The organism is Actinokineospora sp. NPDC004072 (assembly GCF_053604195.1).
The window spans coordinates 20,945-77,179 of record NZ_JBSGHB010000019.1 but is presented as its reverse complement, the minus strand read 5'-3'; the positions used below and the strand labels follow the sequence as shown (position 1 = coordinate 77,179).

Annotated in this window: 56 protein-coding genes and 1 CRISPR repeat array (1 of these 57 running past the window's edge); of the genes, 22 read left to right on the top strand and 34 right to left on the bottom strand. The window is 73.0% G+C overall.

The features are described 5' to 3' along the window. Positions 1–743 carry the beginning of an intein-containing Rv2578c family radical SAM protein gene (locus ACWEPX_RS26070; RefSeq protein ID WP_451899875.1) on the bottom strand. The gene continues 1,153 nt to the left of window position 1, outside the view, so the window shows 743 of its 1,896 coding nt (coding positions 1–743); its start codon is at positions 741–743; its stop codon lies off the left edge, out of view. 30 nt (positions 744–773) lie between these two features. Here ACWEPX_RS26070 and pnuC point away from each other — a divergent pair, with 30 nt between their 5' ends. The 3 genes from pnuC to ACWEPX_RS26055 are packed head-to-tail and all read left to right on the top strand — an operon-like array spanning position 774 to position 3,822. After that, the gene (pnuC, locus tag ACWEPX_RS26065) at positions 774–1,406 is read left to right on the top strand and encodes a nicotinamide riboside transporter PnuC (protein ID WP_451899874.1); all 633 of its coding nucleotides are present in this window, start codon (positions 774–776) and stop codon (positions 1,404–1,406) included. Then, positions 1,403–2,470, top strand: a complete 1,068-nt coding sequence (locus ACWEPX_RS26060) for an AAA family ATPase (protein WP_451899873.1) — start codon at positions 1,403–1,405, stop codon at positions 2,468–2,470. The genes pnuC and ACWEPX_RS26060 overlap by 4 nt, the downstream gene beginning before the upstream one ends. After that, positions 2,467–3,822: a YibE/F family protein gene (locus ACWEPX_RS26055; RefSeq protein WP_451899872.1), complete on the top strand. Its 1,356-nt coding sequence runs from the start codon at positions 2,467–2,469 to the stop codon at positions 3,820–3,822. The genes ACWEPX_RS26060 and ACWEPX_RS26055 overlap by 4 nt, the downstream gene beginning before the upstream one ends. Here the strand turns inward: ACWEPX_RS26055 and ACWEPX_RS26050 are convergent. Both ACWEPX_RS26050 and ACWEPX_RS26045 read right to left on the bottom strand, forming a co-directional pair. After that, the gene (locus ACWEPX_RS26050; RefSeq protein WP_451899871.1) at positions 3,819–4,454 is read right to left on the bottom strand and encodes a hypothetical protein; all 636 of its coding nucleotides are present in this window, start codon (positions 4,452–4,454) and stop codon (positions 3,819–3,821) included. The two genes, ACWEPX_RS26055 and ACWEPX_RS26050, sit on opposite strands and share 4 nt — an antisense overlap. Next, the gene (locus ACWEPX_RS26045) at positions 4,454–5,143 is read right to left on the bottom strand and encodes an MBL fold metallo-hydrolase (RefSeq protein ID WP_451899870.1); all 690 of its coding nucleotides are present in this window, start codon (positions 5,141–5,143) and stop codon (positions 4,454–4,456) included. The genes ACWEPX_RS26050 and ACWEPX_RS26045 overlap by 1 nt, the downstream gene beginning before the upstream one ends. Before the next feature lie 129 nt (positions 5,144–5,272). Here ACWEPX_RS26045 and ACWEPX_RS26040 point away from each other — a divergent pair, with 129 nt between their 5' ends. From ACWEPX_RS26040 to ACWEPX_RS26025, 4 genes are all read left to right on the top strand, one after another. Continuing rightward, the gene (locus ACWEPX_RS26040; protein ID WP_451899869.1) at positions 5,273–6,145 is read left to right on the top strand and encodes a peptidylprolyl isomerase; all 873 of its coding nucleotides are present in this window, start codon (positions 5,273–5,275) and stop codon (positions 6,143–6,145) included. Beyond that, positions 6,142–6,951: a peptidylprolyl isomerase gene (locus ACWEPX_RS26035; RefSeq protein WP_451899868.1), complete on the top strand. Its 810-nt coding sequence runs from the start codon at positions 6,142–6,144 to the stop codon at positions 6,949–6,951. The genes ACWEPX_RS26040 and ACWEPX_RS26035 overlap by 4 nt, the downstream gene beginning before the upstream one ends. Next, positions 6,948–7,646 carry a peptidylprolyl isomerase gene (locus ACWEPX_RS26030; RefSeq protein WP_451899867.1) on the top strand — a complete coding sequence of 233 codons (699 nt, stop codon included), beginning with the start codon at positions 6,948–6,950 and terminating at the stop codon, positions 7,644–7,646. The genes ACWEPX_RS26035 and ACWEPX_RS26030 overlap by 4 nt, the downstream gene beginning before the upstream one ends. Positions 7,647–7,911: 265 nt before the next feature. Further along, positions 7,912–8,589 (top strand): helix-turn-helix domain-containing protein, encoded by a 678-nt coding sequence (locus ACWEPX_RS26025; RefSeq protein ID WP_451899866.1) that lies wholly within the window; start codon positions 7,912–7,914, stop codon positions 8,587–8,589. A 9-nt stretch (positions 8,590–8,598) separates the two neighbouring features. Here the strand turns inward: ACWEPX_RS26025 and ACWEPX_RS26020 are convergent, their stop codons facing one another. From ACWEPX_RS26020 to ruvC, 9 genes are all read right to left on the bottom strand, one after another. After that, the gene (locus tag ACWEPX_RS26020; RefSeq protein WP_451899865.1) at positions 8,599–9,465 is read right to left on the bottom strand and encodes a hypothetical protein; all 867 of its coding nucleotides are present in this window, start codon (positions 9,463–9,465) and stop codon (positions 8,599–8,601) included. Positions 9,466–9,512: 47 nt separating this feature from the next. Next, complete coding sequence (locus tag ACWEPX_RS26015) at positions 9,513–11,810, bottom strand: RelA/SpoT family protein (protein ID WP_451899864.1); 2,298 nt, start codon at positions 11,808–11,810, stop codon at positions 9,513–9,515. A 129-nt stretch (positions 11,811–11,939) separates the two neighbouring features. Next, positions 11,940–12,464: an adenine phosphoribosyltransferase gene (locus tag ACWEPX_RS26010; protein WP_451899863.1), complete on the bottom strand. Its 525-nt coding sequence runs from the start codon at positions 12,462–12,464 to the stop codon at positions 11,940–11,942. Continuing rightward, entirely contained in the window at positions 12,461–13,648 is a 1,188-nt protein-coding gene (gene secF / locus ACWEPX_RS26005; RefSeq protein ID WP_451899862.1) for a protein translocase subunit SecF, read from the bottom strand. Before secF ends, ACWEPX_RS26010 begins: the two co-directional genes overlap by 4 nt. A gap of 1 nt (position 13,649) precedes the next feature. Continuing rightward, complete coding sequence (gene secD / locus ACWEPX_RS26000; protein WP_451899861.1) at positions 13,650–15,440, bottom strand: protein translocase subunit SecD; 1,791 nt, start codon at positions 15,438–15,440, stop codon at positions 13,650–13,652. A 161-nt stretch (positions 15,441–15,601) separates the two neighbouring features. Beyond that, the gene (gene yajC, locus ACWEPX_RS25995) at positions 15,602–15,949 is read right to left on the bottom strand and encodes a preprotein translocase subunit YajC (RefSeq protein ID WP_451899860.1); all 348 of its coding nucleotides are present in this window, start codon (positions 15,947–15,949) and stop codon (positions 15,602–15,604) included. 91 nt (positions 15,950–16,040) lie between these two features. Next, complete coding sequence (gene ruvB, locus ACWEPX_RS25990; protein WP_451899859.1) at positions 16,041–17,090, bottom strand: Holliday junction branch migration DNA helicase RuvB; 1,050 nt, start codon at positions 17,088–17,090, stop codon at positions 16,041–16,043. Further along, the gene (gene ruvA / locus ACWEPX_RS25985; RefSeq protein ID WP_451899858.1) at positions 17,087–17,677 is read right to left on the bottom strand and encodes a Holliday junction branch migration protein RuvA; all 591 of its coding nucleotides are present in this window, start codon (positions 17,675–17,677) and stop codon (positions 17,087–17,089) included. Before ruvA ends, ruvB begins: the two co-directional genes overlap by 4 nt. An 11-nt stretch (positions 17,678–17,688) precedes the next feature. Further along, positions 17,689–18,255 carry a crossover junction endodeoxyribonuclease RuvC gene (gene ruvC, locus ACWEPX_RS25980; protein WP_451899857.1) on the bottom strand — a complete coding sequence of 189 codons (567 nt, stop codon included), beginning with the start codon at positions 18,253–18,255 and terminating at the stop codon, positions 17,689–17,691. Positions 18,256–18,427: 172 nt separating this feature from the next. On the opposite strand from ruvC, the gene ACWEPX_RS25975 reads away from it, so the two are divergent. Continuing rightward, positions 18,428–18,709, top strand: a complete 282-nt coding sequence (locus tag ACWEPX_RS25975; RefSeq protein ID WP_451899856.1) for a DUF4342 domain-containing protein — start codon at positions 18,428–18,430, stop codon at positions 18,707–18,709. Here the strand turns inward: ACWEPX_RS25975 and ACWEPX_RS25970 are convergent, their stop codons facing one another. The 7 genes from ACWEPX_RS25970 to ACWEPX_RS25940 form a co-directional block, all read right to left on the bottom strand. Further along, positions 18,710–20,419, bottom strand: a complete 1,710-nt coding sequence (locus tag ACWEPX_RS25970; protein WP_451899855.1) for a metallophosphoesterase family protein — start codon at positions 20,417–20,419, stop codon at positions 18,710–18,712. 67 nt (positions 20,420–20,486) lie between these two features. Further along, entirely contained in the window at positions 20,487–20,999 is a 513-nt protein-coding gene (locus ACWEPX_RS25965) for a DUF4262 domain-containing protein (RefSeq protein ID WP_451899854.1), read from the bottom strand. A gap of 46 nt (positions 21,000–21,045) precedes the next feature. Continuing rightward, entirely contained in the window at positions 21,046–21,798 is a 753-nt protein-coding gene (locus ACWEPX_RS25960; protein ID WP_451899853.1) for a YebC/PmpR family DNA-binding transcriptional regulator, read from the bottom strand. A gap of 15 nt (positions 21,799–21,813) precedes the next feature. Next, a complete protein-coding gene (gene pdxT / locus ACWEPX_RS25955) occupies positions 21,814–22,437 on the bottom strand; it encodes a pyridoxal 5'-phosphate synthase glutaminase subunit PdxT (RefSeq protein WP_451899852.1) in 624 nt (207 codons plus the stop codon). Positions 22,438–22,465: 28 nt separating this feature from the next. Next, positions 22,466–22,774, bottom strand: coding sequence for an AzlD domain-containing protein (locus tag ACWEPX_RS25950; RefSeq protein WP_451899851.1), 309 nt, complete (start codon positions 22,772–22,774; stop codon positions 22,466–22,468). Further along, the gene (locus tag ACWEPX_RS25945) at positions 22,771–22,941 is read right to left on the bottom strand and encodes a hypothetical protein (protein ID WP_451899850.1); all 171 of its coding nucleotides are present in this window, start codon (positions 22,939–22,941) and stop codon (positions 22,771–22,773) included. Before ACWEPX_RS25945 ends, ACWEPX_RS25950 begins: the two co-directional genes overlap by 4 nt. 326 nt (positions 22,942–23,267) lie before the next feature. Then, the gene (locus ACWEPX_RS25940) at positions 23,268–23,999 is read right to left on the bottom strand and encodes an AzlC family ABC transporter permease (protein ID WP_451899849.1); all 732 of its coding nucleotides are present in this window, start codon (positions 23,997–23,999) and stop codon (positions 23,268–23,270) included. Between the two features lie 75 nt (positions 24,000–24,074). On the opposite strand from ACWEPX_RS25940, the gene ACWEPX_RS25935 reads away from it, so the two are divergent. Further along, complete coding sequence (locus tag ACWEPX_RS25935; RefSeq protein ID WP_451899848.1) at positions 24,075–24,632, top strand: helix-turn-helix domain-containing protein; 558 nt, start codon at positions 24,075–24,077, stop codon at positions 24,630–24,632. Positions 24,633–24,635: 3 nt separating this feature from the next. Here the strand turns inward: ACWEPX_RS25935 and pdxS are convergent, their stop codons facing one another. Further along, positions 24,636–25,553 carry a pyridoxal 5'-phosphate synthase lyase subunit PdxS gene (pdxS, locus tag ACWEPX_RS25930; protein ID WP_451899847.1) on the bottom strand — a complete coding sequence of 306 codons (918 nt, stop codon included), beginning with the start codon at positions 25,551–25,553 and terminating at the stop codon, positions 24,636–24,638. 205 nt (positions 25,554–25,758) lie between these two features. On the opposite strand from pdxS, the gene ACWEPX_RS25925 reads away from it, so the two are divergent. Further along, a complete protein-coding gene (locus tag ACWEPX_RS25925) occupies positions 25,759–27,873 on the top strand; it encodes an elongation factor G-like protein EF-G2 (protein ID WP_451899846.1) in 2,115 nt (704 codons plus the stop codon). A 43-nt stretch (positions 27,874–27,916) separates the two neighbouring features. On the opposite strand, the gene ACWEPX_RS25920 is transcribed toward ACWEPX_RS25925, so the two are convergent. From ACWEPX_RS25920 to pgsA, 5 genes are all read right to left on the bottom strand, one after another. Beyond that, positions 27,917–28,507 carry a hypothetical protein gene (locus ACWEPX_RS25920; RefSeq protein ID WP_451899845.1) on the bottom strand — a complete coding sequence of 197 codons (591 nt, stop codon included), beginning with the start codon at positions 28,505–28,507 and terminating at the stop codon, positions 27,917–27,919. Between the two features lie 102 nt (positions 28,508–28,609). Beyond that, on the bottom strand, positions 28,610–29,119 hold the full coding sequence (locus ACWEPX_RS25915) for an NUDIX hydrolase (protein WP_451899844.1): 510 nt from the start codon (positions 29,117–29,119) through the stop codon (positions 28,610–28,612). Next, a complete protein-coding gene (locus ACWEPX_RS25910) occupies positions 29,116–30,234 on the bottom strand; it encodes a glycosyltransferase family 4 protein (protein ID WP_451899929.1) in 1,119 nt (372 codons plus the stop codon). The genes ACWEPX_RS25915 and ACWEPX_RS25910 overlap by 4 nt, the downstream gene beginning before the upstream one ends. A gap of 2 nt (positions 30,235–30,236) precedes the next feature. Beyond that, a complete protein-coding gene (locus tag ACWEPX_RS25905; RefSeq protein ID WP_451899843.1) occupies positions 30,237–31,124 on the bottom strand; it encodes a phosphatidylinositol mannoside acyltransferase in 888 nt (295 codons plus the stop codon). Then, complete coding sequence (pgsA, locus tag ACWEPX_RS25900) at positions 31,121–31,729, bottom strand: phosphatidylinositol phosphate synthase (RefSeq protein WP_451899842.1); 609 nt, start codon at positions 31,727–31,729, stop codon at positions 31,121–31,123. The genes ACWEPX_RS25905 and pgsA overlap by 4 nt, the downstream gene beginning before the upstream one ends. Before the next feature lie 108 nt (positions 31,730–31,837). Next, a CRISPR array of direct repeats spans positions 31,838–32,110; the repeat unit is 28 nt; unit sequence GGACCAGCCCCGCGTGTGCGGGGACGAC. A 212-nt stretch (positions 32,111–32,322) separates the two neighbouring features. On the opposite strand from pgsA, the gene ACWEPX_RS25895 reads away from it, so the two are divergent. Beyond that, complete coding sequence (locus ACWEPX_RS25895) at positions 32,323–32,877, top strand: HIT family protein (protein WP_451899841.1); 555 nt, start codon at positions 32,323–32,325, stop codon at positions 32,875–32,877. On the opposite strand, the gene ACWEPX_RS25890 is transcribed toward ACWEPX_RS25895, so the two are convergent. Continuing rightward, positions 32,874–33,845, bottom strand: coding sequence for an ABC transporter substrate-binding protein (locus ACWEPX_RS25890; RefSeq protein WP_451899840.1), 972 nt, complete (start codon positions 33,843–33,845; stop codon positions 32,874–32,876). The two genes, ACWEPX_RS25895 and ACWEPX_RS25890, sit on opposite strands and share 4 nt — an antisense overlap. A 67-nt stretch (positions 33,846–33,912) precedes the next feature. On the opposite strand from ACWEPX_RS25890, the gene ACWEPX_RS25885 reads away from it, so the two are divergent. Genes ACWEPX_RS25885 through ACWEPX_RS25875 form a run of 3 tightly spaced genes read left to right on the top strand, consistent with a single transcriptional unit; the run spans position 33,913 to position 36,745 of the window. Next, positions 33,913–34,920, top strand: a complete 1,008-nt coding sequence (locus ACWEPX_RS25885) for a FecCD family ABC transporter permease (protein ID WP_451899839.1) — start codon at positions 33,913–33,915, stop codon at positions 34,918–34,920. Then, complete coding sequence (locus tag ACWEPX_RS25880; protein ID WP_451899838.1) at positions 34,917–35,963, top strand: FecCD family ABC transporter permease; 1,047 nt, start codon at positions 34,917–34,919, stop codon at positions 35,961–35,963. Before ACWEPX_RS25885 ends, ACWEPX_RS25880 begins: the two co-directional genes overlap by 4 nt. Continuing rightward, entirely contained in the window at positions 35,960–36,745 is a 786-nt protein-coding gene (locus tag ACWEPX_RS25875) for an ABC transporter ATP-binding protein (RefSeq protein WP_451899837.1), read from the top strand. Before ACWEPX_RS25880 ends, ACWEPX_RS25875 begins: the two co-directional genes overlap by 4 nt. Here the strand turns inward: ACWEPX_RS25875 and thrS are convergent. Then, on the bottom strand, positions 36,742–38,751 hold the full coding sequence (gene thrS, locus ACWEPX_RS25870; protein WP_451899928.1) for a threonine--tRNA ligase: 2,010 nt from the start codon (positions 38,749–38,751) through the stop codon (positions 36,742–36,744). The genes ACWEPX_RS25875 and thrS overlap by 4 nt on opposite strands. Positions 38,752–38,863: 112 nt before the next feature. Then, entirely contained in the window at positions 38,864–39,388 is a 525-nt protein-coding gene (locus tag ACWEPX_RS25865; RefSeq protein ID WP_451899836.1) for a DUF305 domain-containing protein, read from the bottom strand. A 249-nt stretch (positions 39,389–39,637) separates the two neighbouring features. On the opposite strand from ACWEPX_RS25865, the gene ACWEPX_RS25860 reads away from it, so the two are divergent. Then, the gene (locus ACWEPX_RS25860; protein ID WP_451899835.1) at positions 39,638–41,062 is read left to right on the top strand and encodes an LVIVD repeat-containing protein; all 1,425 of its coding nucleotides are present in this window, start codon (positions 39,638–39,640) and stop codon (positions 41,060–41,062) included. A 44-nt stretch (positions 41,063–41,106) separates the two neighbouring features. On the opposite strand, the gene ACWEPX_RS25855 is transcribed toward ACWEPX_RS25860, so the two are convergent. Continuing rightward, positions 41,107–41,697 carry a hypothetical protein gene (locus ACWEPX_RS25855; RefSeq protein WP_451899834.1) on the bottom strand — a complete coding sequence of 197 codons (591 nt, stop codon included), beginning with the start codon at positions 41,695–41,697 and terminating at the stop codon, positions 41,107–41,109. A gap of 40 nt (positions 41,698–41,737) precedes the next feature. Here ACWEPX_RS25855 and ACWEPX_RS25850 point away from each other — a divergent pair, with 40 nt between their 5' ends. After that, positions 41,738–42,220, top strand: a complete 483-nt coding sequence (locus ACWEPX_RS25850; protein ID WP_451899833.1) for an N-acetyltransferase family protein — start codon at positions 41,738–41,740, stop codon at positions 42,218–42,220. Positions 42,221–42,271: 51 nt separating this feature from the next. Beyond that, complete coding sequence (locus ACWEPX_RS25845) at positions 42,272–42,751, top strand: F0F1 ATP synthase subunit B family protein (RefSeq protein ID WP_451899832.1); 480 nt, start codon at positions 42,272–42,274, stop codon at positions 42,749–42,751. 3 nt (positions 42,752–42,754) lie between these two features. Here the strand turns inward: ACWEPX_RS25845 and ACWEPX_RS25840 are convergent, their stop codons facing one another. Further along, positions 42,755–43,147, bottom strand: coding sequence for a helix-turn-helix domain-containing protein (locus ACWEPX_RS25840; protein WP_451899831.1), 393 nt, complete (start codon positions 43,145–43,147; stop codon positions 42,755–42,757). A gap of 154 nt (positions 43,148–43,301) precedes the next feature. Here ACWEPX_RS25840 and ACWEPX_RS25835 point away from each other — a divergent pair, with 154 nt between their 5' ends. The 4 genes from ACWEPX_RS25835 (at position 43,302) to ACWEPX_RS25820 (ending at position 47,049) form a co-directional block, all read left to right on the top strand. Next, a complete protein-coding gene (locus tag ACWEPX_RS25835; protein WP_451899830.1) occupies positions 43,302–44,663 on the top strand; it encodes a hemolysin family protein in 1,362 nt (453 codons plus the stop codon). Continuing rightward, positions 44,660–45,697, top strand: coding sequence for a hemolysin family protein (locus ACWEPX_RS25830; RefSeq protein ID WP_451899829.1), 1,038 nt, complete (start codon positions 44,660–44,662; stop codon positions 45,695–45,697). The genes ACWEPX_RS25835 and ACWEPX_RS25830 overlap by 4 nt, the downstream gene beginning before the upstream one ends. Before the next feature lie 61 nt (positions 45,698–45,758). After that, entirely contained in the window at positions 45,759–46,781 is a 1,023-nt protein-coding gene (locus ACWEPX_RS25825) for a sporulation protein (RefSeq protein WP_451899828.1), read from the top strand. A gap of 43 nt (positions 46,782–46,824) precedes the next feature. Beyond that, entirely contained in the window at positions 46,825–47,049 is a 225-nt protein-coding gene (locus ACWEPX_RS25820; RefSeq protein ID WP_451899827.1) for a hypothetical protein, read from the top strand. A 49-nt stretch (positions 47,050–47,098) separates the two neighbouring features. On the opposite strand, the gene ACWEPX_RS25815 is transcribed toward ACWEPX_RS25820, so the two are convergent. From ACWEPX_RS25815 to ACWEPX_RS25805, 3 genes are all read right to left on the bottom strand, one after another. Further along, entirely contained in the window at positions 47,099–48,082 is a 984-nt protein-coding gene (locus ACWEPX_RS25815) for a calcium-binding protein (protein ID WP_451899826.1), read from the bottom strand. 618 nt (positions 48,083–48,700) lie between these two features. Beyond that, positions 48,701–50,848, bottom strand: a complete 2,148-nt coding sequence (locus ACWEPX_RS25810) for a putative Ig domain-containing protein (RefSeq protein WP_451899825.1) — start codon at positions 50,846–50,848, stop codon at positions 48,701–48,703. Between the two features lie 390 nt (positions 50,849–51,238). Then, entirely contained in the window at positions 51,239–53,731 is a 2,493-nt protein-coding gene (locus ACWEPX_RS25805) for an SdrD B-like domain-containing protein (RefSeq protein WP_451899824.1), read from the bottom strand. A gap of 122 nt (positions 53,732–53,853) precedes the next feature. Here ACWEPX_RS25805 and ACWEPX_RS25800 point away from each other — a divergent pair, with 122 nt between their 5' ends. Continuing rightward, positions 53,854–54,633 (top strand): hypothetical protein, encoded by a 780-nt coding sequence (locus ACWEPX_RS25800; RefSeq protein ID WP_451899823.1) that lies wholly within the window; start codon positions 53,854–53,856, stop codon positions 54,631–54,633. Here ACWEPX_RS25800 and ACWEPX_RS25795 read toward each other — a convergent pair. Beyond that, positions 54,617–55,927 (bottom strand): right-handed parallel beta-helix repeat-containing protein, encoded by a 1,311-nt coding sequence (locus tag ACWEPX_RS25795; protein ID WP_451899822.1) that lies wholly within the window; start codon positions 55,925–55,927, stop codon positions 54,617–54,619. The genes ACWEPX_RS25800 and ACWEPX_RS25795 overlap by 17 nt on opposite strands. Positions 55,928–56,235: the final 308 nt, after the last annotated feature.

Here is a 56,235-nt window from a genome sequence, read left to right as displayed (position 1 = left end):
AGGCCCTTGCGCCACTCGTCGGTCGGGGTGCGCGGCCAGGGCACCGGCAGGCTCATGCCCAGCTCGCTGTCGAGGTACTCCCCCACCCGCGCGCCGACCTGCGCCAGCGGGGCCGGGCCGCCGTCGCCGCGGGCGACCCCGGCCAGGTAGCCGCGGCGGTAGTCGGCGGTGTCCTTGGGCGGCAGCGCGAAGCGGCCGGTGCCCATCAGCTTGTTGCCGGTGGTCAGGTGCGGTCTGCGGTTGCTGCCGACCATCTCGCCGGTGACGTGCTTCCAGCCGCGCTCGGTGAGGAAGCGGTGGTCGCCGCTGGCGATGAGCGCGGTGCCGTCGGCCAGGGTGACGCGGTAGGCCGGTTTGACCGTCGACCAGTGCGCGAGCACCTCGGTCGGCACGTAGTGGCGGTAGCTGCCGCGGCGTTCGGTGCCGTAGATGCGGTCGCCGACGACCAGCTTGGAGATCGGCTTGACCGTGCCGTCGGCCATCAGCACCGGGGTGTCGCCGTGCAGGCAGTAGCTGCAGGCGTGGGTGCAGCCGCGGTAGGGGTTGACCGTCCACCGGAACGGCATCGGCGCGCCGTCGGGCAATCGGTTGAGCACCGACTTGGCCAGGACCTCGTGGAACACCGCGCCCGCGAACTCCGGGGCGCGCACGCTGCGCACCAGCCCGGGGATCCCCGGCAGGGCGGGCTCGCCGCCCCTGTCGACCCGCTGCCCGTCCCATCGCACGGCCACAGTCGAACACATGTTCGAGATCATGGCAAGTAGGCTCCCGCCGTGTCACTGGATCAGGTGCTCGACCCCCTCCGAGCCACGGCCTTCACCCTGTTCGGCGCGCCCACCTCCCGGATGGAGGTGGTCGGGTTCCTGACCGGGGCGCTGTGCGTGTGGCTGGTCGCCAGGCAGAACCCGTGGAACTGGCCGATCGGGATGGTCAACAACGTCGCCTTCTTCGCCCTGTTCGCCACCGCCGGGCTCTACGCCGACGCCTGGCTGCAGGTGGTGTACCTGGGCCTGGCGGCCTTCGGGTGGTGGAAGTGGCTGCGCGGCGCCGACACCGGGGGCGCGCTGCCGGTGACCAGGACCTCGGCGCGCGAGTGGCGCGGGCTGGCCGCCGCCGGGATCGCGGGGACGGTGCTGCTCACCTGGGTGCTCGTCGCCGCCACCGACTCGACCGTGCCGTTCTGGGACGCGCTGACGACCGTGCTGTCGCTGCTGGCGACCTGGGGCCAGGCGCGCAAGAAGGTCGAGTGCTGGTGGCTGTGGATCGCCGCCGACGTGGTCTACGTCCCGCTGTACGGCTACAAGGAGCTGTGGCTCACCGCGATCCTCTACATCGGGTTCATGGCGCTGTGCGTCCACGGCCTGCGCCGGTGGACCGCCGACGTGCGGGTCGCGGTGGCGGCGTGAGGTACCGGCACGCGCTGGTGGTCGGCAAGTTCTACCCGCCGCACCGGGGGCACCACCACCTGATCCGGTCGGCCGCCGCGATCGCCGGGCGTACGACGGTGACCATGCTGGGGGCCTCGGTGGAGACCATGCCCATCCCCGACCGGGTGGCCTGGCTGGCCGCCGAGCACGCCGCCGACCCGGGCGTGATGGTGCTGGGCGACCTCGACGACCACCCGATCGACTACCACGACGACGCGGTCTGGGACGCGCACATGGGCGTGATCCGCTCGGTGCTGGTCCGGCGGGCGCTGGCCGACGGCGGCTCGCCGGTGGTCGACGCGGTCGTCAGCGGCGAGGACTACGGGGCCGAGCTGGCCGCGCGGCTGGGGGCCGAGCACGTGGCCGTGCCGCGGCTGCCGGTCTCGGGCACGGCCGTGCGGCGCGACCCGATCGGGCGGTGGGACGAGCTGGCCGCCCCGACCCGGGCCGGGCTCGCCGTGCGGGTGGTCGTCGTCGGGGCGGAGTCCACCGGGACGACCACGCTGTCGCGGGCGCTGGCCGAGCACTTCGACGCCCCCTGGGTCGCCGAATACGGGCGCGAGCACACCGAGCGCAAGCTGGCGGCGGCGCGGGAGCTGGGCGAGGTCGCGCTGGCGGACCTGGTGTGGACCGACGGGGACTTCGTCGACGTGGCGGTGCGGCAGTCGGCGGCCGAGGACGCGGCCGTGCGCGGGCCGCTGCTGGTGTGCGACAACGACGCCTGGGCGGCGACGGTGTGGGCCGAGCGCTACCTGGGCAGGCCGTGCGCGCTGCCGATCCCGACCCGCGAGCCCGCCCTGTACCTGCTGACCGACCACGTGGGCGTCCCGTTCGAGCAGGACGGCTGGCGCGACGGGGAGCACCTGCGGGCGTGGATGACGGCGCGATTCGCCCGCGGTCTGCGCGATCGCGGCGTGCCGTGGGTACTGCTGTCGGGGAGCCCGCAGCACCGCCTGCGCCGGGCGGTCCGGGCGTGCGCCGAGGCCCTGCGCACCCGGCTGCGCTGGGCGGAGCCGCTGACCCCGCCGACCGAGGGAGGATGACCGGCGTGGACGACTGGCCCACCCAGCCCATCCCGCTCCCCGACCCCGCCCGCCGCGGCCCGGCCAAGCGCCCCCGCCAGCCCTCGGACTCGTGGTTCGCCGAGGCGCGGCCGCACGACGACCCCGAGCCGGACCGCCCTGAGCCTCGGCCGACGCCGGTGGACAGGGCCGCCGAGCAGGTGGGCCACGGACATGGGCACGGGCCTGCGGTGCCCGCGTCCACCCGGGTGCGCAAGCTGCTGGCGCTCCTGCTCGCCCCCTTCGCCCTGGCCTCGCTCGTCGGCCTGGTCCTGCTGTTCCCGAGCGGGGACGCGCCCACCACCAACACCGCGGGCCTCACGCCGGTCGACGGCACCATCACCGCGGCGCAGGCGGGCCCCTGCTCGGCCGGGGGCGAGGGCACCGAGTGCCTGACCCTGACCGTCGAGCTCACCGAGGGGCCCGCGGCGGGCAGCGACATCCGCACCACCGTCCCGCTGGAGCCCAGCACGCCGCGGTTCGCCGTCGGCGACGGCGTCGTGCTCGCCTACAACGGCGGTGAGCCGCTGAGCGGGCAGTCCTACCAGGTCGTGGACTTCCAGCGCGGGTTCCCGCTGGTCGTGCTGGCGGCCGGGTTCGCGCTGGCGGTCATCGCGCTGGCCCGGTGGAAGGGCGTCGCGGCGCTGGGCGCGCTCGGGGTCAGCATCGGGGTGCTGGTGGTGTTCGTGCTGCCTGCCATCGTGCGCGGGGAGAACCCGCTGCTGGTCGGCATCACCGCGGCCGGCGTGATCATGTTCGCGGTGCTGTACCTGACCCACGGGTTCTCGGCGCGCACCTCGACCGCCGTGCTCGGCACGATGGTCAGCCTCGCCCTGATCGGCGCGCTGAGCGCCCTGTTCTCCGCCTTCGCCGCCCTCACCGGCCTGGACGAGGAGACCGCGACCCTGGTCGGCGTGCTCGACCGCGAGATCGACACCCGCGGCCTGCTGCTGGCGGGCATCGTCATCGGCGCGCTGGGCGTCCTCGACGACGTGACCGTCACCCAGACGAGCGCGGTGTGGGAGCTGCGCGCCGCCAACCCGTCCCTGGGCTGGCGCGACCTGTACGCCGCGGGCCTGCGCATCGGCCGCGACCACGTGGCCTCCGCGGTCAACACCCTGGTCATGGCCTACGCAGGCGCCGCCCTGCCGCTGCTGCTCTACTCCTCGGTCTCCGGCGTCGGCGCAGGCGCGATCCTCGGCTCCCAGGACATAGCCCAGGAAATCGTCCGCACCCTGGTCGGCAGCATCGGCCTAATCGCCGCCGTCCCCGTGACCACCGCCCTCGCAGCCCTGGTCGCCGTCCGCGAACCCGCGGGACGGGAGCCGGTCTAGTCCAAGGCGGCGACGAAGCGGGTGATGGCTTCGGTGCTGAGGCGTTGGGCCAGTTTGCCTGCGGGGGCCGCGGAGGCGAGTTGGTAGAGGGGGCGGTCGGGGGCGGGGGCGCCTTGGGCTTCGGCGCGGAGTTGGGCGACGAGGAGTTGGGAGAAGACCAGGCCCGCTGAGTGCTCGCTGGCGGCCAGGGCGTCGGCGAGGCGGCGGAGGGGGAGGATGCCCAGTTCGCGGCCGCCGGTGCCCGCGTAGACGGCCAGGGAGATGTTGATGGTGCGCCTGCCCTGGCCGACCAGGGCGCTGATCGTGCGCATGCCGCGGACGTCGCTGACCAGGAGTTCGATGCGGTCGGCGTGGCGCAGGTCGACCGACTTGCTGCCGATGGTGCGCGCGACGACCGTCGTGCCCTCCAGGCTCAGCCTGCGGCGTCCTGCGGCCCAGGAGACGAGCAGGAAGATGGCCACCAGCACGCCCGCCGTGACCAGGCCGGTGGTCAGGCCCGCCGCCGAGCCGCCGAGCAAGCCGACGACCAGGCCGACGATCGCGCCGACGCCGACGCCGAGCAGCGCGACCACGGCGGTGGCGCAGCCGCGCCGGGTGTGGCGGGTGGGGACGCTGAGCGGGGTCGACTCCATCACAGGCCCCGGCCGCGGGCAGCGGGGTCGATGACGCCCGCGAGGAACGGGTTGCTCGCCCGCTCCCGGCCGATCGTGGTCGCCGGACCGTGGCCGGGCAGCACGACGGTCTCGTCGGGCAGCGGGAGGATCTTGGTGCGCAGCGACTCGGCCATCTGCGCCATCGACCCGCCGGGCAGGTCGGTGCGGCCGATGGACCCGGCGAAGAGGGTGTCGCCCGCGAACAGCAGCTCGCCGCCCTCCTCGGTGGCCGTGCGGAAGGTGACCGAGCCGCGGGTGTGGCCCGGGGTGTGGTCGACGGTGAGGGTGAGCCCGGCCAGGTCCAGCTCGGCCCCGTCGACCATCTCCCGGACCTCGGCGGGCTCGCGGGTCGGGAAGTCGCCGAAGAACGCGGCGGCCTGCCTGCTCATCCCCAGCAGCGGGTCCGACAGCAGGGCGCGGTCCTCGGGGTGGATCCAGGCGGGGATGTCGTTGCCATCGCACACCGGGACGACCGAGAAGGTGTGGTCGAGGTGGCCGTGGGTCAGCACGACGGCCACCGGCGAGAGCCGGTGCCGGGCGACCGCGTCGGCGACCCCGGCTTCGGCGTCCTGACCAGGGTCGATGATGACGCAGGGGGCGCCTTCGCCTGCGGCGACGAGGTAGCAGTTCGTCTGGAAGCCCCCGGCGGGGAAGCCGACGACGAGCACGGGCGGACCTCCCTGGGCCGGATTGCGCTGCCGCCGCAGCCTAGTCTGGGCGACCTCCCACGCTGTTCTTACCCCGGTGCCCCCTAGACTGCGCGCCTGCCAGGGATCACGGTCACGGGAGGGTGCCAGGTGCCGACCAACCAGCAGCGCCGGGAAGCGGCGAAGCGGAAGCTGGAACGCCAGATGGTCCGCCGGGCTGAGCGCGCCAAGAAGCGGCGCATCTTCGGCGTCGGCGCCACCGTCATCGGCGTCGTGCTCGTCGTGGGTCTGATCTATTGGCTGACCACCATCGGCGGTGACGAGACCACCGACCCGGCGGCGCAGACCGACACGACCGCCCCCGAGGCGACCCCGGACGTGCCCGCGGAGATCCCGACCGCGCTGGCCGCGGTGCCCAAGCGGCCCAAGGCGCTGGGCGACAAGGTGACCTGCGAGTACCGCAAGGAGGAGGGCGCGACCCCCGCCAAGGAGGTCAAGGCCCCCGGCACCGCCGACATCCCGGCCAAGGGCACCGTGCAGGCCACCCTCAAGTTCGCAGGCGGCGACGTGAAGGCGACGCTGGACCGCGGGCTGGCCCCCTGCACCGTGAACAGCTTCGTCAGCCTGGCCAAGCAGGACTACTTCGCCGACGTGCCGTGCCACCGCCTGACCACCCAGGGCATCCAGGTGCTGCAGTGCGGCGACCCGACCGGCACCGGCAGCGGCGGACCCGGCTACGTCTTCGACAACGAGACCTTCCCGGAGATCAAGTACGGCCGCGGCATCCTGGCGATGGCCAACGCGGGCGGCACCGAGAAGGGCCAGGGCACCAACGGCAGCCAGTTCTTCATCGTCTACGGCACCGCCGAGCTGCCCCCGAACTACACCGTCTTCGGCAGCATCGACGCCGAGAGCATGAAGGTCATCGACGAGATCGCCAAGGCGGGCACCATCTCCCAGGGCCAGCCCGGCGACGGCAAGCCCGCCAAGGACGTGGTCATCAGCGCGGTCGAGATCGCGTGACCGCGCGCCGCGCGACCCTGGCCGCCGCGCTGCTCTGCGCGGCGGCCCTTGCCGGGTGCGGGACGACCGTGCCCGGCAGCGCGATCGGGGTGACCACCCGGGCGACCGCCAACAGCGAGACCATCACCCCGCCGACGACGCCTGCCGAGGGCGTCGACGTGCCTGAGGACATCCCGACCGAGCTCGCGCCGCTGCCTGAGCGGCCCACCCCGCTGCCGTCGACGGCGACCTGCGAGTACCGCGAAGAAGCGGGCGCGACGCCTGCCAAGGAGGTCGCCGCCCCGAAGGCGACCGGGATCTCCGCCGAGGGCACGGCGACGGCCACCATCGCGTTCGGCAGCGGCGAGGTGACCGCGACCCTGCACCGGGCGCTGGCCCCCTGCACCGTCAACAGCTTCATCAGCCTCGCCGAGCAGGGCTACTACGACGACACCCCGTGCCACCGGCTGACCACCGCCGCGTCGCTGCAGGTGCTCCAGTGCGGCGACCCGACCGGCACCGGCAGCGGCGGCCCGGGCTACGCCTTCGACGACGAGGTCTTCCCCGAGATCAAGTACGGCCGGGGCCTGCTGGCGATGGCCAACGCGGGCACCGACGCCAGCGGCGACGGGACCAACGGCAGCCAGTTCTTCATCGTCTACGGCGCCTGCGAGATCCCGCCGAACTACACCGTCTTCGGCCAGATCGACGCCGAGGGCATGCAGGTCGTGGACGAGATCGCCAAGGCGGGCACCGTCTCCCAGGGCTCCCCGGGCGACGGCGCGCCCGCGGTCGATGTGGTCATCCGCGGGGTCGAGGTCGGGTGAACGCCCGGCTCGCCCTGGTCGCCGTGCTGCTGACCGGCACGGCGGCCTGCGAGTCGACCGAAGGCGCCGCGCCCGCGGTCCCCGCCCCGACGACCACGACGGCAACCCCGCAAACCTCGTCCTGCGACTACCGCCGCACGCCGGACGCCCCGAGCGCGGGCAAGGACGTGGGCCTGCCCACCGGCCTGGCCGACCCGGACGCGGTCACGCTGGAGACCAACCACGGCGACATCACCATGACCATGTCGGACGCGACGCCGTGCACGCGCGCCAGCATCGCGCACCTGGTCACCTCCGGCTTCTACGACGGCTCCCCCTGCCACCGGATGACCAAGGCGGAGTCGCTGTCGGTCCTGCAGTGCGGCGACCCGTCCGGCCTGGGCACCGGCGGTCCCGGCTACACCGTGCCCGACGAGAACCCGACCGACCTCAAGCCCACGGGCACGCGCGACTACGTCACCTACCCCCGCGGGACCGTGGCGATGGCCAACTCCGGGGAGCCGCACAGCGGCGGCAGCCAGTTCTTCCTGGTCTACGCCGACTCCACGCTGCCCCCGACGTACGCGGTCTTCGCGCGGCTGACCGAGGAGGGCCTGGCCGTGCTGGACGAGATCGCCCAGCAGGGCGTGGCGGGCGGGGCGCGGGACGGCGCGCCCGCGGTCGGCGTCACCGTCGAGCACGCCCTGGCTGCCTGACTGGGCCGTCCGGGGGACCACCTGTCCCGCTTTCGTTCGCTGTCTGCCTCGATATATAGCGAGTAGCGTATTGGTTACTGCCCGCGCACGAGAGGTGACCGAGATGAGCACTCGTCCCCGCGCCAAGTCGCGCAAACCCGCAGGTTGCGGCTGCGGTTGCAGCAACTGCTCCGGGCCGGGCTGCGGCTGCTGCAGCAACTGCTGACCCGCGCGGGCGGGCCCCGGGCGGCGGACCCGCCCGGGGCCCGCCTGCGAGACTGGCCGGGTGGCGTACCGCGAACGGCGCATCGACCTCCCCGGGGTGGCCTGCGTGTGGTCGGCGGACGTCGAGGGCGGGCTGGTCGTGCCGGACGGCTGCCTCGACCTGATGTGGCACGCGGCCGCCGACAAGCTGTTCGTCGCGGGCCCGGACACCACGGCGCACGCCACGCAGCTGCCGCCCGGCCTGCTGGTCGGCCTCCGCTACACCCCGGGCGCCGCCGGGCTGGGCGTGCCCGCCGACGCGCTGCGCGACGGGCGGCCCGACCTGGCCGAGATCTGGGGCGGGCAGGCGGCCGACGCGCTGGCCGACCGGCTGCGCGGGACGAGCGCCGAGCAGGCCCAGCGCATCCTGCTGGCCGCCGCGCCGCCCGCCCCCGACCCGCTGGCCGCCCGGGTGCTGGCGCTGGCCATCACGACCGGGCGGGTGCGCGAGATCGCCGACGCGGTCGGGTACGGCGAGCGCCAGCTGCACCGGCACTGCCTGGCCGCCTTCGGCTACGGCCCCAAGACCCTCCACCGCATCCTGCGCTTCCAACGCGCCCTGCGCCTGGCCCGCACCGGCCTCCGCTTCGCCGACGTCGCCGCCCGCACCGGCTACGCCGACCAGGCCCACCTGGCCCGCGACGTGAAGGACCTCGCGCAGACGCCCCTCACCACGCTCGTCCGACCCGCAGGGGCGTAGGAGACACCTCTACAGCTCTCGTCCGTACGCGCGCAGGGTCGTGAGGGCCTCGATGGTCACCGGGCCGGACCACTCGTGTTCGACGACCGGGGTCCAGATGAGCCAGCGCGGGCGCCAGCCGCCGTCCGGGCCGCGTTCGGCCAGCAGGGCGTCCAGGCTTTCCGCCAGCTCCGCCTCGGAGAACCACGACGCGGCCAGGGAGTCGGGGGTGGGGGCGTACTCGTGCGGGTAGGGCAGCTCGGCGGTGGTGTAGCCCTCTGGCGTCGCCCCCGCGTCCGACCCCAGCCGGACCAGGCGCGCGGAGCGGACGAGGTCGCCGAGGCGGTCGGCCTGGGCCTGGGCGCGCCGGCGGTCGGGCGACTCCTCCAGGAACGCCAGGCACCCCCGCACCTCGTACGGGTGCGATGCCGTCAGCGCCTCGATCCGGGGCCAGCAGTACTCGGCGGCGCGGGCGACCCACGGGTGGTCGACGCCTGCCAGCGCGCCCGCCAGGTTGGCCGTCGGCAGCAGCGAGCCCGTCGTCGACGCCTGCCACCACGGCGAGCGCGGGTACTCCCCCGCGGGCACCGCGAACGGCACCGCGCCGTCGGCGTCGCTGATCCCGGCCAGGTAGTCGGCGATGGCCTTGGCGTGCGCGTCGAGCGCGCCCACCTCGCGGAGGATGCCCAGCGCGGTCAGCGCCGCCAGCGGCTGGCTGTCCGCGCCCCGGCCGTCGGACTCCAGCGCGTGCCCGTAGCCGCCGTCGGGGTTGCGGTAGGCATCCAGCGCGCGCACGACCGACTCGGCGTCACCGGAGCCGAACAGGAACGCGAACCGGCGGCGGTCCACGAGCCGCGCGTGGGTGAACAGGAACGTCTCAGCTGCGGAAATCGACACCCGGCCAACCTAGGCCGACCACCGGGCGGACCGCTTGGACGAATCGGTCAGGACGCCGAGGTCACCCGGTACACGTCGTAGACGCCCTCGACGCTGCGCACGGCCTTGAGCACGTGCCCGAGGTGCTTCGGGTCGCCCATCTCGAAGGAGAAGCGGCTCACCGCCACCCGGTCGCGCGAGGTGGTCACCGAGGCCGAGAGGATGTTGACCCGCTCGTCGGCCAGCACCTTCGTCACGTCGGAGAGCAGCCGGTGCCGGTCGAGCGCCTCGACCTGGATGGCCACCAGGAACACCGACGACTCCGACGGCGCCCACTCGACCTCCAGCAGCCGCTCGGGGGTCTGGAGCAGGTCGTCGGCGTTGGTGCAGTCGGTGCGGTGCACGCTCACCCCGCCGCCGCGGGTCACGAAGCCCAGGATGTCGTCGCCGGGCACCGGCGTGCAGCAGCGGGCCAGCTTGACCCACACGTCCGAGGCGCCCTTGACGATGACCCCGGCGTCCCCGGAGCTGCGCCGCCGCGCGATGGTCGACGGCGTGGCCCGCTCGGCCAGCTCCTCCTCGGCGTGCTCGACCCCGCCGAGCAGCGCCACCAGCCGCTGCACGACGTGCCGGGCGGAGATGTGGCCCTCGCCCACCGCCGCGTACAGCGTTCCGACGTCCGGGTAGCGCAGCTCGCGCGACAGCGCGGCCACCGAGTCCACCGAGACGAGCCGCTGCATGGGCAGGCCGACCCGGCGGACCTCCTTGGTGATCGCCTCCTTGCCCGACTCGATCGCCTCGTCCTTGCGCTCCTTGGCGAACCACTGCTTGATCTTCGCCTTGGCCCGCGGCGACGCGGCGATGTCCAGCCAGTCCCGGCTGGGGCCCGCGCCCTCGGCCTTGGAGGTGAAGATCTCGACGACCTCGCCGTTCTCCAGCTTGCGCTCCAAGGCGACCAGCCGGGAGTTGACCCGCGCGCCGATGCAGCGGTGGCCGACCTCGGTGTGCACGGCGTAGGCGAAGTCGATCGGCGTCGACCCGGCGGGCAGGGTGACCACGTCGCCCTTGGGCGTGAAGACGAAGATCTCCCGGGCGGCCAGGTCGTAGCGCAGCGACTCCAGGAACTCGCCGGGGTCGGCGGCCTCGCGCTGCCAGTCCAGCAGCTGGCGCATCCAGGCCATCTCGTCGACGTCGACGCCGGAGTGCGTGCCCTTGGTCTCCTTGTACCGCCAGTGCGCGGCAATGCCGTACTCGGCGGTCCGGTGCATCTCGTGGGTGCGGATCTGCACCTCAAGCGGCTTGCCGTCGGGCCCGATCACCGTGGTGTGCAGCGACTGGTACACCCCGAACCGCGGCTGGGCGATGTAGTCCTTGAACCGGCCCGGCATCGGCTGCCACATGGCGTGCACGACGCCCATCGCGGCGTAGCAGTCGCGCACGTCGTCGACGAGGATGCGCACGCCCACCAGGTCGTGGATGTCGTCGAAGTCGCGGCCGCGGACGATCATCTTCTGGTGGATCGAGTAGTAGTGCTTGGGCCGCCCCTCCACCCGCGCGGTGATCCTGGACTGCTCCAGGTTGGCGCTCATCTCGGTCACGACCTTCTTCAGGTACGTGTCCCGCGACGGCGCCCGGTTGGCGACCAGCTGCATGATCTCGTTGTACTTCTTGGGCTGCAGGATGGCGAAGGCCAGGTCCTCCAGCTCCCACTTGACCGTGGCCATGCCCAGCCGGTGGGCCAGCGGGGCCAGCACCTCCAGCGTCTCGCGCGCCTTCTTGGCCTGCTTCTCCGGCGGCAGGAAGCGCATCGTGCGCATGTTGTGCAGCCGGTCGGCCAGCTTGATGACCAGCACGCGCGGGTCGCGGGCCATCGCGATGACCATCTTGCGGATGGTCTCGGCCTCGGCGGCGAAGCCCAGCTGGACCTTGTCCAGCTTGGTCACGCCGTCGACCAGGTGCCCCACCTCGTCGCCGAAGTCGGCGCGCAGCCGCTCGATGGAGTACTCGGTGTCCTCGACGGTGTCGTGCAGCAGCGCCGCGACCAGCGTCGTGGTGTCCATGCCCAGCTCGGCCAGGATCGTGGCGACGGCCAGCGGGTGGGTGATGTAGGGGTCGCCGGACTTGCGCCGCTGCGAGCGGTGCATCTCCTCGGCGACGTCGTAGGCGCGCTGCAGCAGCGCCAGGTCCGCCTTGGGGTGCAGCTCGCGGTGCACCGCGGCCAGCGGCTCCAGCACCTGCTTGACCGGGGCGGCCCGCTGGGCGGTGATGCGGCGGGCCAGCCGGGCCCGGACGCGCCGGGTCGCCGACGGCTCGCGGCCCGCGGGCGAGTGCTCGGTCTCGGCCGCGGTTCCCACGTCGTGTGTCACCCATGCTCCCGGCAAGCTCGGCCGCCCGGCAGGGGGCGCTCGACCCTCCGGGCCACGAGCGTGACCCGGGTACCGAGGATAACTCGGTTCAGCCGGGGCAACCGCAAGGCGGGCTGCAAAGGAGCCGGATCACACGGTCAGCAGCGCCGCGACGTTCCGTTCGGCTAGTCGCGAACGACCACTCAGCGCGGCGATCTCCACGACGACGCGCGTGGCGGCCACCCGCGCCCCCGCCCGCTCCACCAGGTCGCAGGCGGCGGCGAGGGTGCCGCCGGTGGCCAGCACGTCGTCGACGACGACCACCTTCTCCGCCTGCCGCAGGCCGCCGTCGGGCAGCTCCAGCGTCGCGGTGCCGTACTCCAGCTGGTAGGTCTGGCGGTCGGCCACGAGCGGGAGCTTGCCCGCCTTGCGCACCGGCACCACGCCCAGCCCGTGCGCGGCGGCCAGCGCCGCGCCGAAGAGGAACCCGCGGGCCTCCACGGCGACGACCGAGGTCACCTCGGGGTCCAGGCCGTCGCCGAGGGCCTCGGCGACGGCCCGCAGCGCAGGCCCGTCGGCCAGCATCGGGGTCAGGTCGCGGAACAGGACGCCCGGCTCCGGGAAGTCGGGGACCTCCCGGATCAGCGCGAGCGCCCTGTCCAGTGGCTCGCTCACCGGCGCTTCTTGCCCTGCGGCTTGCCGCCGGGCTTGGGCTTGCGCCGCTGGTCGACCGCCTTGGGGTTGCGGGCGGGCACGCCGCCCGCGACGACCATCGCCTTCTCCTTGCGGATCTCGGCGTCCAGCGACTCGTCGTCGCCGGGCTCGGCTGCCGTGGCCTGGGCCTGCTTGCGGCCGACGTTGGCCCGCCGCTGCGCGACCCGCTGGGCCTGCTGCTTGTACTTCGGGTCGGTCATCTTCAGGTCCACCAGCACCGGGGTGCACAGGAAGATCGAGGAGATGACACCGGCCAGCATGCCCGTCGCCTGCACCAGCGCGAGGTCGGCCAGCGTGCCGACGCCGAGCAGGCCGACGCCGATCACCAGCAGGCCGGTCACCGGCAGCAGCGCGATCAGCGAGGTGTTGATCGAGCGCATGAACGTCTGGTTCACCGCGAGGTTGGCCGCCTCGGCGTAGGTGCGCCTGGTCAGGCCGAGCAGGCCGCGGGTGTTCTCCTTGACCTTGTCGAAGACGACGACGGTGTCGTAGAGGGAGAAGCCGAGGATGGTCAGCAGACCGATGACCGTGCCCGGGGTGACCTCGAAGCCGATCATCGAGTAGATGCCCGCGGTGACGATGAGGTCGTGGAAGAGGCCGACCAGCGCCGCGACGGCCATCCACTTCTCGAAGTACAGCGCCAGGAACACCGTCACCAGGACGAGGAACACCAGCAGCGCCCACAGCGCCTTGGACGAGATCTCCCCGCCCCAGCTGCCGGACACCGCGCTGTCGCTGATCAGCGCCTGGCTGGAGGTGCCGTCGGCGTCGACGGGCTTGAGCCGCTCGAACAGCGCCTCCTTGAGCAGGGCGACCTGCTCGCCGGAGAGCGTCTCCGAGCGGATCTGGATGCTGGCGGTGTCGCCAGCGCCGACCGTCTGCACCGAGGCGGGCTCGCGGTTGAGCGTCTCGGAGTAGACGTCCTCGACCTGCTGCGTCTCGATCGGGCCCGCCACGCTCACCGCGGGGAACTGCACCCGGGTGCCGCCCTCGAAGTCGATGCCGAGGTTGAAGCCGCGGAAGACGATCGAGGCGATGCACGCCAGGAACAGCACGCCGAAGAAGATGTAGGCGCGCTTGCGCTTGCCGATGATGTCGAGGGCGCCGTTGCCGGTGTAGAGGCCCTCAAGGAGGTTCCGCTTCACCTCACACCTCCTTCACGGCCGGGGTCGCGCCGACCCGCGCCGAGCGCTGCAGGGTGGCGGAGCGCTGGGCGCCGCCGAGGCCGGAGAGCTTCGGGTGCGACAGCAGCTTCGACCGCGAGGCCAGCGCCACCAGCGGGTGCGTCACCAGGAACACCACGATCAGGTCGAGCACGGTGGACATGCCCAGGGTGAACGCGAAGCCGCGGACCTGGCCGACGGCCAGCAGGTAGAGCACCGCGGCGGCCAGGAAGCTGACCGCGTCGGCGGACAGGATCGTCCGGCGCGCCCGGACCCACGCCCGCGGCACCGACGAGCGGAACGACCGCCCGTCGCGCACTTCGTCCTTGAGTCTTTCGAAGAAGATGACGAACGAGTCCGCCGTGATGCCGATGGCGATGATGAAGCCCGCGATGCCCGCCAGGTCGAGGGTGAACCCGATCCAGCGGCCGAGCAGGATCAGCACCGCGTAGACGATCACCGCCGAGAGGACCAGCGACAGGATCGTCAGCAGGCCGAGCAGGCGGTAGTAGAGCAGGCAGTAGGCGAATACCAGCGCCAGGCCGATGCCGCCTGCGATCAGGCCCGCCTGCAGCGAGGCCAGGCCCAGCGTCGCCGAGACCGTCTCGGCCTCGGAGGACTCGAAGGACAGCGGCAGCGAGCCGTACTTGAGGACGTTGGCCAGCTTGCCCGCCTCGGACTGGCTGAACCCGCCCTCGCCGCCGGTGATCGTGGTGTCGCCGTTGATCGCGCCCTCGATGGTCGGCGCGGAGACGACCTCGGTGTCGAGCACGAACGCCGCGCGCTGGCCGACGTTGGCCGCGGTGTACTTCGACCAGATCTCCGAGCCGGTCGGCTCGAAGCTGAGCACCACGACGTAGCCGACGCCCTGCGGGTCGAGGTTGGCGTTGGCGTCGCTGATCTCGGTGCCCTCGATGAACGACGGGCCGAGGATGAACCGCTCCAGGCCGTCCTGGTCGCACGCGGCCAGCGGCAGCTTCGGGTCGTCGTTGCCGACCAGCGGGTCGTTGACGCCCGGGGCGCAGTTCAGGGTGGCCAGCGCGGCCTGCTGCAGCTGCGGGTCCGGGGACGCGCCGTCCGGGCCGGGGGCGAGGTTGGGGTGCTGGCGGCACGCCTTGGCCGCGGTGATCAGCTCGGCGTCCTCGGCGGCGTCGCCCTTGGCCAGCAGTCCGGCGTAGGTCTCGCACAGCTGCAGGCCGGAGGGGTTGCCGGAGGCGGGCGGCGTGGTCGTCGGCGGCGCGCTCGTGGTCGTGCCCTGCAGCGCCGCGGGCAGCGGGCGGCCCTGCGCGGCGGGCGACGTGGTCGGCGCGGTGGTCGGCGCCGTCGTGGGAGCGGTGGTCGTGCCGCTGGTCGGCGGGGCGGACGTGGTCGGCGGCGGCTCCTGCTGCGGGGTGGCCGCGGCGGCGGTCACCACCGGGCGGAAGCGCAGCTGCGCGGTCTGGCCCAGCTCCTTGGCGCGCTCGCCGTTCTCGCCGGGGACGGTGATGACGATGGTGTTGCCGTCGAGGACGACCTCCGCGCCGCTGACCCCGAGCCCGTTGACGCGGGTCTCGATGATCTGCCGGGAGATGTCCAGCGACTCCCGCGACGGCGGCTCACCGGTCTCGGTGCGGGCGGTCAGCGCGACGCGCGTCCCGCCCTGCAGATCGATGCCGAGCTTGGGGGTGAGCTTGCGGTCGCCGGTGAAGAACACCAGCGCGTACAGGATGGCAACGATCGCCACGAAGAACGCTAGGTAGCGTCCTGGGCGGATCTGCCCGGCCGGTGGTGCCACGGTCGGTCCGTCTCCTCGACTCGTCTGGCGGGTGCGTGGCGCGCTGGGACGCGCGTGGCCGTCACGCCACGCCGCTGCGCCCGCACCCGAATACACAGGGTGAGGGCGCAGCGTAGCGGGTCCGGGGTGAGCCTGGTGTTGCGTGGGTCACCCCGACGGGCTCAGTGGCGCTTGTCGCTCTCGATCGGCTCGGCGACCTCGGCGGTCGGCTCCGCCTCGTCGGTCGCCTCGTCGTCGTCGAGCACGTCCGGGCCGACCTTCTCCCGCACCGCCTGGCGCAGCCAGGTGGTCTCCACGCCGGGGGCGATCTCGATGCCGATCGTGGCCTCGTCGGAGATGTCGGAGACGGTGCCGTAGAGGCCCGAGGTGGTCATGACGCGGTCGCCCACGGTGAGCGAGTTCTGCAGCTCCTGCTGCTGCTGCATCATCTTCTTCTGCCTGCGCGAGCCGAGGATGAGCGGGATCGCGAGCACGGCGATCAGCAGCAGCGGAAGCAGGGCCTGTTCCATGTCTCTCCGTTCGCCGGAACCGTTCCCTCCGGGCGGTCGCCGGAGAAAAGTCCGATATTGACGATTCGGGTGCGGCGCGGGGTCGCGCGCGTCACTCGTCGAACAGCGTAGGCGCGCCGCGTCCGGGAGCGTCTACCGGGGCGGGAAGTCCCAGGTGGGCCCACGCGGCCGCGGTGGCGACCCGCCCGCGCGGGGTCCGGGCCAGCATGCCCGCGCGCACGAGGTAGGGCTCGCACACCTCTTCCACGGTAGTCGGCTCCTCCCCCACCGCAACGGCCAGCGTGGAGACGCCGACCGGTCCGCCGCCGAAGGAGCGCACCAGCGCGCCGAGCACGGCCCGGTCGAGCCGGTCGAGGCCGAGGTCGTCGACGTCGTAGACGGCCAGCGCCGCCTTGGCCACGGCGAGGGTGACCGCGCCGTCGGCGCGCACCTCGGCGTAGTCGCGGACCCGGCGCAGCAGCCGGTTGGCGATGCGCGGGGTGCCCCGCGAGCGCGCGGCGATCTCGGCGGCGCCGTCGGGGCGCAGGTCGACGCCGAGGATCTGCGCCGAGCGGCGCAGGACCTTCTCCAGGTCCTCGGGGGCGTAGAACTCCATGTGCGCGGTGAAGCCGAAGCGGTCGCGCAGCGGGCCGGTCAGCGAGCCGGAGCGGGTGGTCGCGCCGACGAGGGTGAACGGGGCGATCTCCAGCGGGATCGATGTGGCCCCCGGCCCCTTGCCGACGACCACGTCGACGCGGAAGTCCTCCATCGCCAGGTACAGCATCTCCTCGGCGGGGCGGGCGATGCGGTGGATCTCGTCGATGAACATGACCTCGCCCTCGACGAGGTTGGACAGCATCGCGGCGAGGTCGCCCGCGCGTTCCAGGGCCGGGCCGGAGGTGATCCGGATGGGCCTGCCCAGCTCCGCGGCGATGATCATGGCCAGGCTGGTCTTGCCCAGGCCGGGCGGGCCGGACAGCAGCACGTGGTCGGGCGGGGCCCCGCGCCGGGTCGCGCCCTTGAGCACGAGTTCGAGCTGCTCGCGCACCCGGGGCTGGCCGACGAACTCGGCCAGGGTCCGGGGCCGCAGCGTCGACTCGTCGTCGCGCTCGCCGGGGTCGGCGTGCGCGGAGACCGGCGACTCCCACTCCTCCTCGGTCACCGCTTGCGCCCGAGGACGGCCAGCGCCTTGCGCAGCGCGGTGGACATGTCGGCGGCGGCGTCCTCGGCCAGCACGGCGTCGACGGTCTGCTCGGCCTGCTTGGCGGCGAACCCGAGGCCGACCAGCGCCTCCACGACCGCCCCGCGCACCCGGCTCGGCGACGGCGCGGACGGGGCCTCGCCCGCCAGCGCGCCCACCTTGTCGCGCAGCTCGATGATCAGCCGCTCGGCGCCCTTGCGGCCGATGCCGGGGACCTGGGTGAGCGTGGTGATGTTGCCGTCGGCCAGGGCGTGCCGCAGCTGCTCGGGCTCCAGCACGGCCAGGGTGGCCAGGGCCAGCCGCGGCCCGATGCCGGAGACGGTCTGCAGCAGCCGGAACAGGTCGCGGGCCTCGGCGTCGGCGAAGCCGAAGAGGGTCAGCGAGTCCTCGCGCACGACCAGCGCGGTGGCCAGCGCGGCCTCCTCGCCCCGGCGCAGCCCGGCCAGGGTGTGCGGGGTGGCCTGCACGGCGAGGCCGACGCCGCCGACGTCGACCACCACGTGGTCGAGTCCCACCGAGGCAACCTGTCCGCGAACCGAGGAGATCACAGCATCATCTTTCACGCTTGGGTCTTGCGGGCCGCGGCCAGCCTGGCACGGTGCTTGCGGGCCAGCTCGGCCGCCCTGGCCTCGGCCTCGGCGATGCGCGCCTTGACCGGGGAGCGCCACAGGTGGCAGATGGCCAGGGCCAGCGCGTCGGCGGCGTCGGCGGGCTTGGGCGCGACGCGCAGGCCGAGCAGCCGGGTGACCATCGCCGTCACCTGGGCCTTGTCGGCCCGGCCCGAGCCGGTGACGGCGGCCTTGACCTCGCTGGGGGTGTGGAACTCCACGGGCAGGCCGCGGCGGGCCGCGGCGAGGGCGACCACGCCCGCCGCCTGGGCGGTCCCCATCGCGGTGCGGACGTTGTGCTGGCTGAACACCCGCTCGATGGCCACCACGTCGGGTTTGTGCCGGTCGAGCCAGTCCTCCACGCCGTCGGCGACCTTGAGCAGCCGCACGGCGAGGGTGTCGTCCACCGGGGTGCGGATGACGTCGACGGCGATGGCGGCCACGCGCCTGCCCGCCGACCCGTCGACCACCGCGATGCCGCAGCGGGTCAGGCCGGGGTCGACTCCCAGCACGCGCACGCCCGCTCCCCTCCCCGTGAACACTCGTTCGAGAGCTTAGGGGCTGCGGCCGCCGCGCGGCGGCCCCGACACGCAGGACGGGCGCAATTCAGGGCGGCCCCCGGGGAAACCCTGATGGCCGGGCCGCCCGGGACGGGCACCATGGAGGCATCAGGGGATCAAAGGAGAACGCATGAACGACAAGCCGGACACCACTCGCTCGGCGGCCGACCAGGTGGTCGACGCGGTCCGCGGCCTGCTGCACCAGGGCATGACCCGCCGGGTCGTCGTCCGCGACAGCAAGGACGACGTGCTCCTCGACGTGCCGATCGCGGTGGGCATCGTCGCCGCGCTCGCCGCGCCGGTCGCCACCACCCTCGGCGCGGGGGTCGCCCTGGCGGGCAAGTGCGGGATCAAGATCGAGAACCGGGACGCGGGGGCGCCGCCGCCCGCCACGGTCGACGCGGAGGCGTGATCACCGACGGGTGACCGCGATGGGGGCGGCCATCCGGGCGGGGCGCAGCGGCCGGACCGGCGCGAGCCAGGGTTCGTGCGGCGCCCCGTCCGGCCGGGCGACCCACTCCCGGCCGACGGCGGCCAGCTTGACCGGGTGGATGGTGAGCACGCCCGCCGCGTCGATGCGCATGCGCAGGAACCCCTTGTGGTCCTCGATGCTCTGCCCGGCCATGACCTCGTTGACGTTGATGCCCGCGCGCGAGGCGAGCAGCAGGTAGACGGCGACGAGCTCGGCGTCGGCGAAGCCGATCAGCAGGGGCGTGCCGAGCAGGACGACCAGCAGGGTCGCCCAGTCGCCGACGGCGTTGTCCGGCAGCACATCGGTGTGCAGGCCGACGACGGCCAGCGACCAGCCCACGCTGAGTCCGATGTGGGCGGTCGCGTGCAGCAGCCCGGCCGCCGTGGCCTTGGGCCCCTGGTGGAAGTGCTGGATCCGGGCGAAGGCGAGGCCGCCGAGGACGAGCACGACGGCGACGCCGATCGCGGGCGCCCAGCTGGCGACCTTGCCGAAGAAGCCGCGCTGCTCGTCGGTCAGCGTGCTGACCATCCCGTAGAGCACCGCCAGGGTCATCAGCGTCTGGAAGGTGCCGGTGAGCGCCCAGAAGCCGGGGTTGCGCAGGGGCAGGCCGAAGACGCCCGCGGCGAGGCGGCGCGATTCGGCCGCGTCCGGGTAGCAGTCGACGAGGTCGTAGGTCGCGGGCGGGGCGGGGTCGCGCACGCGGGAGGCGGGCGGGGGCAGCGTCAGCTCGGCGGGCAGCTCGTGCGTGGCCGCCAGGTACGCCCCGCCCATCCCGCAGGTGATCAGCCGCCTGCCGCCGCCGCGCTCGGCGTAGTGGGCGAAGTGGTGGGTGTCGCCGGAGAGCATGACCCGGATCTCGGCGCCGCGGGCGCGCACGATCTCGCGGTTGAAGAACTCGATGGTGTCGTGGCACTTGGTCGACCCGCCCGCCCCCGCGGGAACCCACGCGGGCGAGGGCGTGCAGAGGATCACGGCGTCGCCGTCGCCGATCTCCCGGGAGACGGCCCGGAAGTACTCCAGCTGCGGGGCGTCGATGTAGTCGTCGAACTGGGTGTCGATGGCCAGCAGCCACCACCGGTGCGGCAGGCGCACGGCGAAGTAGGACCGGGTCTGCTCGGTGTCCCAGCCGCCGATCGGCCTGCGCTGGGCGAAGACCCGCAGGAACGAGGTCAAGCCGTCGTACCAGTCGTGGTTGCCGGGCAGGGCGAACAGGACCGGCCGCTCCCCCGCCGCCGCGGGCAGGGCGGCGCGGAACGGGCCTTTCGTGCGGTCCTCGTAGGCGCGGGTCGACGCGCCCGGGTACACCTGATCGCCGCCCAGGACCAGCAGCCTGCCCCGCGGGAGGACCTCGCCGTCGACGGTCAGCGACTCCGCGGCCAGCAGGGAGGCGATGGAGTAGGTGGCGTCGAAGCCGTCGCCCACGTCGGCGGCGTAGTCGAACCACAGCTCGTCGCCGGTGGCCCGGTGGACGGTCGACGGCAGGCCGCCCTGCAGCTCGCGCTTGTCGGCGTAGGAGCCGAACACCGCGGCGATCGCCGACTGGATGCCCGTGCTGACCAGGACCTTCGGCGCGAGCCAGCGGACCGCGGGCCGGGGGTGGAAGCCCAGCTCGGCCTCGGTGCACGCCCGCGGCCGGGGCCGTTCGGACACCGCCGCCCCCCTTCGCCGATCCGGACCGAGATCGTAGATCGGCGGCGCGGCGGCGGGGTAGGGCCGATCAGGGGCCGTCGACGCCGGGCCGCCAGGTCTCGGGCCTGCCGGTGTAGGTGAGCACGGGCTGCCAGATGTCGAACCCGTCGGGGGCGTCCGGGCTCCACGGGAACCGGCCGTCGGGGGTGGCGACGATCAGCTGCAGCGCCGGGAAGTCGCCCTGCGGGTAGACCAGGAAGGCGCTGCCGAAGAACTCCGGGTAGTGGCCCTTGTGGACGCGCTCGACCACCACCGGGGTGCCCTCGAAGAAGTCCAGGTAGGGCAGCCCCGGGTAGAACCGCTCGCCGTCGGCCGTGCGGCGGACGTAGAGGTCGAGCAGCGGCCGGGCCATGTCGACCGGCAGCCCGACCACCACGGCCTCCGGCGCGGCGAAGCGGCGCCACACGCCCACGGTGAAGGCGTACGGCGCCCCGTCGGCGTCGCCCTCGACCTCCACCGCCGCGTACCCGTCGCGGTCGGCGGTGTGGAGCAGCCACTCGCGCAGCTGCTCCTCGTCGGGGGTGAGGGCGGGCGAGGCCACCTAGCCGACCTCGGCCATGACCTCGCCGCGGGAGTCGGAGGCCCGCCTACGCATCGACTTCGGCCATCACGTCGTCGGCCACGTCGAAGTTGGCGTAGACGTTCTGCACGTCGTCGGAGTCCTCCAGCGCGTCGATCAGCTTGAAGATCTTGCGCGCGCCCTCGGCGTCGAGCTGGACGGTCGACATGGGCAGGAAGCTGGCGTCGGCGGACTCGTAGTCGTAGCCCGCGTCCTGCAGCGCCTTGCGGACGGCGACCATGTCACCGGGCTCGGAGACCACCTCGAAGCTCTCACCGAGGTCGTTGACCTCCTCGGCGCCCGCGTCGAGCACGGCCATGAGGACGTCGTCCTCGGTCAGGCCGTTCTTGGGGACGATCACCACGCCCTTGCGGTTGAACATGTACGACACCGAGCCGGGGTCGGCCATCGAGCCGCCGTTGCGGGTCATCGCGGTGCGGACCTCGGTGGCGGCGCGGTTGCGGTTGTCGGTCAGGCACTCGATCAGCACGGCGACGCCCTGGGGGCCGTAGCCCTCGTACATGATCGTCTGCCAGTCGGCCCCGCCTGCCTCCTCGCCGCCGCCGCGCTTGCGGGCGCGCTCGATGTTGTCGTTGGGGACGGAGTTCTTCTTCGCCTTCTGGATGGCGTCGAACAGCGTGGGGTTGCCCTCGGGGTCGCTGCCCCCGGTGCGCGCGGCGACCTCGATGTTCTTGATCAGCTTCGCGAAGAGCTTGCCACGCTTGGCGTCGAGTGCGGCCTTCTTGTGCTTGGTCGTCGCCCACTTGGAGTGGCCGCTCATCTGTCCTCCGTCGGTCTAGGTCAGGCTTTCACGGACCATGTCCGCGAACAGGCGGTGCACGCGGTGGTCGCCGGTGAGCTCGGGGTGGAAGGCGGTGGCCAGCACCCGGCCCTGGCGGACGGCGACGATCCTACCGCCGGCCTCCCCCGCGGCCCCGGTGTCGGGCACCCTGGCGATCACCTCGGCGGCCGCCGAGACCGACTCGACCCACGGCGCGCGGATGAACACCGCGTGCACCGGGTCGTCGAGGCCCGCGAAGTCGAGGTCGGCCTCGAAGGAGTCCACCTGCCTGCCGAAGGCGTTGCGCCGCACGACCATGTCGATGCCGCCGACCTGGTGCTGGTCGGGGCGGCCGTCGATGATCTTCTCGGCGAGCAGGATCATGCCTGCGCACGAGCCGTAGACGGGCAGGCCATCGGCGATGCGGGCGCGCAGCGGGGCCAGCAGGTCGAAGGTGGCCAGCAGCCGGGAGATGGTGGTGGACTCCCCTCCCGGCAGCACCAGCCCGTCCACCCGGGACAGCTCCTCGGGCCTGCGCACGCCCGTGGCGGTCGCACCCGCCGCGGTGAGCGCGGCGACGTGCTCGCGCACGTCGCCCTGCAGGGCGAGCACCCCGATCAGGGGTCGGTCGGTGGGCACGTGGGTTCCTTTCGTCCGTGGGTCGAGATTAGGGCAGCCCCGCGAGGCGGAGCAGCGCGGTGGTGAGCGCAGCAGCCACGACGACCACCGCGAAGGGCACCTTCCGCCACGCCAGCACCCCCGCGACGAGCACCCCCGCGGGCAGCGCCCAGCCTGCGAAGTCCTGCCCCTTGGCCAGCGCCGAGGTCGCCACCAGGGCGAACAGCAGGACGACGGCGGAGGTGGCCAACAACTCCTTGACACGATCAGAGAAGGTCAGCCGGTCCCGCAGCAGGACACCACCGAAGCGGAAGGCGAAGGTGCCCGCGGCGAGCACCAGGATCGGCAGCAGGGTCACGCCAGCACCTCCGGCACGATCCGTCCGGGGGCGGCCACCGAGACCAGGCAGGACGCGGCGAGCAGACTCGGCACCACGGTCACAGCACCCCCCGCGAGATCCGGACGGCGACGGCCACCGGAACCAGGCAGAACGCGGCGAACACCCACGAACGGCAACACGGTCACGACAGCACCTCCGGCGCGATCCGGACGGAAGTGGCCGAGACCAGGCTGGACGCGGCGAGGACCAAGGTCGGCAACACCGTCATGACAGCACCTCCGGCGCGGTCCGGGCGGGAGTGGCCGCGACCGGGCAGGGCGCAGCGAAGACCGGGATCGGCGGCACGGTCACGACAGCACCTCCGGGGCAGTCGGGGCGAGGGTGGCAGCCGGGGTCGGGCGGGGCGCAGCGAGGACCAGGCTCGGAAGCAGCGTCATGACAGCAACTCCGGCGCGGTCCGGGCGGGAGTGGCCGCTACCGGGCGCGGTGAGGACCGGGGTCGGCGGCAGGGTCATGGCAGGGTCTCCGGGGCGGTCGGGGCGGGGGTGGGGGTGGGGGTGGGGGTGGGGGTCTGGCGGGGCGGGCGGGGGGCCGCGAGGAGGCCGAGGAGGGCTAGCAGGATCGGCACGCCGGTGGGCAGGAACGGGGTGGCTGCCAGGGCCAGCGCCGCGCCGAGCAGGGCGGGGGCGCGGACCTTCGCGTCCTTCAGCGCGGGCAGGACCAGGGCCAGCATGGCCGCGGGGAAGACCGCGTCCAGGCCGAGCGCATCCGCGTCGCCGACCAACTGGCCTGCGAGCGCGCCGCCGAGTGCGCCGGTGTTCCAGGCGAGGAACAGCGTGGCCCCGCAGGCCCAGTAGGCCGCCCGCGCGCGCACGGCGTCGCGCTGGGCCAGGGCGAAGGCGACGGACTCGTCCACCAGCAGGTGGCTGCCGACCAGCCTGGCCGCCCAGCCGCGGCCGACCAGCTCGCCGACCGCGAGGCCGAAGGGCAGGTGCCGGGCGTTGAGCAGCAGCCCGCCCAGCACCGCGGCGACCGGGCTGCCGCCCACCGCGGTCACCCCGACCGCCAGGTACTGCGAGCCGCCCGCGAAGACCAGCAGGGACATCACCACGGGCACCCACACCGGCAGGCCGGAGGCCACCGAGATGGCGCCGAAGGAGGCCCCGCTGACGGCGGCCGCCGCGGCGATGGCCAGCACGCCGCGCCACAGCTCGGCATCGAGTGTTCGCCATATCGAACGCATAGTGCCCTACGATGAACAATGCCCAGGTCGTTCGTCAAGGCGAACGATCGTCCGTCACATCGAACGGGAGGCTCGGTGGACCAGCGCGGCGCCCCACTGGACATCATCGCCCGCTCGCTGCGCCGCGAACGCGAGCGCGCGGGCCTGTCGCTGAGCGAGGCCGCCAAGCGGGCGGGCATCGCCAAATCCACGCTGTCGCAGCTGGAGGCCGCGACGGGCAACCCCAGCGTCGAGACGCTGTGGGCGCTGGGCGTGGCCCTGGGCGTGCCGTTCTCCCGCCTGGTGGAGCCGCCGACCCCGCGCGTGCAGGTGATCCGGGCAGGCGAGGGGCCGGTGGTCTACTCCGAGCGCGCCGACTACTCGGCGACCCTGCTGGCCTCCTGCCCGCCCAACGCCCGCCGCGACGTCTACCTGATCCGCGCCGAGCCGGGCAGCCGCCGGGAGTCCGACCCGCACTTCCCCGGCGTGGTCGAGCACGTGGTGCTGGCCGCGGGCCGGGCCCGGCTCGGTCCGACGGAGGAGCCGGTCGAGCTGGGCCCGGGCGACTACATCGCCTACCCGGGCGACCTGCCGCACGTGTTCGAGGCGCTGGAGCCGGGCACGATGGCGTGCCTGGTCTCCGAGCACGTCTAGCGGCTACCAGCCCCGCTCGGCGAGCCGGTGCGGCTCGGGGACGTCCTCGACGTTGATGCCGACCATCGCCTCGCCCAGGCCCCGGGAGACCTTGGCGATCATGTCCGGGTCGTCGAAGAACGTGGTGGCCTTGACGATGGCGTCGGCGCGCTTGGCCGGGTCGCCGGACTTGAAGATGCCGGAGCCGACGAACACGCCCTCGGCGCCCAGCTGCATCATCATCGCCGCGTCGGCCGGGGTGGCGATGCCGCCTGCGGTGAACAGCACGACCGGCAGCTTGCCGGTGGTCGCCACCTCCTTGACCAGCTCGTAGGGCGCCTGCAGCTCCTTGGCGGCCACGTACAGCTCGTCCTCGGGCAGCGAGGTCAGCCGCTTGATCTCGGCGCGGATCTTGCGCATGTGGGTGGTGGCGTTGGAGACGTCGCCGGTGCCCGCCTCGCCCTTGGAGCGGATCATCGCCGCGCCCTCGGTGATGCGGCGCAGCGCCTCGCCCAGGTTCGTGGCCCCGCAGACGAAGGGGACGGTGAAGGCCCACTTGTCGATGTGGTTGGCGTAGTCGGCCGGGGTCAGCACCTCGGACTCGTCGATGTAGTCCACGCCGAGGGACTGCAGCACCTGCGCCTCGACGAAGTGGCCGATGCGGGCCTTGGCCATGACCGGGATGGAGACCGCCTCGATGATGCCCTGGATCAGGTCCGGGTCGCTCATCCTGGCCACGCCGCCCTGGGCGCGGATGTCGGCGGGCACCCGCTCCAGCGCCATGACCGCGACCGCGCCCGCGTCCTCGGCGATCTTGGCCTGGGTGGCGTCGACGACGTCCATGATCACGCCGCCCTTGAGCATCTCCGCCATGCCGCGCTTGACCCGGGACGTGCCGGTCTCCGGCTGGGTGGCGGGGGTGGGGGTCTGTGCCTCGGACACGGTTCGCCTCTCGAATCGACTTGGGGGTCTGCGGCCTCGGGGTATCGGCCGCTGACCACAGCGTACGTGCGATGTGGACCGCTGAAGGCTGCCAATCCGGGGCTATCTCGGCAGGCCACTTCGCACGCCAGGGGAGCGCGCTGGTCACCACCGGTGACAAGATGTGAGATCCGACACAAGGCGGGGCGATCGGGAGGTGCGGGAGATGGGCAGCAAGCACGCCGACAACGGCCATGCCGAGTCCACCGTTGCGGTGGACGACCCGGCGCGGATCAGGAACGTGGCCCTGGTGGGCCCGTCCGGCTCGGGGAAGACGACGCTCGCCGAGGCGCTGCTGGCCGCCACCGGCGTGCTCCCCCGGGCCGGGACGGTCACCGAGGGCACCACGGTCTGCGACCACGACCCGGCCGCGCAGCGCCAGCAGCGGTCGGTGGGGCTGGCGGTGGCCCCGCTGATGCACGAGGGGGTCAAGGTCAACCTGATCGACACCCCCGGCTACGCCGACTTCGTCGGCGAGCTGCGGGCGGGCCTGCGCGCGGCGGACGCGGCCCTGTTCGTGGTGTGCGCCGCCGAGGGCGTCGACCCGGCGACGGTCGCGCTGTGGCGCGAGTGCGACGCGGTCGGCATGCCCCGCGCGCTGGTGGTGGCCCGCCTCGACCACCCGCGCGCCGACTTCGCAGGCGAGCTGGCCGCCTGCCGGGACGCCTTCGGGGCCAACGTGCTGCCGCTGTGGCTGCCGCACGGCGACACCGCCCTGGACGGCCTGATCACCCAGCGCCGCTACGACCACTCCAGCGGCGAGATGAAGCTCACCGACCTCGACGACGCCGGCCGCGAGGCCATCGCCGACGCCCGCGCCGAGCTGCTGGAGGGGATCATCGCCGAGAGCGAGGACGAGTCCTTGATGGACCGCTACCTCGGCGGCGAGGAGATCGACACCGACACCGTCATCACCGACCTGGAGAAGGCCGTCGCCCGCGGCTCGTTCTTCCCCGTCATCCCGGTCTGCGCGCTCACCGGCCTGGGTCTTGAGGAGCTGCTGGAGGTGCTGACCCGCGGCTTCCCGTCCCCGCTGGAGCACCCGCTGCCCGCCGTGACCGACCCCCAGGGCCGCCCGCACGCCGCGATCGTCCCCGACCCCAGGGGCCCGCTGGCCGCCGAGGTCGTCCGCACGGCGGTGGACTCCTACGTCGGCCGCGTCTCGCTGGTGCGGGTGTTCTCCGGGACGCTGCGCCCGGAGCGGCAGGTGCACGTCTCCGGCCACGGACTGGCCGATCGCGGCCACGAGGACCACGACGCGGACGAGCGCGTCGCGCACGTCTACTCTCCCCTGGGGGCCTCGCTGCGCGAGGTCCCTTATTGCATCGCCGGTGATGTGTGCGCCCTGACCAAGGTCGGTTCGGCCGAGACCGGCGACACCCTCTCCGCGCCGGACGACCCGCTGCTGATGGCGCCGTGGGCGATGCCCGAGCCGCTGCTGCCGGTGGCCGTGGTGGCCCGCACCCGCAGCGACGAGGACGCGCTGGCCCGCAACCTGGCCCGGCTGGTCGCGGGCGACCCGACCCTGCGGATGGACCGCAACCCCGAGACCCACCAGCTGGTGCTGTGGTGCATGGGCGAGGCGCACGCCGACGTCGTGCTGGCCCGGCTGCGCGCGGGCGGGGCGGAGATCGACACCGAGCCGGTGAAGGTGTCGCTGCGCGAGACGTTCGCCGGTCCGGCCCGCGGGCACGGCAGGCACGTCAAGCAGTCCGGCGGGCACGGCCAGTACGCCGTGTGCGACATCGAGGTCGAGCCGCTGCCGACCGGCGCGGGCTTCGAGTTCCTGGACCGGGTCGTCGGCGGCGCCGTTCCCCACCAGTTCATCCCGAGCGTGGAGAAGGGCATCCGGGCGCAGCTGGCCAGGGGCGTGGCCACCGGGAACCCGATGGTGGACATCCGGGTGACGCTGGTCGACGGCAAGGCCCACAGCGTCGACTCCTCCGACGCCGCCTTCCAGATCGCGGGGGCGCTGGCGCTCAAGGACGCCGCGGCCAAGACGACCGTCAACCTGCTGGAGCCGATCGACACCGTGGTCGTCCGCCTGCCGGACGAGCACCTGGGCACCGTCCTCGGCGACCTGTCGTCGCGGCGCGGGCGGGTGCTGGGCACCGAGTCCGAGGGCACCGGGGCGACGCTGGTCACCGCCGAGGTCCCCGCGACGAACCTGGTCCGCTACCTGATCGACCTGCGCTCGCTGACCTCCGGCTCGGCGACGTTCACCCGCCGCTTCGCCCGCTTCGACCCCATGCCCAGCGCCCTGGCCGCCCAGCTGGCCTGAGCCCCCGGGCCGCCCGGGCGCGACCGCCGCGGGCGGCCCGGCCTCACGCCGGGTCGGGCAGCCGTCCCAGCTCGACGGACCTGGCCGCGGTCAGCGAGTACATGACGGCGTCGGCGAGGGCGAGGAAGTCGACCGCCTGGGCGTACTCGATGCGGCCGCGGCCGTGCGCGGCCAGGTTCCGCAGCACCGACAGGCCCTCGATCGCGCGGTGGGTCGACGCGCTGATCAGCTCCCGCTCGACGGCGGTGGAGCTCAGCTCGCGCATCCCCATCCGCAGCTCGGTGTCGGACAGGCCGTGGCGGGCCAGCAGGGTGCGCAGCGCGCTCTCGATCTCGGCGGCGGCGTCGACCACCGCCCCGCGCGGCGACGCCTTCGCCAGCTCGCGCAGCCGCAGCGGCATGGTCTGGTCGGTGGCCTGCTCGGTCGCGGCGACCTCGCCGGTGAGCTGCTTCTCGGCTTCCTGGGCCGTCTGGTTCCACTCCATCTCCAGCCCGGCGGGGCCTGCCTTGATCGCCTTCAGCCGCTCCCCCAGCAGCGGGCCCAGCCGCGACCGCAGCGCGAACCCGAGCACGACGGTCGCGGTCGGCCAGGCCAGGCTGTCCACCAGGCGGCCGACGAACTCCAGCACACCCATCGCCCCGATCCCCCTTCGCCGGTGATCACGCACCCGGCATCGTGAGATCAACTCCGCCTGTTACCGCTGCGGGGGTTGCAGAAACGCTGCTGCCCGTCCGCGCTACGGGTCGACGCGGTCCGGGGTGGCGGGGGCGGGGGTCAGGTCGGGTTCGGCGATCTCGAAGAACTCCGGGCGGGGGGCGCCGCCCGCCAGCTTGAACCAGCGCACCACGCGGCGCCTGCGCTGCACGAGCGTGTCGCGCACGGCGTCGCCGTGGACGCGGCGGGCGATGACGACGCGGTGCTCGGCGTCGACCAGCTCAGCGGCCAAGGCGGCAGGCAGCCGGGTTCTATCTACTTCGGACAGCGAGTGGGTCAGCACGTTCTCCGCGTCCTCGCGGGAGACGCGGGGGGAGCGCTCGGCCTGCTCGGCCTCCCGCCGCAGCCGGTCGACGCCGAGCACGCCGGACACCGCGCGGGCCACCACGGCGCGGCGGGCCAGGGCGGCGTCCAGCGCCGCCCACGCCGCGTCGGTGCGCACGTGCAGGCGGTCCAGGCGGTTGGCCGTCCCCACCAGGTACACCCCGCCCAGCACCAGAACCGCGACCAGGACGACGATCCACCAGGTCACTGGACCTCCCCCACCGGGCGCGGGCAGGCAGCCACCGCCTGCTCGTAGACGCGCAGCACCTGGGCGGCCACGACCGACCAGTCGTAGGCGGCCACCCGCCGATGGCCCTCGGCCGCCACCGCCTGCCTGCGGGCGGGGTCGGCGAGCAGCGAGCGCAGCGCCGCGGTCAGCGCGGGGGCGTCGCCGACCGGGGTCAGCACCCCGGCCCGGCCGTCGTCGAGCACGCGGCGGAAGGCGTCGAGGTCGCTGGCGGCCACCGCGGTGCCCGCCGCCATCGCCTCGGTGAGGATGATCCCGAAGCTCTCCCCGCCGGTGTTGGGCGCGCAGTAGACGTCGACGCTGCGCAGCATCGCCGCCTTCTCCGCGTCGTCGACCTGCCCCAGCAGCTCGACCCGCACCGGCCCGGCCGCCTTGCGCAGCTCGGCGGCGTCACCGCGGCCGACCACCACCAGCCGCAGGTCGGGCAGCTCGGCGGCCAGCGGGCGCAGGGCCTCCAGCAGCACCGGCATGCCCTTGCGGGGCTCGTCGTAGCGGCCGACGAACCCCACCGAGCAGCCGGTCGGGTAGCCGGGCAGGGGCGCGGCGTCGCGGAAGAACCCGACGTCGACGCCGTTGGGGATCTCCACGGCGTCCCCGCCCAGGTGCTCCACCTGCACCCGCCTGGCCAGCGCCGAGACCGCGATGCGGGCGGTCACCTTCTCCAGGAACGGCTGGAGCACCGCCTGGAACGCGCTCAGCGTCCGCGAGCGGGGGGTGGAGGTGTGGAACGTCGCCACGATCGGGCCGTCGGCCACCATCAGCGCCAGCATCGACAGGCTCGGCGCGGTGGGCTCGTGCAGGTGCAGCACGTCGAAGTCGTGCTCGCGGATCCAGCGCCGCACCCGGGCGAAGGACAGCGGCCCGAAGGCCAGCCGGGCCACCGAGCCGTTGTAGGGGATGCCCAGCGCCCGGCCAGCGGGCTGGACGAAGTCCGGCACCGGCGTGTCGTCGTCGGCGGGCCCCAGCACCTCGACGGAGTGCCCCAGGCCGCGCAGCGCCCGCGCCAGGTCCACCACGTGCGCCTGCACCCCGCCCGGCACGTCGAAGGAGTACGGGCAGACGATCCCGACGCGCAGGCTCACGACCCGATGTCCTCAAGCCACAGGTCCTGCAGCATGTGCCAGTCCGCGGGGTGGGCGGCGATGTCGGCGGCGAGCACGTCGGCCAGCGCCTGGGTGGCCGACGGCACCGCGCGCACGCCCGCGACCGGGATCGGCGGGTGGATGCGCAGGCCCCAGCCGTCGTCGGTGAACCAGCAGCCGACCGGCAGCAGCGCCGCCCCGGTGCGGGCGGCGAGGTAGGCCGGGCCCGCGGGCATCTTCGTCTGCGCGCCGAAGAAGGTGACCGGCCTGCCGTTGGGGGTCAGGTCGCGGTCGGCGAGCAGGCAGACCACCTTGTTCTCGCGCAGCCGCTCGGCCAGCACGACCGCCGGGTTGCGGTCCCCGCCGGTCGCGGGGACGACCTCGAAGCCCAGCGACTCGCGGTAGGCGACGAACCGGTGGTAGAGCGACTCCGGCTTCAGCCGCTCGGCGACGGTGGTGAACCGGCCGTGCGTGCGCGCCAGCCACACGCCCGCGACGTCCCAGTTGCCCGAGTGCGTCAGCGCCATCACGGCCCCGTTGCCGTCGGCGAGCGCCTTGTCCAGGTACTCGGTGCCGGTCGCGGTCTCGTCCATCCGCCGCTTGATGGCGGCGTGGTCCATCGACGGCAGCCGGAAGGCCTCCATCCAGTACCGGGCGTAGGACCGCAGCGCGGCGCGCACGAGGTCGTCCAGTTCGGCCGGACCCGCCTGCGGCACCACCCGCGCGAGGTTGCGGCGCAGCCGCAGCACCCCCGGGCCCGCCCGGCGCGCGGCGAGGTCGGCCCCCGCGCGGAACAGCCCGGCGGCCACCGGCTCCGGCAGCATCCGCACCAGCCGCCAGCCCGCCGCGTACCCGGCGTCGGCCAGCCGCTCCCCCCGTGTCATCCGCCCTCCTCCGCGCTCCGGCGCACCGCGACCAGCCGCTGCGCCACCGTCACCACCGACCCGACCGCCAGCACCACCAGCGCGACGTGCAGCGCGTACGGCACGCCCAGACCGGTCAACCCCGTGCCCACCAGGGTGATGATGAGCCGCTCCGCCCGCTCGACGAGCCCCCCGTCGGCGGTCAGCCCGCTGGCCTCGGCCCGGGCCTTGACGTAGGAGATCACCTGGGCGGTCACCAGGCACACCAGGCAGGCCGCGGCCAGCAGCCGGTCGGGGGCGACGAAGACGGCGTACCAGGCGATCCCGCTGAACAGCGCCCCGTCGGCGAGCCGGTCGCAGGTGGCGTCGAGCACCGCCCCGTAGGCCGTCCCCCCGCCCCTGGCCCTGGCCATCGCCCCGTCGAGCAGGTCGAACATGGCAAATCCCCAGACGAGGAACGTCCCGGCGAGCAACTGCCCAGCCGGGAACAACCACAACGACCCGGCGACCGCACCCGCAGTGCCCAGCAGGGTGACCGCGTTCGGGGTGAGCCCGATCGAGACCAGCCACCTGCCCACGGGATCGGTGACTCGGGACACCGAGGCTCTGGCGAAGATGTTCAGCATGGGGCCTTACCGGCGGAGGTGAACGGGGCTGGGGCAGCCTAACCTGCGCCCACCCACCCCCTCGGCCCCCCGCGTTCATGCCGACCCACCCACGGCCAGCGCGATGGGAAACCAGCCCCGCGTGCGCGGGGACAACCTCGTGTGCCGGACGTTGAACGCGAGGCGCGGGGGACCAGCCCCGCGTGTGCGGGGACGACTCCTCACCGGCTGCCGCGCCGACTGGACCGTCACGGACCAGCCCCGCGTGTGCGGGGACGACACCAGCTGCATGACGGTGACGCCGATGTAGGGCGGACCAGCCCCGCGTGTGCGGGGACGACGACGTAGCCCTGCACCACGGGGCTCTCCTGGTCGGACCAGCCCCGCGTGTGCGGGGACGACGCTTGCTGACCTGCGACTCTACTGCCCCACTCCGCACTTCTCATTCACTTCGGCAGCCCGAGGGCACCTTGAGCCGCCCCCAAGCGCGGCCGGGAAACCGTGAGCGGACCGCGGGCCGTGTGGTTCGTCGATCGTGCGCTCGGGGGTTCGCGTGCGTGCCGTCCTCCGGTCGGGGGCCGAGTGCGGGCGGGGAGCGCCATTAGGATCGGGGCATGGCCGTGGACCCTGAGCTCGTCGCCCAGGAAGGCGTCGGGATTCCCGACGCCCTGCAGCGGCTGTGGACGCCGCACCGCATGGCCTACATCCGGGGGGAGAACAAGCCCGTCGGCGATGACCGCGAGGGGTGCCCGTTCTGCAAGCTGGTCGACCTCGACGACCCGGACGCGCTGATCGTCGCGCGCGGCAAGCGGGTCTACGTGGTCCTCAACCTCTACCCCTACAACCCCGGCCACCTCATGGTCGTCCCGTTCCGCCACGTCGCCGACTACACCGACCTGACCGCGGAGGAGACCGTCGAGCTGGCCGACCACACGCAGCGGGCGATGCGGGTGGCCCGCAAGGTGTCGGCGCCGCACGGGTTCAACATCGGCATGAACCAGGGCGTCATCGCGGGCGCGGGCATCGCCGCCCACCTGCACCAGCACGTGGTGCCGCGGTGGGGCGGCGATGCCAACTTCATGCCGGTCATCGGCCACACCAAGGTCCTGCCCCAGCTGCTGGGCGAGACCCGGGCCCTGCTGGCCGACGCCTGGACCGCGGTCGACTAGCGGGCCGCGTCCACCCCGTACACCTCGGCGATGTCGTCCAGCACGATGTTCGCCCCGTAGGGGCCCACCGCGCTCATCCAGGTCTTGTCGTCGACCTCGTGGACGGTGCCCTTGAGCTTGCCCCACAGGGGGTTGGCCTCGAACTTCTCCTTGGTCTGGGCGCTCAGGCCAGCCTCGTCGCCGTAGACGGAGATGAAGATGTCGTCGGCGTCCATCAGGCCGATCTGCTCGTCGGAGATCTCGGTGTTGAAGCCGGTGCCGGTCGCGGCCTCGGGCTTGTCGAAGCCGAGGTCGGCCAGGATGACGCCGATGTAGGTGTCGTCCTTGTAGATGCGGGTCGGGCCGTCGACGAACCGGACGACCGAGACCGTCGGGTTGGCGCCCTTCTTGGCGCGCACCGCGTCGCCGATGGCCTTGGCCCGGGTCTCGTAGGCGGCGATCTTCTGCTTGGCCAGGTCCTCCTTGCCCAGCGCCTGGCCGACCAGCTCCAGGTTGGCCTTCCAGCTCCCGCCGGTGGTCTCGGAGAACACCGTGGGCGCGATGGCGGCGAGCTGCTCGTAGAGCTTCTCGTGGCGGACCTTCGCCGACAGGATCAGGTCGGGGTCCAGCTCGACGATCTTCTCCAGGTTGGGCTCGCTGAGCGTCCCGACCGGCACGGCCTTCGGGGCGTACTTGGCCACGTCCGCGCCGAAGTAGTCGGGCAGCTTGTCGTCGCCGCCCGCGAGCGTGGTGAAGCCCACGACCTCGCCCTCCAGGGCGAGGGTGGCGTCCACGAAGGTCATGTCGAGCGCGACGATCCGCAGCGGCCGCTCCGGCAGGTCGGCGGTGCCCATGACGTGGGTCACGGTGCGCGGGAACGCGCCGTCGCCACCGGGCGCCGCGCCGGTCTGCGGGGCCGGGTCGGCGCTGCCGCAGGCCGTGGCGCCGAGGGCGATGGCCAGGGCGGCGACTAGGGAGCGGGCTCTCATGCGGTGCTGTCCTCCAAGGTCAACTACTAAAGGTAGGCTGCCCTAAGCTAACACTCGGAGGAATCGCGTGACCCAGGCCCGGACCCGCCTGCGGCGCCGGGGCCTGGTGGTGGTCGCCGCCACCGTCCTCGGCGTGGCGCTGCTCAGCGTCGCCCTCGGCAGCAAGGCGCTCAGCCTGCCGGAGGTGTGGCACGCCCTGTGGACGCCCACCGGGACCGACGGCGACATCATCGTCCGCTCGCTGCGGCTGCCGCGCACCGCGCTCGCCCTGGTCGCAGGCTGCGCGCTGGGCGTGGCGGGCGCGCTGATGCAGGGCCACACCCGCAACCCGATCGCCGACCCGGTGCTGCTGGGGGTCAGCGCGGGGGCGGGGCTGTTCGTCGCGGGCGGGATCTTCCTGCTGGGCGTGGGCACCCTCTACGGCTACGTCTGGTTCGGCTTCGCGGGAGCGCTGCTGGCCTCGACGCTGGTCTACTTCGTCGGCAACTGCACCCGCGGCGGCGCGACGCCGATCACCCTCGCCCTCGGCGGGGCCGCGGTGCACGCGCTGTTCACCGCCCTCACCGCGGGCATGCTGATCATGGATGAGCAGGCGCTGGAGATGTACCGGTTCTGGACCGTCGGCTCGGTCTCGGGCCGCCCCGCCGAGATCACCGGGCAGATGCTGCCGTTCGTCGCGGCGGGCCTGCTGCTGGCCGCGGCCAACGCGCGCGGGCTGAACTCGCTGTCCCTCGGCGAGGACGTGGCCCGCTCGCTGGGCGTGCGGGTCGGGCTGACCCGGCTGGTCGGCATGGCCTCGATCACCCTGCTCACCGGGGTCGCGGTGGCCGCGTGCGGCCCGATCGGCTTCGTCGGGCTGATGGCCGCCCACATCGCCCGCTCGATCACCGGCCCGGACTACCGCTGGGTGCTGGTCTACTCCGGCCTGGTCGGCATGGCGCTCATGGTCGCCGCGGACGTGCTCGGCAGGCTGGTGGCCAGCCCCGGCGAGCTCCCGGTCGGGATCATGCTGGCGTTCATCGGCGCCCCGGTCTTCATCCACCTCATCCGCCGACGGAAGCCGGTGCGGCTGTGAGAGCGATCCGCATCGGCCCGGTCTCGGCCGTCGTCCGCCCCCGGCACGTGCTGGTGCCCGCCCTCATCCTGGTGGCGCTGGCCGCCGCGGTGGTGGTGAACATCGGCCGCGGCGGCTCGGCCATCGCAGTGGGCGACGTCGTGGAGGTCCTGCTCGGCGGCGGCACCCGCGCGCAGCGGCTCGTCGTGCTGGAGCTGCGGATGCCGCGCGTCGCCGTGGGGGCGATGGTCGGGGCCGCGCTCGGCCTGGCGGGCGCGATCATCCAGGGCATCGGCCGCAACCCGCTGGCCAGCCCGGACATCCTCGGGGTCACCGCGGGCGCCGGGGCGGGCGCGGTCTCGATCATCGTGCTGGCCGGGGAGTACGGCGGCATCAGCGGGCCGCTGGCCGAGGTCGGCGTCCCCGCGGCCGCGATCGCGGGCGCGCTGGTCGCCGCCGTGCTGGTCTACGTCCTCGCCGTGCGCCGCGGGCTGTCCGGCTACCGGGTGCTGCTGGTCGGCGTCGGCATCCAGGCGGTGCTGACCAGCCTCATCTCCTGGCTGCTGGTCAAAGCCTCCATCGTGGACGCCGGGCGGGCCATCGTCTGGCTCAACGGCAGCCTCAACGCGGCCACGTGGGAGAACGCCAAGGCCGTCGGCATCGCGCTGGCCGTGCTGCTGCCCGCCGCGCTGGTGCTGTCGTTCCCCTTCGGCGCGCTGAACTTCGACGACGACACCGCCCGCGGCCTCGGCGTGCGCATCGACGCGACCCGCGCGGTGCTCATCGTGATCGCCGTCCTGCTGACCGCGACGGCGACCGCGGCCGCGGGCCCGATCGCCTTCGTCGCCCTGGCCTGCCCGCAGCTGGCCCTGCGCCTGCTGGGCACCGGGACCCCGCCGCTGCTGGCCTCGGCCCTGATGGGCGCGGCCGTCACCGTGTGGGCCGACGTCCTGGGGCGCACCGCGTTCGGCTCGGTCGAGCTGCCCGTCGGCATCCTCACCGCCGCCCTCGGCGCGCCGTACCTGCTGTTCCTGCTCATCCGCAGCGGAAAGGCCCGCACATGACCGACGTCCGCCTGCGCGCCGAGGGCCTCACCCTCGCCTACGACGACCGCACGGTCGTGCACGGGGTCGACCTGGACATCCCCGGCGGCACGGTGACCGCCGTGATCGGTCCCAACGGCTGCGGCAAGTCGACCCTGCTGCGCGCCCTGGGCAGGCTGCTCAAGCCGGTCGGCGGCCGGGTGCTGCTCGACGGCCGGCCCATCCACGCCCTGCCCACGCGGTTGGTCGCCAACCAGGTCGGCCTGCTCCCCCAGTCGCCCGCCGCCCCCGACGGGCTCACCGTCGCCGACCTCGTCGCGCGCGGCAGGCACCCGCACCAGAGCTGGTACCAGCGCTGGTCGACCGCCGACGAGGCGGCCGTCACCCGGGCCCTGGAGCAGACCGGCGCGGTCGACTTCGCGGATCGCACGCTGGAGGAGCTGTCGGGCGGGCAGCGCCAGCGCGCCTGGATTGCGATGGCCCTGGCCCAGGAGACCGGCATCCTGCTGCTGGACGAGCCGACCACCCACCTCGACCTGGCCCACCAGATCGACGTGCTGGAGCTGGTCCGCGAGCTGCACGACGAGACCGGCCGCACCATCGTGATGGTGCTGCACGAGCTGGCCCTGGCCGCCCGCTACGCCGACCGCCTGGTCGCCATGCGCGACGGCCGGATCGCCGCGGTCGGCGCACCCGACGACGTGCTGACCGAGGACCTGCTGCACGAGGTCTTCGGCCTGCGCGCCCGGGTGCGCCGCGACGAGGAGACCGGCACGCTGCAGGTCATCCCGCTGGGCCGCTAGACGGAGAACGTCTCCGCGTTCGGCGAGGCGTTCTCCCGCCTGGCCACCCACGCCTCGATCGCCGCCACCGCCTGGCCGACCGGCACGCCGTTGATCTGGCTGCCGTCGCGGAAGCGGAACGACACCGCGCCCGCCTCCACGTCCTTGCCGCCCGCGAGCAGCAGGAACGGCACCTTCTGCAGGGTGTGGCTGCGGATCTTCTTCTGCATGCGCTCGTCGGAGGCGTCGACCTCGACCCGCAGGCCGCGGGCCTTGAGCTCCTTGGCCACGCCCATCAGGTGCTCGACGTGCTCGTCGGCCACCGGGATGCCCACCACCTGCACCGGGGCCAGCCAGGCGGGGAACGCCCCGGCGTAGTGCTCGGTCAGCACGCCGAAGAACCGCTCGATCGAGCCGAACAGCGCGCGGTGGATCATCACCGGGCGCTGGCGCGAGCCGTCGGCGGCGGTGTACTCCAGCTCGAACCGCTCCGGCAGCATGAAGTCGACCTGGATGGTCGACATCTGCCAGGTCCGGCCGAGGGCGTCCTTGGCCTGCACGGAGATCTTCGGCCCGTAGAACGCCGCCCCGCCCGGGTCGGGGACCAGTTCGAGGCCGGAGTCCTCGGCGGCCTCGCGCAGCGTGGCGGTCGCCTTCTCCCACGCCTCGTCGGTGCCGATGTACTTCTCGTCGTTGCGGGTCGACAGCTCCAGGTAGAAGTCGGTGAGCCCGTAGTCGCGCAGCAGGCCCAGCACGAACGACAGCAGCGACCGCAGCTCGTCCGGCACCTGCTCGGGGGTGCAGAAGATGTGCGCGTCGTCCTGCGTCATCCCGCGCACGCGGGTCAGGCCGTGGATCACCCCGGACTTCTCGTAGCGGTACACCGAGCCGAACTCGAACATCCGCAGCGGCAGCTCCCGGTACGACCGGCCGCGCGAGCGGAAGATCAGGTCGTGGAACGGGCAGTTCATCGGCTTGAGGTAGTAGTCCTGCCCCGGCTTGCGGACGGTCCCGTCCGCGTTCAGCTCGGCGTCCAGGTGCATCGCCGGGTACATGCCCTCGCGGTACCAGTCCAGGTGCCCGGAGGTCTCGAACAGCGCGCCCTTGGTGATGTGCGGGGAGTAGACGAACTCGTAGCCCTCTTCCTCGTGCCTGCGCCGCGAGTAGTCCTCCATGACCCGCCGGACGATGCCGCCCTTGGGGTGGAAGACGGCCAGGCCGGAGCCGATCTCGTCGGGGAAGCTGAACAGGTCCAGCTCCACGCCCAGCCTGCGGTGGTCGCGCCGCTCGGCCTCGGCCAGCAGCTCCAGGTGCCGGTCCAGGGCCTCCTGCGACTCCCACGCGGTGCCGTAGACGCGCTGCAGCTGCGGGTTCTTCTCGCTGCCGCGCCAGTAGGCCGCGGCCACGCGCATCAGCTTGAACGCCGGGATGTGCTTGGTGGTGGGCACGTGCGGGCCGCGGCACAGGTCGCCCCAGACGCGCTCGCCGGTGCGGGGGTCGAGGTTGTCGTAGATGGTCAGCTCGCCGCCGCCGACCTCCATGACCTCGGCGGTGTCGACATCGCTCTTGATGTCGACCAGCTCCAGCTTGTACGGCTCGTCGGCCAGCTCGGCCTTGGCGGCGTCGACGGACGCCACGACCCGCCGGGAGAAGCGCTGGGCGCCCTTGATGATCTGCTTCATGCGCTTCTCCAGCGCCTGCAGGTCCTCGGGGGTGAACGGGCGGTCGACGTCGAAGTCGTAGTAGAAGCCGTCCTTGACCGGCGGGCCGATGCCCAGCTTGGCCTCGGGGAACAGCTGCTGCACGGCCTGGGCGAGCACGTGGGCGCACGAGTGGCGGATGACCGCGCGGCCGTCCTCGGTGTCGGCGGCGACCGGCTCGACCTCGGTGTCGGCGTCGGGGGTCCACGCGAGGTCGCGCAGGCGACCGCCCGCGTCCCGGACGACGACGACGGCGTCGGGCCCCTTGCCGGGCAGTCCGGCCTCGCGGACGGCGGCGCCCGCGGTAGTCCCCGCGCGCACCACCACGCTGGTGGGGACGGCGGGCGCGGGCTGCGGCTGGGACACGACGGCTCCTGGTCGGATCGGGATGCGCTGACCCGTCGATGCTAGCGAGGCGGCCGCGGCCCACGCGCGGCGGTTATCCCTGCATGGCCCGCATGCGGCGGATCTCGTCGGCCTGCTCGGCGATCACGTCGTCGGCGATCTCCTGCACCCGCACGTCCACCCCCGTGGTCTGCACGGCCAGGGCCATCTCGATGGCGCCCTCGTGGTGGCGGATCATCAGGTCGAGGAAGAGGCGGTCGAACTCCGGCCCCTTGGCCGCCGCCAGCGCCGCCAGCTCCTCGGCGGTCGCCATGCCGGGCATGGCCGGGTGGGCGTGCGCGTCGGCGGGGTTGACCGCGGGCAGGTCGTTGCGGGTCAGCCAGCGGTTGAGCATGCCGATCTCGGGGCCCTGCACGTCGTGGATGCGCGCGGCCAGGCCGCGGACGCGCTCGTCGGCGGCCCGCTCGGGGGCCAGCGCGCTCATCACCACGGCCTGCTGGTGGTGGGCGATCATGCCGCGGACGAAGGCGATGTCGGCCTCGTTGGGCTCGGGGACGTCGACCTCGGCGTCCTGCGGCGACAGCGTCCGGTTGGGCTCACCCGGCAGGCCGGGCTGCACGATCGTATGGTCGACGGGGGGAGGGGGCTGTTCGGAGCAGCCCGCTGCGCCGGAGAGCGCCAGGACGACGATCGTGAGCCAAGCCCGCATATGCCCTCCCAGGTGCGGCGACGCCGCCGACCGTACCCGGTCTGGGGCGTCGGTGGAGAGAAACGTTCAACTGGCAAATGGGACCCGGAAAGTGAGGGTGGTTTGAATAGCTAACGGAAGACGATACTGCGGGCACCTGAACCGAGAGGGGTGTGCAGCGTGTCTTCATCCCGACGTGACCGGCGACGCCGAACTCCAGCCGCGATCCTGGGTGCGACGCTGGTCGCCGCCACGGCCCTGGGGACGACCTCGGCCACGGCCCAGAGCCAGATCCCGGCCCCCGACGAGACCGCCATGAGCGCGAACGTCACCCACGTCGCCAACATCCCGCCCACCGCTCCGCTCGCGGGGGACGGGTCGACCGGCACCGACATCGCCTTCCAGGGCGACCACGCGATCGTCGGCAACTACCTCGGCTTCACGATCTACGACATCAAGAACCCGAAGAAGCCCGCGATCCTGAGCCAGGTCCTGTGCCCCGGCTCGCAGAACGACGTGTCGGTCAACGGCAACATCGTCGTGCTGTCCACCGACTCCCGCCGCAGCGACGCCTCCTGCTCCTCGACCGCCCAGAACGACGGCAGCAAGCCGTACTGGGAGGGCATCAAGGTCTTCGACATCAGCGACAAGCGCAACCCGCGCTACGTCACCGCCGTCGAGACCGCCTGCGGGGCGCACACCCACACGGTCGTGCCGGACAAGCGCGGCCGCGACATCTACGTCTACGTCTCCTCCTACGGGCCCGCGGCGAACATCGCCAAGTGCAGGCCGCCGCACGACTCGATCTCCATCGTGAAGATCCCGCTGCGCGACCCCGCCGCGGCCGCGCTGGTGGCCACGCCGAACCTCTTCCCCGACGGCGGCAACCCGGGCAAGCCGGGCTCCGTCGCCACCGGGTACGTCCGGGAGACCTCGGGCTGCCACGACATCACCGCCTTCCCGACGAAGAACCTCGCCGCGGGCGCGTGCATGGGCGACGGCATCCTGATGGACATCTCCGACCCCGAGCGGCCCCGGGTCATCAACCGCGTGCAGGACGACGAGCACTTCGCGTTCTGGCACTCGGCGACCTTCAACAATGCGGGCACCAAGGTCCTGTTCACCGACGAGCTGGGCGGCGGCGGCGCGGCCACCTGCACCCCGGAGATCGGCCCGACCCGCGGCGCGAACGCCATCTACGACATCACCGGCCGCGGAGACAACCGCGTGATGGAGTTCCGCAGCCTCTACAAGATCGACCGCTACCAGGCCCCGTCGGAGAACTGCGTCGCCCACAACGGCTCGCTGATCCCGGTGCCCGGCCGCGACATCTTCGTCCAGGCCTGGTACATGGGCGGCGTCCAGATCATCGACTTCACCGACTCCACCAACCCCAAGGAAATCGGCTTCTTCGAGCGCGGCCCGGCCGCCAACCCCGACGAGGGCGGCGGCTCCTGGTCGGCGTACTACTACAACGGCTACATCTACTCGTCCGACCTGGGCAAGGGCTTCGACGTCCTCCAGATCAACGACCCGCGCACCAACCCGGCCCGCGGCGTCCGCATGACCGAGCTCAACGTCCAAACCCAGTACCCGTTCCGGTGAAATCTCCCCGAGGCCCCGGTCACCTGACCGGGGCCTCGGTCTGCCTATCGCCAGGTCTGGAAGCTGATCACCACCGCGGGCCCGACCTCGTCGACGCGCACGTCCGCGGTGTTGCCCTTGTCGGTGCGCACGCACAGGACCGCGCCGGGCCGCAGGTCGGTGACGGCGACGGCCGCGACCGCCGCCGCCGTGCGGTCGTCGCAGCCCGCGCCCGCGGGGCGCGAGATCAGCGGGGCGTACCCCGGGGTGTGGATCTTGTCGTCCTCCAGGATGAGGTCGGCCAGCTCGCCGCAGCGGCTGGGCCCGACCCGGATCCTGGTCGGCCCCCAGCCGGGGCAGCCGGTGTCGAGGTCGACCTTGTCGGTGTTGTTGGTCGTCGGATCCGACGAGGGCACCAGCCGGAAGGCCGTCGCGGCCACCACGACGTCGCGCGGCGGGGTCTCGGCGGGTTCCTGCTTGAGCGCCAGCGGCACGGCGATCGCCAGGGCCGCGCCCAGGACCGCGAACCCCACCAGCAACGGCATTCGTGAGCGGTTGTTGTGTTTGATGGCGATGCGATCGGCCTGGTAGATGGTCCCGGAGTTGTCCCCGCCCAACCTCGCGGAGTTCCGGGTCTCCTCGGAGCGGCCCGCCATGCGCCGATCATGCCGGCTGGGCCGCGACTAGGGTTCCCGCATGCAGATCCGCCCCTTGGCGCCCGAGGACCTGCCCACCCTCCTCGACCTGACCTGCCAGGTCTTCGAGCCCTTCTACGAGGACTCCTTCCGCCCGGTCGCGGGCGAGGTCGTCTTCGCCAACCGCCACGGTGACTGGCGCGGGGACTACCGGCGGCTGCTGGCAGGCGCCCACAACCCGGACGAAGGCAGGCACGTCGCCGTCGCCTGGGTGGACGGGCAGGTGGCGGGCTACGTCGGCTGGATCGAGCAGGCCGCCGAGCAGCACGGGGAGATCGAGATCCTGGCCGTCGCCCCGGAGGCCCGGCGCGCGGGCGTCGGGCGGGCGCTGGTCGAGCACGCCGTCGCCGCCTTGAAGTCGGCCGGGGTGGGGGTCGTCTCGATCGGCACCGGGGGCGACGCCTTCCACGCGCCTGCGCGTGCGCTGTACGAATCGCTGGGCTTCACCCCGTTCCCCACCGTCAGCTACACCAAGGAAATCTGAGCGCTGGGATGCGCTAGCGTTGATCACGGCGGGCACGACGGAGGGGGCAGCATGAATATCCACTTCGGACAGAAGGTGGACGAGTACGACCCGGTCCAGCCCGACTTCGCGGAGGTGGCCGTCGGGCTGGTCGCCTTCCTGGTGCTGCTGTTCGTCATCGCCAGGGTGGTCGCGCCGCGGATCGAGAAGCTCTACGCCGAGCGGGCCGCGCGGATCGAGGGCGGGATCGCCGACGCCGAGGCCGTGCGGGCGGAGGCGGAGGCCGCGCTCGCCGCCTACCGGGCCCAGCTGCGCGCCGCCCACGCCGAAGCCGCCGCGATCCGCGACCAGGCCCGCGCCCAGGCCGAGGCCGAGCTGGCCCAGGTGCGCGAACGCGCCCAGGAACAGGTGCGCCAGCGCGTCGCAGAGGGCGAGGCCGAGCTGGCCGCGGACCGGGAGCGGATCGCGGCCGAGCTGCGGCCGGATGTCGAGCGCATGGCCGCTGCCCTGGCCGAGCGCGTCATCGGCGAGCCGCTGACCACGCGCCGGTAGGGCTCAGGGCAGGAACAGGTCGGGCGGGATGTGCAGGGCCAGGTTGATCAGGCCCTGGATGCGGGCGGTGATCGCGGTCAGCAGGCCGTGCGCGGCAGGCGACGCGGTGTCGGTCGCGGCTTGGAGGGCGCGCAGGTCGCTGCTGATGCGGTCCAAGGCGGCGGGCAGCCCGCTGCCGGGGGCGGCGAGCGCGGCGGCGATGTCGTCCAGGGTGACCCCGTGGCCCTCCAACTGCCGGATGACGGCGATCCGGTCGACGTCCAGCGGCCGGTAGAGGCGGTAGCCGCCGCCGCTGCGCTCGGCGGGCGACAGCAGACCCAATCGGGTGTAGTGATCCACCGTCCGCGTGGTCACCCCCGCCTGAGCAGCGAGTTCGCCGATGCGCAACAGGGTCACCGCCGCCTCCTTCCGGACCGGGTTCCGGCAACCATACAGTGCGACGTGCTACTGTCGGATTTATGCAGTTCGGCGACGCGGAAGCGTGCAGTAGCCAGCCGGGTCCGGCCCGGCAACGCAAGTGGCGGCAGCCCCACCCCGCGGTGGCGGCGCCGTGTTGATCGTGTTCGGCCTGGTGGCCATCACGGTGCTCACCGTGGCCACGGGCTATTTCGTCGCCCAGGAGTTCGCCTACCTCGCGGTCGACCGCGGCAAGCTGCGCCAGCACGCCGAGAACGGCGACAAGGCCGCCGAGCGCGCCTACCGGGTGACCGGCCGGCTGTCCTTCATGCTCTCCGGCGCCCAGTTCGGGATCACCGTGACGGCGCTGCTGGCCGGGTACGTCGCCGAGCCGCTGCTCGGCGAGGGCCTGGCCCCGCTGCTGGGCATGGCCGGGCTGCCGGAGGCGGTGTCGCTGTCGGTCTCGGTCGTGCTCGCGCTGGCCTTCGCCACGGTCGTGCAGATGGTCCTGGGCGAGCTGTTCCCGAAGAACCTGGCCATCGCCGAGCCCGAGCGGCTGGCCCGCGCGCTGAGCCGCTCCACGCTGGTCTACCTGGCGGTGGCGGGGCCGCTGATCCGGTTCTTCGACGCCTCGGCCAACCGGCTGCTGCGCGCGGTCGGGATCGAGCCGGTGGAGGAGCTGCCGCAGGGGGTGACCCCGGAGGACCTGCACCGCATCATCGACGACTCCGAGGCGGGCGGGCAGCTCGACCCCGAGCTGTCCCGGCTGCTCGACCGCGGCCTGGACTTCCGGGCGCTGACCGCGGGCCAGGCCATGACCCCGCGGGTGGCCGTGCGCACCCTGCGCGCCGACGACCCGGCCGCCGAGGTGGTGCGGATGATCGACACCGGCCACTCCCGCTTCCCCGTGGTCGGCTCCGACGTCGACGACCTGCTCGGCGTGGTCGGCCTGGCCGAGGTGCTGGGCGTGGAGCCCGAGCAGCGGGAGACCACCCGGGTGCGCGAGATCGCCGCGCCCGCGCTGCTGGTGCCCGAGTCGCTGCCGCTGCCCGCGGTGCTGGAGCGGCTGCGCGCCGAGCGCAGGCAGCTGGCCTGCGTGCTGGACGAGTTCGGCGGCTTCGCCGGGGTGATCTCGCTGGAGGACCTGGCCGAGGAGCTGGTCGGCGAGATCCACGACGAGGACGACACCATCGCGCCCGCCATCGAGCGCGCGGGCGACGGCGCGTGGACCGTGCCCGCCCGCATGCGCATCGATGAGATCGCCGACGCCACCGGCCTCCCGCTGGCCGAGCACGACATGTACGAGACGGTGTCCGGGCTGGTGCTGCACGAGCTGGGCCGGGTCAGCCAGGTCGGCGACACCGTGCGCGTCACCCTGCCCCCGACGCTGGACGAGGAGTCCGATGCGGACCAGCCCCCGCCCACCAGGACCGCGGTGGTCGAGGTGACCGAGGTGCTGCGGCACGTGCCGCTGACGGTGCGCCTGTCCGTCGAGGACGCGCGGGTGACCCGATGAGCATCGGATGGGCGCTGACCGTCTCCCTGGTCCTGCTGGTGGGCAACGCCTTCTTCGTCGCGGCGGAGTTCGCCCTCACCGCGGCCAAGCGCTACCGCCTCGAAGACGACGCCGCCGCGGGCAGCCGCGCGGCGCGGGCGGCCATCGCGGGCATCGACGAGCTGTCGGTGATGCTCGCGGGCGCGCAGCTCGGCATCACCCTGTGCACGCTGGGCCTGGGCGCGCTGGCCAAGCCCGCGGTCGCCGAGCTGACCGACCCGCTGCTGCAGGCCGTCGGCCTGCCGACCGGCCTGAGCTACGGCATCGCGTTCGCCCTGAGCCTGGTCATCGTGGTGTTCCTGCACATGGTGGTCGGCGAGATGGCCCCGAAGTCGTGGGCGATCGCGCACCCGGAGACCTCCGCGCGCATGCTGGCGCTGCCGTTCCGCTGGTTCACAGGCGCCGTCCGGTGGCTGCTGTCGGGGCTCAACCGCGTCGCCAACGGCATGCTGCGCCTGGTCAAGGTCAACCCGCGCGACGCGCTCGCCCACAGCTACGGCGCCGAGGACCTGCGGATGCTGGTGCGCCAGTCCGGCGAGCACGGGACGATCCCCGAGGGCCAGCAGCGGCTGCTGACCCGCATGCTCGCCCTGCAGAACACCACCCTCGCCCAGGTGATGGTGCCGCGCGAGAAGACCGTCACGGTGACCGAGGAGCACACCGCCCGCGAGGTGGAGCGGCTGAGCCTGCTGTCCGGGCGCTCCCGCTTCCCGGTCACCGACCAGGAGGGCCGCATCACCGGCCTCATCCACATCCGCGAGGCCATGCGCGCCGTCGCCGCGGGCACCGACGTCCCGGCCCGGGACCTGATGTCCGACGTGCTCACGCTCCCCGCCGATGAGGGCGTGGCAGGCGCGGTCACCACGATGCGCGCGCACCGCGCCCAGCTGGCCCTCGTCGCCGACGGCGGCGCGGTGGTCGGCATCGCGGCGCTGGAGGACCTGTTAGAGGAGCTCATCGGCGAGTTCGACGACGAGACCGACGCCCGCTCCTGACCCAACCCGCACCCCCGGCGGCCCGCCCGGGCCGTCCCCTACCCCAGTGAGAGGACTCTCCGTGTTCAAGCGAATGCTCTCCGCCTTCGGTGTCGGCGGCCCGACCGTCGACACCGTGCTCGACAGCCCGACGGCGATGCCCGGGCAGACCGTCACCGGGCGGGTCAGCATCCAGGGCGGCAGCGCCGAGGCCGCCATCGACCAGATCGTGCTGTCGCTGGTCACCCGGGCCGAGGCCGAGCACGGCGGCCACGAGGCCCGCGGCGTCGCCGAGTTCCACCGGGTGGTCGTGCAGCAGGGGGTGCGGGTCGCGCCGAACCAGCGCCTGGACATCCCCTTCCAGCTCCCGCTGCCCTGGGAGACCCCGATCACCGCGGTCGGGCCGTCCCAGCTGCCGGGCATGACCGTGGGCGTGCGCACCGAGCTGGTCATCGCCGCCGCCCCCGACAAGGGCGACCTCGACCCGCTGATCATCACCCCGCTGCCGTCGCAGAACCGGGTGCTCGACGCCTTCGGCCAGCTCGGCTTCACCTTCCGCGCCGCCGACGTGGAGGTCGGCCGCATCCACGGCATCCCCCAGCAGCTCGGCTTCTACCAGGAGATCGAGTTCTTCCCGCCCGCCCAGGCCGCGGGGCGGATCAACGAGGTCGAGCTGACCTTCGTCGCCACCCCCGGCGGGCTGTGGGTCGTGCTGGAGGCCGACCGCCGCCGCGGTTTCCTGCAGCCCGGCGGCGACGCCTTCGGCCGCTTCCACGTCTCCCACGCCGAGGCCGAGACCGCCGACTGGCCCGCGCTCATCGGCGGCTGGCTCAACGAGGTCGCCGACCGCGGCCCGGCCTTCGGCGGGGCGAACCCGGCGTTCAACCCCGCCTTCGGCGGCCAGCCCGGCTACGGCCACCCGGGGCAGGCGGGCTACGGCCAGCCCGGCTACGGCCACCACGGCCACCACGGCCACGAGCGCCGCGGCCCCGGCATGGGCGGCGTCATCGCGGGCGCGGCGGCAGGCGCCATCGGCGGCATGATCATCGGCGACATGATCGGCGACGCCTTCGAGGGCGGCGACGAGGACTTCGCCGAGGAGTAACCTCTCCTTCCAAGATCAACTCCCCACCGGAAAGGACGCAGGCATGACCATCTCCGCCGACTTGGCCAAGCAGCTCGACAAGGCCTACGAGGAGCTCCCCCTCCCCGCCCTCCTCGACGCCCCGGTCGCCGCCCTCGCAGGCGTCAGCGAAGGCGACGCCGAGAAGCTCGCCGCCGCCTTCGGCATCAAGACGGTCCGCGACCTCGGCACCAACAAGCACTTCCGCCTCGCCGCCGCCCTCAGCGACCTCGAGGCCCAGTCCCGCTGATCCGAGAGGACCGCTGCGGCAGCCACTGCCGCAGCGGTCCCTCCCGCGGTCAGAGCTCGCAGTTCGCCCGGCTCTCGACCCCGGTGCAGGTGTCCAGGCTCGGCCCGGCGTCGGCGGTGTCGGCGCCGCTGCCGCCGTCAATGGCGTCGATGTTGCCGAGCACGCCCGCGAAGTTCGCGTTGCCGTTCTTGGCGTCGCCGTAGACCACGTCAGCGCCCGGCCCGCCATCGATGTCGTCGCGGTGCCCGGTCGTGACCGCCTTCGCCCCCGAGGTGGAGACCAGGTTCTCGTAATCGCCGTAGATGACGTCGTCGCCGTCGCCGCCGCTGATGGTGTCGTTGGAGGTCTCCACGCTCACCGGCACGCTGCTCCCCAGGGTGGCGGTCTGCGCGTCGCCGTAGATCGTGTCCCCGCCGCCTCCGCCGGAGATGGTGTCGTTGAGGTTGCCGACCAGCACCGACGCGGCGACCCCGCTCCCCGCCCCGGCGGTGATCGTCCGGCTGAAGCCGTAGATGGTGTCCGGGTCGTCCCCGCCGATCAGGGTGTCGTTGAGCCCCACGACTCCCCCGGACACAGCCGTGACCGCGACGTCGAGGAACCCGCCGGAGATGACGTCGGCCCCGGGCCCGCCGTCGACGTGGTCGTTGTCGGCGATGTAGGCCGCCGAAACGGTGATGGTCCCGCTCCCGGAGTTCCCGACCAGCAGGTCGTCCCCCGCCTCCCCGAACACCCGGTCGGACAGGTCCTCCAGCGCGCCGGGGTCCGGCAGCCCGGGGAGGTCGTCCGGGACCACAACGAACTCGCCGTAGACGGTGTCGTCCCCGTCCCCCGCGCAGACGCGGTCATTGCCCGCCATCCCGACGATGACGTCGTCCCCACCCAACCCGACGATCACGTCGTCCTCGTTGGTCCCGGTGATCGTCTCCCCGTCCTCGGTCCCGACGATCGTGGCGACCACCCCGTCGCACAGGGGCACGGCGTAGGCGGCGGGCACAACCGCCATCCCCCACGCCCCCACCGCCGCCAGGCCCACCAACGCACCTACGGAAGCCCGAACCTTCGATTCACGCACAGCAGTCTCCTTCCAGTTCCCCATGCCTCACGCGGAACCGGCCGCACCAACGGAAGAGCTGCACAACTCACGAAGGGGATCGCCCCACCAACCACCCCGTTACCCCCGAACACCCCGCACCCACCCGGACGCGCCCCACCAACCCTGACCCACGAACACGCAACGAGCCCGAGGTTCGCCACCGCCAACCCAAACCAGCACACCCCCGCGTGTGTGGGGACGACAGCGCACCGCGCCCGTTCCAGGTAGAGGGCGGGACCAGCCCCGCGTGCGCGGGGACGACCACCCAGCTCGTCGGCGAGCGGAACCGCAGCGCGGGACCAGCCCCGCGTGCGCGGGGACGACCACCCAGCTCGTCGGCGAGCGGAACCGCAGCGCGGGACCAGCCCCGCGCGCGGGGACGACTCCGGCACCACGTAGTGCAGGACCGGGATGTCGGGACCAGCCCCACGTGCGCGGGGACGACGCTTCCTGACCTGCGACCTCGACCACCCGACCTCATCCAGCAGCACCGGATCGAGCGCTGAGACGGCTGTCGGGCCGCCCTGGGTGGACGGCCCGACAGTGGTCAGTGCCGGATCAGACGCGGGCCCACAGGGCCGGGACGATCGGCGGGGTCCAGCCGGGCTGGGAGGTGTGGGCCTGGAGGCACCGGTAGCGGACGCCTTCGAACGTGACGATGGCGCCGATGGGGTAGGAGACCCACGGGGCCCACGACGTCTCGCCGCTGGAGGGGTCGACTCGCCAGGTGAAGGTGGTCGAGCCGGACGCCCCGGCGGAGTCGGTCGCGGTGGCGGTGACCGTGGAGGTGCCCGCCGCGGTCGGGGTGCCGCTGATCAGGCCGCTGGGGCTGATCGACAGGCCCGCGGGCAGGCCGGTGGCCGCCCAGGTGTACGGCGACGTGCCGCCGGAGGCGGTCAGCTGCAGGTTCACCGCGTTGCCGACGGTGCTGGTCTGGTTGCCCGGGTTGGGCACCGTGACCTCGCCGCCGCCGCCGTTGATCACCCAGTCGAACTGGACGGAGGCGGAGCCGCCGGTCGTGGCCGCCACGGAGACGGTCACCCGGTAGGTGCCGCCGGTGGTCGGGACGCCGCCCACGACGGCGATGTCGCTGCCGTCGCTGGTCAGGCTGAGCCCCGGGGGCAGGCCCTCGGCGGTCCAGGTGTACGGGCCGGTGCCGCCGGTGACGACCAGCTTGACGCCCGCCTCCTGGCCAACGGTGCCGGTCAGCGTGCCCGGGTTGGTGATGGAGACGTCACCGCCGGAGCCCGGCTCGATGGTCCAGCTGAACGTGGCCGAGCCGGAGGCGCCCGCGCTGTCGGTCGCGGTCGCGGTGACCTGGTAGGTGCCCGCGGTGGTCGGCGTGCCGGAGATGCGGCCCGTCGCGGCGGCGATGCTCAGCCCCGGGGGCAGGCCGGTGGCCCGCCAGGTGTAGGGCTGCACCCCGCCCGCCGCGGTGAGCTGCAGGCTCGCGGCGGTGCCGACGGTGCCGGTCTGGCCGCCGGGGTTGGTGACGCTGACGTTGGCGGGGGCGTCCTGCTGGACGAAGATCAGCCGGTTGGGCGAGCCCGAGCCGGGGTTGCTGATCTTGCCCGAGCTGGACCGGTCGATCATCGCCTGGTTGGCCTGCGCGACGGTCGCGTTCGGGTTCGCCGACAGGTACAGCGCGACGACGCCGGCCACGTGCGGCGCCGCCATCGACGTGCCGCTGATGGTGTTGGTCGCCGTGTCGCTGGAGTGCCACGCCGAGGTGATGTCCTGGCCGGGCCCGAAGATGTCGGTGCAGTTGCCGTAGTTGGAGAACGAGGCGCGGGCGTCGGTGTTGGTGCTGGCGTTGACCGTCAGCGCCTCGGTCACCCGGGCGGGCGAGGTGCTGCAGGCGTTGGTGTTGGAGTTGCCCGACGCGATCGAGTACACCACGCCCGAGGTGATGGAGTTGCGCACCGCGGTGTCCATCGCGGCCGAGGCGGTGCCGCCGAGGCTCATGTTGGCGACGGCGGGCTTGACCGCGTTGGCGGTCACCCAGTCCACGGCGCTGACGATGCTCTGGATCGAGCCGCTGCCCTGGCAGTCCAGCGCCTTGACCGCGATCAGCCGCACGCCCTTGGCGACGCCGTAGGACGTGCCGCCGACGGTGCCCGCGACGTGGGTGCCGTGGCCGTGGCAGTCGGTGTTGGCCCCGCCGACGGTGTTGGTGCCCCAGGTCGCCCGGCCGCCGAAGTCCTGGTGGGTGACGCGGATGCCGGTGTCGATGATGTAGGCCCGCACGTTCGACGCGGTGGTCGGGTAGGTGTAGGAGTTGTCGAGCGGCCGGTCGCGCTGGTCGATCCGGTCCAGCCCCCACGACGGGGGGTTCCGCTGGGTGTCGGCGACCCGGACGGTCCGGTTCTGCTCGACGACCGCGACCGCGGGGTCGGCGGCGAGCCTGCGGGCCTGGCGCTCGGTCAGCTGCGCGGCGAAGCCGCGCACCGCGTGCCGCCAGGTGGTGGTGACCGTGCCGCCGTAGCGGTCGACCAGGGTGTCCGCGGTGGGCGCGACGGCTGCCATCGACGTCGCGCCGTCCTTGAAGACGACCAGGTAGCTGCCTGCGATGGCGTCTGGGGCGTTCGCGCCGAGGACGGTGCCCTCGGCCGCGGCCGGTGTGGTCATCGTCAGCGACAGGGTGGTGGCCGCGGCCACGGCGGGGACGGCGATGCGCCGTGCCCAGGCCGCGCGGGACTGTCTCATGGCAGTGTCTCTCCCTCATGGCAAGGGTTCCCCCCGGTGCGGGGTCGCCGACCGGGGAGAGTGCAGGGTTTGTGTGACGTCCGCGCGAACGTTTCTGGCGATCGGGCACTCCGACTGGTCGCAGGAAACCGCGCATTCCGCGCAACCGCTACGGTTTTCCGGGAAGTTGCTCCGATCAGCAGACATGGTATGGACCAATTGTGGGGAGTGCTATTCCCTCGCCGACCGGCCTGCGCGAGTGGACGTCCCGGGCGCGGAAACCCCTGCTGCACCGAGAATCTCGACCGTCTCGCGGTCTGACTGACACACGTCGAGCGTCCATTGAGGACCCAGGAGAAAGGACTGCCCGCCCGCGCCCCTCACGGGCGCGGGCGGGCAGGAGGGCGGGCCTCAGCCCTGCTTGGTGCGGCGCTTGCGGCTCAGGAGCACCAGAGCCGTGCCTGCGGCCACCACCGCGGCCCCGAGGAGGGCTATCCACGGCAGGGCCGACGTGACACCCGTGGACGGCAGCGAGCCGGGGTTCTCGCCCACCGGGATCGTCGTGGACGTCGGCGGCGCCGGTGCCGATGTCGTCGTCGTGGTGGTCGGGGACGGCTCCGGCAGCGGGATGTGCACGCCCGCGTCGATCGTGTGGTCGACCTCGCCGGGGCTGTCCGGCGCGGTGACGGGCGCGTAGCCGTTGCACAGCTCGCCGCGGCTCGGCGGGACCACGTTGGAGTCGTGCACCCGGTCGGTGCCGACCACCGGCAGGGTGAACCGCAGGTCGGTCGCCGGTGGCTGCCGCGGCACCTTGCTGGTGTCCGCGGTGCAGACGTTGAATTGCACCGTGTACTTCGCACCCGGGATCAGCTCGTAGGCCGCGCCGACCCCGCCGAAGTAGTACTCGCCCGCCGCGTCGGTCTTGGTCGTGGCGACCACCGCGCCGGTCTCGTCCAGCAGGTTGATCGTCGCGTCCGGCAGCCGCACGTCGCCCGGGTCCTGGATGCCGTTGCGGTCCCCGTCGAACCACACCAGGTTGCCGATCTGGATCGGCGCGTTCGCCGCCTGGTAGGCGATGGCGCCGAGGCCGCCGGACTTGCCGAACCCGTTGGAGGGGTTGCGCCCGACGAACTCGTAGGCGTTCGCCTTGGGGTTGTGGCCCGGGCCTTCGCCGGTCCCGACGTGGTAGTAGCCGGTGCCACCGGTGGCGACGTGGATCGTCGGGTCCATCTGCGTGCTGACGACCCAGTCCAGCTGCGGGATGAAGGCGACCGACCCCTGCGCGGTCTCCTGGTGCGGCCCGCGGGTGGTCGGTCCGCCCGGGGCGAAGTAGTCGCCCGGGAAGTACTCGGCCACGCTGGGGCTCTGCTGGCCGTCGTTGAGCTCGGTGGTGTGGTCGGGGCAGCCGCCGGTGCCCTCCCACGAGTACCCGCCTTCCGGGTTGGCGCAGGCCATGACGATGTCGCCGCCGGAGAAGCCGTTCTCCGGGGCGTTGTCCCCCGGGCGCGGGTCCAGCCCGCCCCAGCCCACCACGTCCATGAACCGGTCGCGGAAGCCGATGACCATCGATCCGTCCCGGGTGAAGGCCAGGCTGGCGACCTGCGGCTGCGGGTCGATCAGCGCGCCCGCGCCGTTGACGTCGTGCTTGTCCCAGGACGCCAGCGCGGTGTTCCACGGGTTCCAGCCGTTGGTCTGGCCGGGGACGCTGATCCCGGTCAGCACCTCGCCGCGCTCCATCGTCAGCGGCTGGGTCAGCACCGGGGTGAACCGCGCGCCGTCCTGGACCAGGACGACGGCTTTGAGGTCCGAGCGGTTCTGCGTGCTCTCCGCGCTGCACACGCCGCCGACGTACAGCTTGGCGTCGTGCGCGGTGACCGAGAACGGCCGCCAGTCCGCCGCCGCGGAGCAGCCCGGGTTCGGGATCGGCACGGTGGCCTTCGGCGCCGCCGCGGTGGCCCCGGTGGCGTCGAAGCTCACCAGGCTCCGGCTCCGCAGGTTCACCGCGTAGAGCGTCGTGCCGTCCTCCGACAGCGCGAGGCCGCCGATGCTCTCCTTGCCCGGCGCGTCGGTGAACCCCGGGTCCTTGATGATGTTGGCGGTGTCGTGCGGCGTGACCGCGGCGCCGGGGACCGTGGCGAACAGGGTCGGCGCGGCGCTGCCGTCGGCGGGCACGGTGTAGATCGCGTTCCCGCCCTCGGGGCCGTACCGCGTCAGCCGCCGGGCGAACGCGCTCTGGAACAGCCTGCCCCGGTCCTTGTCGTACGCCAGCCCGAACGTGGTGCCCACCTGGGCCTGCGTGGCGAGCGTGGTCGGGCAGCCGACCTCCTCCGGGCACGTGCCGCGGGTCTGCACGCCGAAGGCGACCAGCGCGCGGGTCTCGGTCCCGTTGCCCCCGCTCTGGATCGGCACGAAGTAGCGGCTGTCCGGCAGGGCGTAGTGGACGGGGTTCCACACCGCGGTGATCACCGAGTCGTCCGAGCCGTCGGAGACGTCCACGAAGGTGGTGAAGCTGTCGAAGTGGTTCTCCGCCGTCGACGCGGGCGCGGCCTGGAGGTAGTCGCGGTAGGGCGCGGGGATGGTGACGTCGACGCGGTAGTGGCCGCCGACGAGCACGTCCGACGGGGGCACCACGACCTTCCCGGTCGCGTCGGTGACGCCGCTGACCCGGTGGCCCTGCGGATCGGTCACGTCGACGCGCATGCCCTCCTGGGGCACGTCCATCGTGGAGTTGATCACGCCGGTGCCGAAGAAGTCCCGCAGCACCTGGACGGTCAGCGTCCCGTCCGTCGTCGACGCGGCGGCCTGCCCGGTCACCGCGCCGGTGATCCCGCTGGCTGCCAGCAGCAGCGCGGCCATCCCCACGCGCAGGGGTCTGCCCCCGCGCGTCCGGGTTCTCCGACTCATCGCCCATCCCCTCGCGGAAGTCGTGGTGGACTGCCACAGCCAACCAGAACGCCGTCCGATAAGCGGCCGCGTTTCGGGTGAATCATGCGGGTGAATTGGTGGAGCTGTTAGCATCCGAACGTGTGCGCACCTTGCGATCCGAGCGACGCCATCCGCTGCCGCGGCCCGCACGTCCACACTGGTTGATCGCCATCGGCGTCGTGATCGCCGTCGTGATCGGCGTGGTCGCATTCCTCATCGCCACGGCAGAACCGCAGGTCAGCGGCCCGCGCGCGCTCACAGCCGACGAGGCGAACCGGTTGGCGATCACCCGCTTCCGCAACTTCGAGGCAGGCGGGCGCGCGGTGTCGATCACCGTGCCGACCACCGCGGGCGGGCTGGCGATCAGGGGTTCTGTCGATTTTCGAGCGGGGCTCGGTTATGGCGTGGTGCGCGGAATCGGGCGCGACGCATCCAGCAATGGGTTGATCCAGTGGACAAGCAATTATGTGTTCGTTCACCCGTTGGATGACATTCCGGCGGAAGCACCGCACGCGCCGCCCGCGACCGGGTGGCACCAGCGCCCGCTGCAGAAGGCGGGCAGCACGCTCGACAGCGCCCTGCTCATCGCGCTCAGCCTCGGCAGCGACCGGCCCGACAACGCCGCGCTGCTGCCGCAGAACGGCGCCGAGTGGGTCGGCCGGGACCAGATCGGCGACCAGGAGGTCGACATCATGAGCGGCCCGGCGGCGCGCGGCAGGCCGGGCACCGCGGGCAACGTCCGCTACTGGGTCGACGCGAACGGCGCGATGCACCGGGTGCAGGCCGATGTGGCCTCCGAGCCGCAGCCGGTCGTCATCGAGTTCGACACCCAGGCCTACGTCCCGGTGCAGCCCGCGCCCGGCGTCACGCCGTCGGATTAGCCCGCACCAGGGCGAGTTCGGCGAGCAGGTCCAGCGGCGGCAGCGGGATCGCCGCGACGTCCGGCAGCGCGGGGGTGGCGGGCACCGCGGTCGCGCCCGCTGCTGCCGGGAGCTGCGGCTGCGCGACGGGCTCGGCCACGGCGGAGAACGGGATGCCGCGCGGCGGTTGCGGGCTCGACCACGTTCCGGACGGGGTGGGCAGGTCCGCGGCCGGGCACGCCGCGGCCGTGGCCAGGTTTGCGGGCGCGCTCGTGGTGAAGTCGTTGTCCTGCAAGCAGTTGCCCCGGCCGCGGGTGGCGGTCGGGAATGTCCACCCGATGTCGACGCCGTTGCCGGTGAAGGCATTGCCCGCGATCCGGTTGCCGTTGGGCGGGATGTCGGCGGTCGCGGTGATCACCAGCCCGGCGGCCGCGTTGCCCGCGACCCGGTTGCGGACGACCTCGTTCGCGCTGCCGCCGTCGATGCCGATCCCGATGCCCCACCCGCCGTCGGCCTGCTCCGGCGTCGCATCCTGCTGGTTGGCGGCGACGAGGTTGCCCACGACGTGGGCGTCCTCCTGCGGGAGCAGCTTCTCCTGGTGGTCGGAGTTCATCGTCAACCCGACCCGGTTCCCGACGAGCCGGTTGCCGACGACGTACATGTCCCCGCTGGCGTTCGTGCCCTCGTACCCGACCGCGTTCAACTCGGCGACATTGCCCCGCACCACGATCCGACACGGCTTGCACTGCCCGACGTAGATCCCGGAGTCTGCCGAGCCGGATGCGTAGGAGTGCTCGATGACGCCGTCCTGGGCGGAGAAGGCGTAGATGCCGTAGAGCCCGTTGCGGGTGGCGGTCACGTGGGAGACGAGGAACGACTTCAGGAAGGTGACCGGCTCGTCGCCGGTGTCGTACCCGCCCTCGCCGGGGGTCCCGCTCGCGGCCGCCGCGGAACCCGTGACCAGCACACCGTTCTGCGTGTTGTTCCGCACGGTCAGGTTCTCCACGGCCACCCCGGGCGCAGTCACCACGATCCCGTTGGGCTGCCGCAACTGCCCATCGATCACGACCCCGTCCCGCGACTCCCCCCGAAGGGTGACCTGAGCCTTGTCCACCTTGACCGACTCGTGGTAGACCCCGGGCGCGACAAGCACCAGATCACCCGGCTGGGCGAGTGACACCCCAGCCGAGATGGTGGGCGCGTCCGCAGGCACCCGAATCGTCACCCGCTCCCCGTCCGGCCGCACCCCTTCCTCCGCAGCCGCACCACACCCCGCCAACACCAACGCAACCGCGACCACCCCGGCACGAACCATGCCCCCCAGTCTGACATGGAAAGCAGATTCCCTTGCAGCAGGGTGATTCGCGCACCGTAGGTCCGCTCTCCCCCGCCGTCAGCCTGCAACCACTCCGGTCACGTGGACTCGCCCGCAACCACTAGCGGAATCACCCGCCACAGGACCAGTCCCGCCCGCCACCAGCCTGCAAACTCGCCCGCCACACGGCCTCCCCCGCTACCACCAGCGGAATCACCCGCCACAGGACCAGTCCCGCCCGCCACCAGCCTGCAAACTCGCCCGCCACACGGCCTCCCCCGCTACCACCAGCGGAATCACCCGCCACA

Bases quoted from the DNA above. Each gene is read 5' to 3' on its own strand.
- pgsA (WP_451899842.1), bottom strand. From the start codon at position 31,729: ATGCTGAACATCTTCGCCAGAGCCTCGGTGTCCCGAGTCACCGATCCC.
- ACWEPX_RS25920 (WP_451899845.1), bottom strand. From the start codon at position 28,507: ATGGGTGTGCTGGAGTTCGTCGGCCGCCTGGTGGACAGCCTGGCCTGG.
- ACWEPX_RS25895 (WP_451899841.1), top strand. From the start codon at position 32,323: ATGGCCGTGGACCCTGAGCTCGTCGCCCAGGAAGGCGTCGGGATTCCC.
- ACWEPX_RS25805 (WP_451899824.1), bottom strand. From the start codon at position 53,731: ATGAGTCGGAGAACCCGGACGCGCGGGGGCAGACCCCTGCGCGTGGGG.
- ACWEPX_RS26055 (WP_451899872.1), top strand. From the start codon at position 2,467: ATGACCGGCGTGGACGACTGGCCCACCCAGCCCATCCCGCTCCCCGAC.
- ACWEPX_RS25905 (WP_451899843.1), bottom strand. From the start codon at position 31,124: ATGACACGGGGGGAGCGGCTGGCCGACGCCGGGTACGCGGCGGGCTGG.
- ACWEPX_RS25850 (WP_451899833.1), top strand. From the start codon at position 41,738: ATGCAGATCCGCCCCTTGGCGCCCGAGGACCTGCCCACCCTCCTCGAC.
- ACWEPX_RS25875 (WP_451899837.1), top strand. From the start codon at position 35,960: ATGACCGACGTCCGCCTGCGCGCCGAGGGCCTCACCCTCGCCTACGAC.
- ACWEPX_RS25890 (WP_451899840.1), bottom strand. From the start codon at position 33,845: ATGAGAGCCCGCTCCCTAGTCGCCGCCCTGGCCATCGCCCTCGGCGCC.
- ACWEPX_RS25845 (WP_451899832.1), top strand. From the start codon at position 42,272: ATGAATATCCACTTCGGACAGAAGGTGGACGAGTACGACCCGGTCCAG.
- ACWEPX_RS25820 (WP_451899827.1), top strand. From the start codon at position 46,825: ATGACCATCTCCGCCGACTTGGCCAAGCAGCTCGACAAGGCCTACGAG.
- ACWEPX_RS25975 (WP_451899856.1), top strand. From the start codon at position 18,428: ATGAACGACAAGCCGGACACCACTCGCTCGGCGGCCGACCAGGTGGTC.
- ACWEPX_RS25925 (WP_451899846.1), top strand. From the start codon at position 25,759: ATGGGCAGCAAGCACGCCGACAACGGCCATGCCGAGTCCACCGTTGCG.
- ACWEPX_RS25960 (WP_451899853.1), bottom strand. From the start codon at position 21,798: ATGAGCGGCCACTCCAAGTGGGCGACGACCAAGCACAAGAAGGCCGCA.
- ACWEPX_RS26050 (WP_451899871.1), bottom strand. From the start codon at position 4,454: ATGGAGTCGACCCCGCTCAGCGTCCCCACCCGCCACACCCGGCGCGGC.
- ACWEPX_RS25830 (WP_451899829.1), top strand. From the start codon at position 44,660: ATGAGCATCGGATGGGCGCTGACCGTCTCCCTGGTCCTGCTGGTGGGC.
- yajC (WP_451899860.1), bottom strand. From the start codon at position 15,949: ATGGAACAGGCCCTGCTTCCGCTGCTGCTGATCGCCGTGCTCGCGATC.
- ACWEPX_RS25940 (WP_451899849.1), bottom strand. From the start codon at position 23,999: ATGCGTTCGATATGGCGAACACTCGATGCCGAGCTGTGGCGCGGCGTG.
- ACWEPX_RS25810 (WP_451899825.1), bottom strand. From the start codon at position 50,848: ATGAGACAGTCCCGCGCGGCCTGGGCACGGCGCATCGCCGTCCCCGCC.
- ACWEPX_RS25855 (WP_451899834.1), bottom strand. From the start codon at position 41,697: ATGGCGGGCCGCTCCGAGGAGACCCGGAACTCCGCGAGGTTGGGCGGG.
- ACWEPX_RS25795 (WP_451899822.1), bottom strand. From the start codon at position 55,927: ATGGTTCGTGCCGGGGTGGTCGCGGTTGCGTTGGTGTTGGCGGGGTGT.